57 protein-coding genes and 2 pseudogenes (2 of these 59 running past the window's edge) are annotated in these 56,010 nt (G+C 72.0%); 46 read left to right on the top strand and 13 right to left on the bottom strand.

What is annotated here, in order from left to right; all coding sequences use genetic code 11:
- Together ISO16_RS09175 and ISO16_RS09170 are read left to right on the top strand one after the other, a co-directional pair.
- Positions 1-945, top strand: partial view of an MFS transporter gene (locus ISO16_RS09175; RefSeq protein ID WP_072635767.1) — the 3' portion only. The gene continues 246 nt to the left of window position 1, outside the view; 945 of the gene's 1,191 nt are visible here — the last part of the coding sequence; the start codon falls outside the window, past its left edge; its stop codon occupies positions 943-945.
- 5 nt (positions 946-950) lie between these two features.
- Positions 951-1,772: an alpha/beta fold hydrolase gene (locus ISO16_RS09170; RefSeq protein ID WP_072635821.1), complete on the top strand. Its 822-nt coding sequence runs from the start codon at positions 951-953 to the stop codon at positions 1,770-1,772.
- Here the strand turns inward: ISO16_RS09170 and ISO16_RS09165 are convergent.
- Positions 1,747-2,925, bottom strand: a complete 1,179-nt coding sequence (locus ISO16_RS09165; protein ID WP_072635766.1) for an acyl-CoA dehydrogenase family protein — start codon at positions 2,923-2,925, stop codon at positions 1,747-1,749. The two genes, ISO16_RS09170 and ISO16_RS09165, sit on opposite strands and share 26 nt — an antisense overlap.
- 63 nt (positions 2,926-2,988) lie before the next feature.
- On the opposite strand from ISO16_RS09165, the gene ISO16_RS09160 reads away from it, so the two are divergent.
- The 4 genes from ISO16_RS09160 to ISO16_RS09145 all read left to right on the top strand — a co-directional run bounded on the left by ISO16_RS09160 (position 2,989) and on the right by ISO16_RS09145 (position 6,354).
- A complete protein-coding gene (locus ISO16_RS09160) occupies positions 2,989-3,690 on the top strand; it encodes a winged helix-turn-helix transcriptional regulator (RefSeq protein ID WP_029545165.1) in 702 nt (233 codons plus the stop codon).
- 93 nt (positions 3,691-3,783) lie between these two features.
- Complete coding sequence (gene mshA, locus ISO16_RS09155) at positions 3,784-5,121, top strand: D-inositol-3-phosphate glycosyltransferase (protein ID WP_006936015.1); 1,338 nt, start codon at positions 3,784-3,786, stop codon at positions 5,119-5,121.
- On the top strand, positions 5,118-5,636 hold the full coding sequence (locus tag ISO16_RS09150) for a YbjN domain-containing protein (protein WP_006936013.1): 519 nt from the start codon (positions 5,118-5,120) through the stop codon (positions 5,634-5,636). Before mshA ends, ISO16_RS09150 begins: the two co-directional genes overlap by 4 nt.
- Before the next feature lie 379 nt (positions 5,637-6,015).
- Positions 6,016-6,354: a transglycosylase family protein gene (locus tag ISO16_RS09145; RefSeq protein WP_072635765.1), complete on the top strand. Its 339-nt coding sequence runs from the start codon at positions 6,016-6,018 to the stop codon at positions 6,352-6,354.
- Between the two features lie 74 nt (positions 6,355-6,428).
- Here the strand turns inward: ISO16_RS09145 and ISO16_RS09140 are convergent, their stop codons facing one another.
- Positions 6,429-7,625: a serine hydrolase domain-containing protein gene (locus ISO16_RS09140; RefSeq protein WP_083662546.1), complete on the bottom strand. Its 1,197-nt coding sequence runs from the start codon at positions 7,623-7,625 to the stop codon at positions 6,429-6,431.
- 118 nt (positions 7,626-7,743) lie between these two features.
- Positions 7,744-8,751, bottom strand: a complete 1,008-nt coding sequence (locus ISO16_RS09135) for a helix-turn-helix transcriptional regulator (RefSeq protein WP_072635764.1) — start codon at positions 8,749-8,751, stop codon at positions 7,744-7,746.
- A gap of 197 nt (positions 8,752-8,948) precedes the next feature.
- Here ISO16_RS09135 and ISO16_RS09130 point away from each other — a divergent pair, with 197 nt between their 5' ends.
- Positions 8,949-10,535, top strand: coding sequence for an AMP-binding protein (locus tag ISO16_RS09130; RefSeq protein ID WP_072635763.1), 1,587 nt, complete (start codon positions 8,949-8,951; stop codon positions 10,533-10,535).
- A 4-nt stretch (positions 10,536-10,539) separates the two neighbouring features.
- Here the strand turns inward: ISO16_RS09130 and ISO16_RS09125 are convergent.
- Positions 10,540-12,157 (bottom strand): annotated as a pseudogene (locus ISO16_RS09125) (FAD-dependent oxidoreductase).
- Positions 12,158-12,295: 138 nt separating this feature from the next.
- Positions 12,296-14,062: a hydroxysqualene dehydroxylase gene (locus tag ISO16_RS09120; RefSeq protein ID WP_072635762.1), complete on the bottom strand. Its 1,767-nt coding sequence runs from the start codon at positions 14,060-14,062 to the stop codon at positions 12,296-12,298.
- A 132-nt stretch (positions 14,063-14,194) separates the two neighbouring features.
- Between ISO16_RS09120 and ISO16_RS09115 the strand changes: the two genes are divergently transcribed.
- The 3 genes from ISO16_RS09115 to ISO16_RS09105 all read left to right on the top strand — a co-directional run bounded on the left by ISO16_RS09115 (position 14,195) and on the right by ISO16_RS09105 (position 17,044).
- Entirely contained in the window at positions 14,195-14,941 is a 747-nt protein-coding gene (locus ISO16_RS09115; RefSeq protein ID WP_072635761.1) for a phosphoglyceromutase, read from the top strand.
- A 217-nt stretch (positions 14,942-15,158) separates the two neighbouring features.
- Complete coding sequence (locus tag ISO16_RS09110) at positions 15,159-16,277, top strand: ATP-binding protein (RefSeq protein WP_230304579.1); 1,119 nt, start codon at positions 15,159-15,161, stop codon at positions 16,275-16,277.
- Positions 16,278-16,354: 77 nt separating this feature from the next.
- On the top strand, positions 16,355-17,044 hold the full coding sequence (locus tag ISO16_RS09105) for a response regulator transcription factor (RefSeq protein WP_029545153.1): 690 nt from the start codon (positions 16,355-16,357) through the stop codon (positions 17,042-17,044).
- Here the strand turns inward: ISO16_RS09105 and ISO16_RS09100 are convergent.
- Complete coding sequence (locus ISO16_RS09100) at positions 17,026-17,856, bottom strand: hypothetical protein (RefSeq protein ID WP_072635759.1); 831 nt, start codon at positions 17,854-17,856, stop codon at positions 17,026-17,028. The two genes, ISO16_RS09105 and ISO16_RS09100, sit on opposite strands and share 19 nt — an antisense overlap.
- Positions 17,857-17,901: 45 nt before the next feature.
- Between ISO16_RS09100 and ISO16_RS09095 the strand changes: the two genes are divergently transcribed.
- From ISO16_RS09095 to ISO16_RS09085, 3 genes are read left to right on the top strand one after another with little or no spacing between them, the layout of a single operon-like run.
- On the top strand, positions 17,902-18,855 hold the full coding sequence (locus ISO16_RS09095; protein WP_029545150.1) for a Ppx/GppA phosphatase family protein: 954 nt from the start codon (positions 17,902-17,904) through the stop codon (positions 18,853-18,855).
- Positions 18,852-19,976, top strand: a complete 1,125-nt coding sequence (locus tag ISO16_RS09090) for a hypothetical protein (protein ID WP_072635758.1) — start codon at positions 18,852-18,854, stop codon at positions 19,974-19,976. Before ISO16_RS09095 ends, ISO16_RS09090 begins: the two co-directional genes overlap by 4 nt.
- 13 nt (positions 19,977-19,989) lie before the next feature.
- Complete coding sequence (locus ISO16_RS09085) at positions 19,990-20,952, top strand: sugar phosphate isomerase/epimerase family protein (RefSeq protein ID WP_006935986.1); 963 nt, start codon at positions 19,990-19,992, stop codon at positions 20,950-20,952.
- Here ISO16_RS09085 and ISO16_RS09080 read toward each other — a convergent pair.
- A complete protein-coding gene (locus ISO16_RS09080) occupies positions 20,908-21,327 on the bottom strand; it encodes a hypothetical protein (protein WP_006935984.1) in 420 nt (139 codons plus the stop codon). The two genes, ISO16_RS09085 and ISO16_RS09080, sit on opposite strands and share 45 nt — an antisense overlap.
- Before the next feature lie 82 nt (positions 21,328-21,409).
- Here ISO16_RS09080 and ISO16_RS09075 point away from each other — a divergent pair, with 82 nt between their 5' ends.
- From ISO16_RS09075 to ISO16_RS09045, 7 genes are all read left to right on the top strand, one after another.
- Positions 21,410-22,081: a MerR family transcriptional regulator gene (locus ISO16_RS09075; protein WP_006935982.1), complete on the top strand. Its 672-nt coding sequence runs from the start codon at positions 21,410-21,412 to the stop codon at positions 22,079-22,081.
- Entirely contained in the window at positions 22,078-22,932 is an 855-nt protein-coding gene (locus ISO16_RS09070; protein WP_072635757.1) for a thioesterase family protein, read from the top strand. Before ISO16_RS09075 ends, ISO16_RS09070 begins: the two co-directional genes overlap by 4 nt.
- A gap of 49 nt (positions 22,933-22,981) precedes the next feature.
- Positions 22,982-23,800: a pyrroline-5-carboxylate reductase gene (proC, locus tag ISO16_RS09065; protein WP_029545142.1), complete on the top strand. Its 819-nt coding sequence runs from the start codon at positions 22,982-22,984 to the stop codon at positions 23,798-23,800.
- Positions 23,801-23,921: 121 nt separating this feature from the next.
- Positions 23,922-24,158 carry a helix-turn-helix domain-containing protein gene (locus ISO16_RS09060; RefSeq protein WP_003937551.1) on the top strand — a complete coding sequence of 79 codons (237 nt, stop codon included), beginning with the start codon at positions 23,922-23,924 and terminating at the stop codon, positions 24,156-24,158.
- Between the two features lie 202 nt (positions 24,159-24,360).
- The gene (locus ISO16_RS09055) at positions 24,361-24,462 is read left to right on the top strand and encodes a 30S ribosomal protein bS22 (protein ID WP_003402602.1); all 102 of its coding nucleotides are present in this window, start codon (positions 24,361-24,363) and stop codon (positions 24,460-24,462) included.
- Positions 24,463-24,686: 224 nt separating this feature from the next.
- A complete protein-coding gene (locus tag ISO16_RS09050) occupies positions 24,687-25,763 on the top strand; it encodes an NAD-dependent epimerase/dehydratase family protein (RefSeq protein WP_044475927.1) in 1,077 nt (358 codons plus the stop codon).
- Positions 25,760-26,782 (top strand): lysophospholipid acyltransferase family protein, encoded by a 1,023-nt coding sequence (locus ISO16_RS09045; RefSeq protein ID WP_006935972.1) that lies wholly within the window; start codon positions 25,760-25,762, stop codon positions 26,780-26,782. The genes ISO16_RS09050 and ISO16_RS09045 overlap by 4 nt, the downstream gene beginning before the upstream one ends.
- Before the next feature lie 15 nt (positions 26,783-26,797).
- Here ISO16_RS09045 and ISO16_RS09040 read toward each other — a convergent pair whose 3' ends face one another.
- Complete coding sequence (locus ISO16_RS09040; protein WP_006935970.1) at positions 26,798-27,814, bottom strand: HAD family hydrolase; 1,017 nt, start codon at positions 27,812-27,814, stop codon at positions 26,798-26,800.
- A gap of 184 nt (positions 27,815-27,998) precedes the next feature.
- On the opposite strand from ISO16_RS09040, the gene ISO16_RS09035 reads away from it, so the two are divergent.
- From ISO16_RS09035 to ISO16_RS08990, 10 genes are all read left to right on the top strand, one after another.
- Positions 27,999-28,289: a glutaredoxin family protein gene (locus tag ISO16_RS09035; protein WP_072635756.1), complete on the top strand. Its 291-nt coding sequence runs from the start codon at positions 27,999-28,001 to the stop codon at positions 28,287-28,289.
- 160 nt (positions 28,290-28,449) lie between these two features.
- Entirely contained in the window at positions 28,450-29,316 is an 867-nt protein-coding gene (locus ISO16_RS09030) for a redox-sensing transcriptional repressor Rex (RefSeq protein ID WP_230304505.1), read from the top strand.
- Positions 29,313-30,767 carry a glutamyl-tRNA reductase gene (locus ISO16_RS09025; RefSeq protein WP_006935962.1) on the top strand — a complete coding sequence of 485 codons (1,455 nt, stop codon included), beginning with the start codon at positions 29,313-29,315 and terminating at the stop codon, positions 30,765-30,767. The genes ISO16_RS09030 and ISO16_RS09025 overlap by 4 nt, the downstream gene beginning before the upstream one ends.
- Positions 30,764-31,777, top strand: a complete 1,014-nt coding sequence (hemC, locus tag ISO16_RS09020; protein ID WP_006935961.1) for a hydroxymethylbilane synthase — start codon at positions 30,764-30,766, stop codon at positions 31,775-31,777. The genes ISO16_RS09025 and hemC overlap by 4 nt, the downstream gene beginning before the upstream one ends.
- A 63-nt stretch (positions 31,778-31,840) precedes the next feature.
- Positions 31,841-33,406, top strand: coding sequence for a uroporphyrinogen-III synthase (locus ISO16_RS09015; RefSeq protein ID WP_072635755.1), 1,566 nt, complete (start codon positions 31,841-31,843; stop codon positions 33,404-33,406).
- 72 nt (positions 33,407-33,478) lie between these two features.
- On the top strand, positions 33,479-34,456 hold the full coding sequence (hemB, locus tag ISO16_RS09010) for a porphobilinogen synthase (protein ID WP_006935956.1): 978 nt from the start codon (positions 33,479-33,481) through the stop codon (positions 34,454-34,456).
- Positions 34,457-34,536: 80 nt separating this feature from the next.
- Complete coding sequence (locus ISO16_RS09005) at positions 34,537-35,016, top strand: hypothetical protein (protein WP_006935953.1); 480 nt, start codon at positions 34,537-34,539, stop codon at positions 35,014-35,016.
- 204 nt (positions 35,017-35,220) lie between these two features.
- Positions 35,221-35,706, top strand: a complete 486-nt coding sequence (locus tag ISO16_RS09000) for a hypothetical protein (RefSeq protein WP_072635754.1) — start codon at positions 35,221-35,223, stop codon at positions 35,704-35,706.
- Positions 35,707-35,731: 25 nt separating this feature from the next.
- Positions 35,732-36,016, top strand: a complete 285-nt coding sequence (locus ISO16_RS08995; protein WP_003937563.1) for a metal-sensitive transcriptional regulator — start codon at positions 35,732-35,734, stop codon at positions 36,014-36,016.
- A 22-nt stretch (positions 36,017-36,038) separates the two neighbouring features.
- On the top strand, positions 36,039-37,193 hold the full coding sequence (locus ISO16_RS08990) for a PQQ-dependent sugar dehydrogenase (RefSeq protein ID WP_072635753.1): 1,155 nt from the start codon (positions 36,039-36,041) through the stop codon (positions 37,191-37,193).
- Here ISO16_RS08990 and soxR read toward each other — a convergent pair.
- Positions 37,190-37,645, bottom strand: a complete 456-nt coding sequence (gene soxR, locus ISO16_RS08985) for a redox-sensitive transcriptional activator SoxR (RefSeq protein ID WP_050035619.1) — start codon at positions 37,643-37,645, stop codon at positions 37,190-37,192. The two genes, ISO16_RS08990 and soxR, sit on opposite strands and share 4 nt — an antisense overlap.
- Before the next feature lie 58 nt (positions 37,646-37,703).
- Between soxR and ISO16_RS08980 the strand changes: the two genes are divergently transcribed.
- The 3 genes from ISO16_RS08980 to ISO16_RS08970 all read left to right on the top strand — a co-directional run bounded on the left by ISO16_RS08980 (position 37,704) and on the right by ISO16_RS08970 (position 41,221).
- Positions 37,704-39,146 (top strand): MFS transporter, encoded by a 1,443-nt coding sequence (locus ISO16_RS08980; protein ID WP_072635752.1) that lies wholly within the window; start codon positions 37,704-37,706, stop codon positions 39,144-39,146.
- A 71-nt stretch (positions 39,147-39,217) separates the two neighbouring features.
- Positions 39,218-40,363 carry a PQQ-dependent sugar dehydrogenase gene (locus tag ISO16_RS08975; protein ID WP_072635751.1) on the top strand — a complete coding sequence of 382 codons (1,146 nt, stop codon included), beginning with the start codon at positions 39,218-39,220 and terminating at the stop codon, positions 40,361-40,363.
- 12 nt (positions 40,364-40,375) lie between these two features.
- Positions 40,376-41,221: a cyclase family protein gene (locus ISO16_RS08970; protein ID WP_072635750.1), complete on the top strand. Its 846-nt coding sequence runs from the start codon at positions 40,376-40,378 to the stop codon at positions 41,219-41,221.
- Between the two features lie 22 nt (positions 41,222-41,243).
- On the opposite strand, the gene ISO16_RS08965 is transcribed toward ISO16_RS08970, so the two are convergent.
- Both ISO16_RS08965 and ISO16_RS08960 read right to left on the bottom strand, forming a co-directional pair.
- The gene (locus tag ISO16_RS08965; protein WP_006935934.1) at positions 41,244-43,181 is read right to left on the bottom strand and encodes an acyl-CoA dehydrogenase family protein; all 1,938 of its coding nucleotides are present in this window, start codon (positions 43,179-43,181) and stop codon (positions 41,244-41,246) included.
- A 10-nt stretch (positions 43,182-43,191) separates the two neighbouring features.
- Positions 43,192-44,697, bottom strand: coding sequence for an ATP-binding protein (locus ISO16_RS08960; protein WP_072635749.1), 1,506 nt, complete (start codon positions 44,695-44,697; stop codon positions 43,192-43,194).
- Between the two features lie 81 nt (positions 44,698-44,778).
- Here ISO16_RS08960 and hemL point away from each other — a divergent pair, with 81 nt between their 5' ends.
- The 7 genes and pseudogenes from hemL to ISO16_RS08925 all read left to right on the top strand — a co-directional run bounded on the left by hemL (position 44,779) and on the right by ISO16_RS08925 (position 52,109).
- A complete protein-coding gene (gene hemL, locus ISO16_RS08955) occupies positions 44,779-46,101 on the top strand; it encodes a glutamate-1-semialdehyde 2,1-aminomutase (RefSeq protein WP_072635748.1) in 1,323 nt (440 codons plus the stop codon).
- Between the two features lie 50 nt (positions 46,102-46,151).
- Complete coding sequence (locus ISO16_RS08950; protein ID WP_006935931.1) at positions 46,152-46,802, top strand: histidine phosphatase family protein; 651 nt, start codon at positions 46,152-46,154, stop codon at positions 46,800-46,802.
- A pseudogene (locus tag ISO16_RS08945) lies at positions 46,799-47,418 on the top strand (TlpA disulfide reductase family protein). Before ISO16_RS08950 ends, ISO16_RS08945 begins: the two are co-directional and overlap by 4 nt.
- Before the next feature lie 35 nt (positions 47,419-47,453).
- The gene (locus tag ISO16_RS08940) at positions 47,454-48,314 is read left to right on the top strand and encodes a cytochrome c biogenesis CcdA family protein (RefSeq protein WP_006935923.1); all 861 of its coding nucleotides are present in this window, start codon (positions 47,454-47,456) and stop codon (positions 48,312-48,314) included.
- The gene (gene resB, locus ISO16_RS08935) at positions 48,311-49,993 is read left to right on the top strand and encodes a cytochrome c biogenesis protein ResB (RefSeq protein ID WP_050035613.1); all 1,683 of its coding nucleotides are present in this window, start codon (positions 48,311-48,313) and stop codon (positions 49,991-49,993) included. Before ISO16_RS08940 ends, resB begins: the two co-directional genes overlap by 4 nt.
- Positions 49,990-50,973: a c-type cytochrome biogenesis protein CcsB gene (gene ccsB / locus ISO16_RS08930; protein ID WP_072635747.1), complete on the top strand. Its 984-nt coding sequence runs from the start codon at positions 49,990-49,992 to the stop codon at positions 50,971-50,973. Before resB ends, ccsB begins: the two co-directional genes overlap by 4 nt.
- A gap of 53 nt (positions 50,974-51,026) precedes the next feature.
- Positions 51,027-52,109: a MinD/ParA family ATP-binding protein gene (locus ISO16_RS08925; RefSeq protein WP_072635746.1), complete on the top strand. Its 1,083-nt coding sequence runs from the start codon at positions 51,027-51,029 to the stop codon at positions 52,107-52,109.
- On the opposite strand, the gene ISO16_RS08920 is transcribed toward ISO16_RS08925, so the two are convergent.
- Both ISO16_RS08920 and ISO16_RS08915 read right to left on the bottom strand, forming a co-directional pair.
- A complete protein-coding gene (locus ISO16_RS08920) occupies positions 52,091-52,291 on the bottom strand; it encodes a hypothetical protein (protein WP_029545121.1) in 201 nt (66 codons plus the stop codon). The genes ISO16_RS08925 and ISO16_RS08920 overlap by 19 nt on opposite strands.
- A 130-nt stretch (positions 52,292-52,421) precedes the next feature.
- Positions 52,422-52,631: a BldC family transcriptional regulator gene (locus tag ISO16_RS08915; protein WP_006935908.1), complete on the bottom strand. Its 210-nt coding sequence runs from the start codon at positions 52,629-52,631 to the stop codon at positions 52,422-52,424.
- 162 nt (positions 52,632-52,793) lie between these two features.
- On the opposite strand from ISO16_RS08915, the gene ISO16_RS08910 reads away from it, so the two are divergent.
- From ISO16_RS08910 to ISO16_RS08885, 6 genes are all read left to right on the top strand, one after another.
- Positions 52,794-53,129 (top strand): DUF4229 domain-containing protein, encoded by a 336-nt coding sequence (locus tag ISO16_RS08910; RefSeq protein WP_006935907.1) that lies wholly within the window; start codon positions 52,794-52,796, stop codon positions 53,127-53,129.
- Positions 53,126-54,217 carry a PLP-dependent cysteine synthase family protein gene (locus ISO16_RS08905; protein WP_006935906.1) on the top strand — a complete coding sequence of 364 codons (1,092 nt, stop codon included), beginning with the start codon at positions 53,126-53,128 and terminating at the stop codon, positions 54,215-54,217. The genes ISO16_RS08910 and ISO16_RS08905 overlap by 4 nt, the downstream gene beginning before the upstream one ends.
- A 74-nt stretch (positions 54,218-54,291) precedes the next feature.
- Complete coding sequence (locus ISO16_RS08900) at positions 54,292-55,029, top strand: lysophospholipid acyltransferase family protein (protein WP_065922302.1); 738 nt, start codon at positions 54,292-54,294, stop codon at positions 55,027-55,029.
- Positions 55,030-55,100: 71 nt separating this feature from the next.
- Positions 55,101-55,316, top strand: a complete 216-nt coding sequence (locus ISO16_RS08895) for a hypothetical protein (protein WP_003937583.1) — start codon at positions 55,101-55,103, stop codon at positions 55,314-55,316.
- Between the two features lie 6 nt (positions 55,317-55,322).
- Positions 55,323-55,877: a Clp protease N-terminal domain-containing protein gene (locus ISO16_RS08890; protein ID WP_029545116.1), complete on the top strand. Its 555-nt coding sequence runs from the start codon at positions 55,323-55,325 to the stop codon at positions 55,875-55,877.
- A gap of 51 nt (positions 55,878-55,928) precedes the next feature.
- On the top strand, positions 55,929-56,010 hold the beginning of the coding sequence (locus tag ISO16_RS08885; RefSeq protein ID WP_006935897.1) for a phage holin family protein. 302 nt of this gene lie beyond the right edge of the window; only the first 82 of its 384 coding nucleotides appear in the window; the start codon lies at positions 55,929-55,931; its stop codon lies beyond the right edge, outside the window.

The raw sequence follows: 56,010 nt of genomic DNA, 5'->3' as shown, positions 1-56,010 counted from the left end.
CTGCCGGTCGCCGCGGCGATCAGCGCGGCCGCGACCGCCGCGATGCTGGCGGGGGTACGGTGGGAGGCGCCCGAGGCGCTGCTGTTCGCGTGCGCGGTCCCGGCGGGACTGATGCCCACGATCGGCGCCATGGTCCGCGCCCGGTGGACCGAGCTGCTCCGCGGCACCGACGGGTTGCGTACCGCGTTCGCGCTCGAGGCGGTGATCGACGAGCTGTGCTTCATCGTCGGGCCGGTGCTGTCGGTGGGGCTGAGCGTCGCCGCGTTCCCGGAGGCGGGCGCGTTGCTCGGGACTGTGCTGCTGGTGATCGGCACCGTCGCGCTCGCCGCCCAGCGCGGCACCGAACCCCCGGCACGCCCGGTCGTCGCGGGGGCACCCGGCGCGAGCGTGCTGCGGATCCCGGTGCTCGTCGTGCTGGTGGTGGCGATGACGGCGATGGGCACGATCTTCGGCGTCGTCGACGTGGTCGGGGTCGCCTTCACCGCCGAGCGGGGCGCGCCCGGCGCCGCGACCGTGGTGCTGGCGATGTTCGCGACCGGGTCCGCGCTCGGCGGCCTCGTCTTCGGGGCGGTGCGGCCGCGGGCGCCGCTGACGCGGCAGCTGCTCGGCGCGACGGCGGCCGTCGCGGTCCTGCTGTGGCCGCTGCTGCTCGCCGACACGGTGCCGGCCCTCGCGGTGCTCTACCTGTCGGCCGGGGTGGCCGTCGCCCCCACCATGATCGTCGCGACCTCCCTGACCGAGCGGATCGTGCCGCCGGGCCGGCTCACCGAGGGCATCACCTGGACGGTCACGGGACTCGGGGTCGGTGTCGCGGTCGGCTCCGCCGTCGTCGGTCAGGTCATCGACCGGTCCGGGCCGAGCGCGGGCATCGGGGTCGCGGTGGTGGCCGCGCTCGTCGGATGCGCGTGCGCGGTGGGAGTGGCCCGGCTCGCCCGGCTAGGGTGACCCGCATGACAATCCGCGAGGTCGAGAGCTCCGACGGCACCCCCATCGCCTACCGCGTCACCGGCGATCCCGCCCACCGCCCGCTGGTCCTGCTGCACGGCTGGGCCCAGTCGTCGCGGTGCTGGGGCGAGGCCGTGCTCGACGAGCTGGCCCGCACCCACCGGGTGATCGCCGTCGACCTGCGCGGACACGGGTACTCCGGGGCCCCGGAGACCGGATACGACGAGTCGAAGCTGTGGGCCGCGGACGTGCAGGCCGTGCTCGACGCCGAAGGCGCCCACGGCGCGGTGCTGCTCGGCTGGTCCTACGGCGGCCTGGTGATCTGCGACTACCTCGCGACCCACGGCACCGACCGCGTCGCCGGGATCGTGCTGGTCGGCGCGATCACCAGCATCGGCCGGGGAGAGAAGGGCGGCAAGGTCGGGGCGGCCATGCGCGCGGCCGTCCCCGACGCGATGTCCGAGGACGCGGCGACGGCGATCCGCGCCCTGGGCGCCTTCGGCACGGCCCTCACCGGGCCCGGGGAGGGCAAGGGCGTCGCGGCACAGGCGCTGTTCGGCACCAGCCTGTGCACCCCGCCCCGCGTGCGGGCGGCGATGTTCGCGCGGACGGTGCGCAACGACGAGCTGCTGCGGGGCCTCGACATGCCCGTACTCGTCCTGCACGGCACGGCCGACTCGGTCGTCGACGTCTCGGCCGCCGAGCACGCGGCGTCGCTGCTGCCGAACGCGACGACCTCGTTCTGGGAGGGCACCGACCACGGCCCGTTCGTCGAGGACCCGCAGCGGTTTGCCGCCGAGGTCACGCGCTTCGCGGGATCGCTGTAGCCGCTGCCGACCCGAGCGCCTGCGCCCCGGCGAGCAGCAGTGTCTCCTCCGGCGTGAGCGGGTGGAACTTGACCCCGCGCACGTCGCGGTAGCACTGCTCGAGCGGGCTCGACCGGTAGAAGCCGCGGCCCCCGGCGACGTCGAGGGCCAGGTCACACACCTCGATCGCGGCCCGCGCGATCTCGGCCTTGGCGGTCATCACCGCGGCGACCGTGGTCATCGACGGCACCGGGTCGTCGCCGACGACGTCGAGGGCACCGTCGAGGGCCCACGACGCGACCTGCAGGCGGGTGGCCGCGACGCCGAGCTGGCGTCGCACGCTCGGGTCGCCGGCCCGCGGCGTCCCGGCGACGAGCGCGGTCGCGTGCGCGTGCGCGGCCTCCGCAACCCCGAGGTACACGGCCGCGACGACGGGCATGGCGACGCTGAGCACCAGCTGGAACGGCGGGTCGATCACCCCGTACGGGCGGCGGGCGACCACGGCCGCGTCCGGGACGAACACGTCGGTCAGCTCGACGTCGTGGCTGCCGGTCCCGCGCATGCCGAGCGAGTCCCAGTTGTCGAGGACCCGCACCCCGTCGGCCTTCATCGGGACCATCATGTTGAGCACGATGCGGCCCTCGTCGGGGTCGTCGTACGGGAACATGGTGGCGAGCACGTCGCCGACCGGGGCCTGGCTGCAGAACACCTTGCGGCCGTCGACGCGGTAGCCACCGGGCACCTTCCGGGCGGTCCCGCGCGGCCGGGTCTGGTCGGCGCCGCCGGTGGAGACGAGCACGAGTCCCTCCCCGGCGACGCGGCGCAGCATCCGGTCCGCGCCGGGCGCGCCGTGCCGGTACCGCCACGCGGCGGCGAGCACGACGTGGTGGTGCATGGACGAGGCGAGGGCGGTGGCCGCGCAGTGGTGCGCCAGGGTGCGTTGCACGGTGGCGACGTCGCGCACGGTCGCGCCGTCCCCGCCGAGCTCGCGCGGGACGGCGAGCGCGAGGCGGCCCTCGGAGCGCAGGATCTCGTAGGCCTCGGCGACGAACGTGCCGTCGCGGTCGTGGGCGCGGGCGTACGGGGCGATCCGCCGGCCCAGTTCGTCGGTGCGGGCGGCGAGTTCCTCGGGGGGGCGGGAGCGGGGGGACTGGGTGATGTCTACGGTGGTCATGTCTCGACGGTAGGGGCGCAGATCGATGCCGCCCAGTGCACGTTCTGGACCTACTCTGGAGATGTGCGCGAGTACGGGCAGTACTGTCCGGTCTCGATCGGCAGCGAAGTGCTCGCCGACCGGTGGACCCCGCTGATCCTGCGCGAAATGGTCTACGGCAGTACCCGTTTCAACGAGATCGAGCGCGGCCTCCCCGGCATCTCCCGCACCCTGCTGGCCACCCGGCTGCGGCACCTCGAACGCAAGGGCGTGCTGGAGCGGGTCCCGCAGGCCCGCGGCTGCGAGTACCGCCTGACCCCGGCCGGCCGCGAACTCGCCCCGATCCTCGTCGCGATCGGGGAGTGGGCGGTGAAGTGGTTGTTCGCCGAACCGGTGCCCGCCGAGGTCGACCCGGTGACGCTGACGTGGTGGATGCACCGCCGGGTGGACCGCGACCGGGTGCCGCAGCGGCGGGTGGTGATCGAGTTCGACTACACCGGTCCCGCCCCGATTCGCCTGTGGATCGTCCTGGACCGGGGCGAGCCGTCGGTGTGCCGCAAGCCGCCGGGGTTCGACGTCGACCTGTACGTGACCGGGGAACCGGTGGCCCTGATGCGCGTCTTCGCCGGCACCCGGACCCTCGCCGAGGCGATCGACGACGGCAGCGTGCAGGTGCACGGGCCGTCCGCGCTGGTGCGCGAGTTCGGGACCTGGTTCCTGTGGAGCCCCTTCCACGCGGCGGTGCGCCGCGCCGTCGCGGGTTTCGAGGCCGGCGAGCATTCCTGAACGGCCGGGGTGCCGCGTCGAGCAGCCGCAGCGCGCCGGAGCGCAGGGGAGGGCGGAGCCGGGCGGGGATGTGCGGCAGGGCAGTATGGAGAAGTGACGTCGAAGTCGAACAGCCGTCCCCGCCGCGTGGCCGTCCTGTCGGTCCACACCTCGCCGCTCGCGCAGCCCGGCACCGGGGACGCCGGCGGGATGAACGTCTACGTTCTGCAGACCGCCGTGCAGCTCGCGCGCCGCGGGGTCGAGGTGGAGATCTTCACCCGGGCGACGTCGTCGGCCGACCCCGTGGTGCAGGAGGCGGCACCCGGCGTGCTCGTGCGCAACGTCGCGGCCGGTCCGTACGAGGGGCTCGACAAGCACGACCTGCCCACGCAGCTGTGCGCGTTCGCGGCCGGGGTGCTGCGGGAGGAGGCCCGTCACCCGCAGGGCTACTACGACCTCGTGCACTCGCACTACTGGCTGTCCGGCCAGGTGGGCTGGCTCGCCCGGGACCGGTGGGGAGTCCCGCTGGTGCACACCGCGCACACGCTCGCCGCCGTGAAGAACGCCTCGCTCGCCGACGGTGACGTGCCCGAGCCGGCGGCCCGGCAGATCGGCGAGCAGCAGGTGGTCGCCGAGTCCGACCGGCTCGTCGCCAACACGGTCGACGAGGCGGCGCAGCTCGAACGCAGCTACGGCGCCGACCCGTCGCGGGTGGACGTGGTGGCGCCGGGTGCGGACCTGTCCCGTTACCGGCCGGGGGACCGGGCGGCCGCCCGGGCGGGCCTCGGCCTCGACCCCCGCGAGACGATCGTGACCTTCGTCGGGCGCATCCAGCCGCTCAAGGCACCGGACGTGCTGCTGCGGGCCGCTGCGGCGGCGATGTCCGCCGACCCGGAGGTACCCCTGCGCGTGCTGGTGGTCGGCGGGCCCTCCGGCACGGGACTCGAGCGGCCGCACTCGCTGATCGAACTGGCCGCCGAGCTCGGAATCGCCGCCCGGGTGACGTTCCTGCCCCCGCAGCCACCCGAGCGGCTGGTGCAGGTCTACCGCGCCTCGGACGTGGTGGCGGTGCCGAGCTACTCCGAGTCGTTCGGCCTGGTGGCGATCGAGGCGCAGGCCTGCGGGACCCCCGTGCTGGCCGCGAACGTCGGTGGCCTCGGCGTCGCGGTGCGCGACGGCGAGACCGGGCTGCTCGTCGACGGCCATCGCACCGACGACTGGGCCGCCGCGCTGCGCGCGCTGGTCACGGACCCGGGACGGCGGGCTGCGCTCGCGGCGGCCGCGCCCCTGCACGCGGAGAACTTCTCCTGGGAGCACACCGCGGAGGGTCTGCTCGCCAGTTACCGTAAGGCCGGTGCGCTGCGGAACCGTTCGCTCGGGACCGGCGAGTTCCCGCTGCGCCGGCAACGCGGAGTGTGGAAGATCCGGCGGACGACGGGGGTACGGGCGTGAGCGAGCGACTGAGCGAGACGATCGAGGCGACGCTGCGCGATCGCGGCCTCGAGTTCTCCCGCAAGGAGGGTGGGCACTTCGTCGTCGACCTGCCGGGGGAGAACAAGCTCAAGACGACGACGCTGCTCAGTCCCGGCAACCACGGCCTGCGCATCGAGGCGTTCGTGTGCCGCAAGCCCGACGAGAACTTCGAGGGCGTCTACCGGTACCTGCTCCGCCGCAATCGGCGGCTGTATGGGGTCGCGTACACCCTCGACAAGATCGGGGACATCTACCTCGTCGGCCGGATGTCGGAGGCCTCGGTCACTCCGGACGAACTGGACACGGTGCTCGGCCAGGTGCTCGAGGCCGCCGACCACGATTTCAACGTCATTCTCGGACTCGGATTCCTCACCTCCATCAAGCGGGAGTGGGAGTGGCGGGTCTCGCGGGGCGAGTCGCTCCGCAATCTCGAACCCTTCCGGCACCTGATCGAGGACGGCCGGCCCTTCGTGGTGGAGGACGCGCAGCCGTAACGCCGCGATATCGGTGACCCGAGCCACAATATTACTGTGAGCATAGTCACATAACGGCCGTGTAACTACGCGGTTTCGAAACGGCGATTACTCGGACGTCACCTGGGGAAACGCCGCCGCCCGATCTTGGAATGTGAGACGGGCGTGCCGGAAAACAGCGCGTGACCGATCCGTGATGAGTCTCTAGCGTCGTAATCAGCCCGATACCACCGGGCAAGCAACACCGGCCCGTCGCCGCTGACTCTGCCCCGCGGGACCGGAACTCGATACCTGATCGAGGGGCAGGGACGAGGCACAGCTCCGAATCCGGGCAGCGGGATCGACATCGTCGGCCGCCGCAGTGCCTCGCCAGCAGACGCGAGAGGAATTCAACCGCATCATGGCAAACTTCACCTTCAAGCGCGCCCTCGGCACCGTCGCCGCCACCGCGGCCCTGGCCATCACCCCGTTCGCACTCGGCACCGGCACCGCCAACGCCGCCTCCGGCAACTGGGACGCCGTCGCGCAGTGCGAGAGCAGTGGGAACTGGGCCATCAACAACGGCAACGGCTACCACGGTGGCCTGCAGTTCTCGCCGAGCACCTGGAACGCCTACGGCGGCCAGCAGTACGCCCCCACCGCCGACCAGGCGACCCGGGAGCAGCAGATCGCCATCGCCGAGAACGTCCTCGCCGGCCAGGGCGTCGGTGCGTGGCCGGTGTGCGGTCAGTACCTCTGACCCCACCGCCCGGGCTCACGCCCGTAGCAGCCGAACGAACCCCGCGTGCACCGCACGCGGGGTTCGTCGGGTTCTCACCGGATCCGCGACGCGGCCGACCGGCGGTAGGCGGCGGCCTCGAAGTCGAGGTATCCCCCGAACGAGACGGCGTCGGCGAAGGGCAGGATCTGGGTAGCCCAGAAACCGGCGATGCCGTTCTGGCGGTCGATCCAGTAGTACAGGTTCGCCAGGCCGGCCCAGCCGAGCGCCCCGGCGGGCCGACCCGTCGGCGCCGGCTCCTCGTTGACCATGAACGTGTATGCCCAGTTCTTGGGTAGCCCGGGGAAGAACTCCGCATCGTTCGACAGCGCGGGGATCACGCCCGGCAGGGCGGTGATCTGCTGCCCGTCCAAACCGCCGCGCACCGCGTCGGCGACCGTTCCGGCGGCCAGCACCCGGCCGCCGGGCGCGTCCCCGTCGCGCAGCCACATCCGGAGGAACCTCAGGTAGTCCGGGACGGTCGTGTACAGACCGTGGCCCCCCATGTGGACCTCCGGATCCTGGGGGAGCACCATCTCGGGCATCGGTACGACTGTCCCGTCCTCGCCGCGCTGGTGGACGACGGCGAGCCGGTCGCGCATGTCGGCGGTGAGGGTGAACGCCGTGTCCGCCATCCCGAGGGGCTCGAAGATCCGTTCGCGCATCACCTCCCCGAGGCGCCGGCCCCGCACGGCCTCGACCACCAGCCCGCACCAGTCGATGTTCGAGCCGTACATCCACCGCTCGCCCGGATCGAACAGCAGCGGGGTCCGCAGCGCGGCCTTCGACGCCGTGATGACGCTGGGCTGACCGTGCTCCTCGGCGAGACGCCGGTAGTTCTCGTTAAAGAAGTCGTACCCGAGGCCGGCCGTGTGGAGCAGCAGCATGCGGGTGGTGATGTCCCGTTTCGGCGCGCGCAGCAGGGGCTCGCCGTCCGTTCCGAAGCCCTCGAGAACCTGGAGTTCGCCGATCTCCGGCACATACCGGGCGGCGGGGGCGTCGAGGTCGAGCAGGCCCTCCTCGACGCACTGGAGTGCCGCGGTGCCGGTGATCGCCTTCGTCGTGGAGAAGGCGGCGAACACGGTATCGGCGGTCATGGCCGTGCCGGACCCGGCCGTCCGTTCCCCGGCCACCCCCGAATACACCACGTCGTCCCGGTCGGTGAGCATGGCCACCACGCCCGGCAGGCCCCCCGGGCTGTGGGTGAGTTCCCGTAGGGCTGCATCCATGGTGCTCGCGAAGTCGTCTGTCACGGTTCCTCCTGTGCGCGGGTCCGCCGCCGGTGGGCTCACCGGCGTCGGATGCGGACGCTACGGACAGGGATGTGACGTGGGCCACCTCCGATCGGCACGCGCTGTCGGATTTCGGCATTCACCGTCCGCGGGCCCGGGCGAGGGTCCGCGACGGGTTCTCGCCGAATCGGCGACGGTAGGCGGCGGCGAAGACGCCCATGTTGACGTAGCCCCAGCGGGCCGCCACCGCGGAGACGGTGCACTCGGCCGACGCCGCGGCGAGTTCGTCGCGGATGTGCTGCAATCGCACGTCGCTCAGATACCGGTTCGGCGTCGTGTCCAGGTGGCGGCGGAACCCGCCCGACAGTGCGCGCACGCTGACGCCCACGGCGGCGGCGATCTCGGGGACCGTGGGCAGATCCGCGGCGTGCTCGCGGATGTACTGTTCCGCGCGGCGGACGTACGCCGGCGCGGCCGGCTGCCGGTCGGCGTCGAGCGCGACGCCCGCTGCGGCGGCCCATTCGGTGACGAGGTGACCGAGGAGCAGCTCCTGCAGGTGAGCGCCCGACGGGCCCTGCGCGATGCGCACCGGATCGGCGCGGATCGCGCGGACCGCATACGCGAGCAGCGCGTTCCAGCCCGACGATCCGGCCCCGACGACGCACTTGTGCTGCCACAGACGGTCGTCGGGAACGACGCCGAACCAGCGGTCGGCGAGGTCGGCGACGAGCCGGTGCGGCACCGTCAGGTTGAGCTGGAGATGCTCGTCGTCGAAGTCGACGCGATGCTCGATCCGGCTGCAGTCGGCCACGAAGGTGGCGCCGGAGTCGATCTCCACCTCGCCCGCTGCGACCCGGTGCCGGGCGTGACCGCGGATCGTCGTCAGCACCAGGATGTTGCCGGCCTCGGCCGAGAGCTGGTCGACGGTCACCGGGATCCCGTACCGGAACCGGGTGAGCACGATGTCGCCGATCGCGGCGGAGAACATGCTCGATCGCGGGCGCAGCAGGCTCCCGCTCGGCCGCACGCGATAGGGCATGTACACCTGGTCCGACCACGCCCGGATCTCGTCCCAGTCCGTCGAGACCGTCGCCGGCGAGGGGGCGCAGCCGGAGAACGGGTCCAGCGAATGCACGACGTCCGTCATCCGGCCGAGCCTAGAGCGCCGGGGCGGGCGCCGACACTGCCCGATCGGCTGGGTCCGGGCGCGCGCGACCGGGCACGCGACGGCCCCCGACGCGGTAATGTCCGGCGTGCGTGTGACTGCCTTCACAGCGGTCAGGTACCGTACTCCCGGCACGTCTGGCACGGCGTGCCACAGAGTCCTGCTCCCGAGGAGAACCCATGAGCTTTCGCAGCCCGTTTCCCGACGTCGAAATCCCGGCACTGAGTGTCTACGACTTCCTGTTCGGTTCGATCGCGGAGGCGGACCTCGGTCGCCCGGCGCTGATCGAGGGCGCGTCCGGGGCCGTCACCGACTACCGCGCCCTGATCGGGCAGATCGACGCGATCGCCGGGGCCCTCGCGGCGCGCGGCGTGGGGGTCGGCGACGTCGTCGGCCTGCTCTCGCCGAACGTGCCCGCCTTCGCGTCCGTCTTCCACGGCATCCTGCGGGCGGGCGCGACCGCCACCACGATCAATGCCCTCTACACCGCCGAGGACATCGCCAAGCAGCTCGAGGATTCCAAGGCGACGTTCCTGTTCACCGTCTCCCCGCTGCTGCCGCACGCGAAGGAGGCCGCGGCCAAGGTGGGCATCGCCGACGACCGCCTCGTCGTGCTCGACGGCGCCGAGGGGCACCCGTCGCTGCGCGACCTGCTCGCCGAGAACGCGCCCGCCCCCGAGGTGTCGTTCGATCCGGCCACCCATCTGGCGGTGCTGCCGTACTCGTCGGGCACCACGGGCCGCCCGAAGGGTGTGATGCTCACGCACACCAACCTGGTCGCCAACGTGTGCCAGATCAACCCGCGCATGGGCATCGGCGCCGACGACAAGGTCCTCGCCGTGCTGCCGTTCTTCCACATCTACGGCATGACCGTGCTGCTCAACGCGGCCCTGTACAACCGGGCGTCGCTGGTGACGATGCCGAAGTTCGACCTGCCGGAGTTCCTGCGGATCGTCGCCGAGCAGAAGTGCACGTACGTGTTCATCGCGCCGCCCGTCGCGGTGGCCCTCGCCAAGCACCCCCTCGTCGACCAGTTCGACCTGTCCAGCGTGCACACCGTGTTCTCGGGTGCCGCGCCCCTGGACAAGGAACTCGGCGGTGCGGTGTCCGCGCGGCTCGGCTGCAAGATCCGCCAGGGCTACGGCATGTCGGAGATGAGCCCGGTCAGCCACGCCATCCCGTTCGACGGCGACGACGTGCCGCTCGACTCGGTCGGCCCGACGATCGCCAACATGGAGTGCAAGCTGGTCGACCCGGGCACGCTCGAGGAGGTCGCGTACCCGACCGGCGAGGGTGTCTCCGAGCCGGGTGAGCTGTGGTGCAAGGGCCCCAACGTGATGGTCGGCTACCTCGGCAACCCGCAGGCCACCGCGGAGACCCTCGACGCCGACGGGTTCCTGCACACCGGCGACATCGCCACGGTGGACGCGGCCGGCAACGTCACGATCGTCGACCGGCTCAAGGAACTGATCAAGTACAAGGGCTACCAGGTGCCGCCGGCCGAGCTCGAGGCGCTGCTGCTGACCCACCCGCAGATCGCCGACGCCGCGGTCGTGGGCGTGCTCGACGACGAGGGCGAGGAGGTGCCGAAGGCGTTCGTCGTGCGCCAGCCGAACGCGGAGCTGACCGAGGACGAGGTCATCGAGTTCGTCGCCGAGCGCGTCTCGCCGCACAAGAAGGTGCGCCGGGTGCAGTTCATCGACATCGTTCCGAAGTCCGCCGCGGGCAAGATCCTGCGCAAGGATCTGCGCACGCCGACGGCGTAGCCGGTTACCGTCCGGGCCGCAGGATCCGGCCGAGATGCGCCGTGAGCGCCTCGATCGTCGGATCCTGCGGCCCGGAATCCGACGTAGCCGTCCGGCCGCACCACCACGGCCGCGGCGGCACCGCCGAACCCGTACGCCTGCGCGGCGCGGCCCGCGTCGTCGCGCAGCACCCTGCCGTCGGCCGGCGTCCCGGCGGGTCCCGCCACGAGCACGTACGCCCGCAGCGCGTCGCCGAAACGGTCCGCCGCCCGCTCGGACAGCTCCCGCTGGGACGCCAGCGCCTGCACCGTCGGCGCCCACAGCAGCACCGTGTGACCGGGGTGGCGCAGCAGCTCGTGCAGCCGGAGCGGCGACGCGACGGCGTCCTGTCGCAGTCCCGTCGCGTCCGGGGCGCGATCACCCGGGGCCGGACCGCCCCCGTCCGGCACGTCGCCGCCCACGAGCGGGCTGCCGGGGTAGCCGAGCAGCAACTGGGCCTCGCGCGCGATCGCGGTCGCCGCGTCCGTCTCGCCGGCCCCGATGCCCTGCCGGGCGTGCCGCACGGTGCGGCCCACTACCTGCTCCCCGATAGGCCGGCGCTCGGCGTCGTAGCTGTCGAGCAGGCCGTCGGCGGCGCGGCCCTGCACCGCCAGCGCGAGCTTCCAGCCGAGGTTGTAGGCGTCCTGGATGCCGGTGTTCATACCCTGCGCCCCGGTGGGCGGATGGATGTGCGCGGCGTCCCCGGCCAGGAACACCCGGCCCCCACCGTAGTTCCCGGCGAGGCGGTGGCTGATCCGGAACACCGACGACCAGCGCAGGGCACTCGCCCGTGTCGGTTCCGGCGCCAGCCGGTCGAGCACCGCCTGGATGTGACCGAGGGTGGGCCGGCGCCCGCCCTCGAGTCCGTGCGCGACGGTTCCGACGCCGGGCGCGGACGTCGCCAGGTCCGGCGCGACGAACGTCGACAGGCGGTAGCGGCCGTCGCCGGGCAGCGGGATGCACACCATCATGTCCGTCGTCGTGCCGTCGGTCCGCGTCGACGCGCGGATGCCGTAACCGGCCGGCATCGACCAGTCCAGTTCGACGTCGGCGAGCATGTACTCCTCGGGGAACGCGTCGCCGTCGAAGGACACCCCGAGGCTCTTGCGCACGGCGCTGTGCGCGCCGTCGCAGCCGAGCAGATAGCGGGCGGCCAGCCGCGTCGTGTCCTCGCCGTCGCGCAGGGCGGCGACCACGCCGTCCGCGGTCCGGTCGAAGCCGGTCAGTTCGACGCCGCGGCGCACGACGGTGCCGTGCTCGGCCAGGGCCTGCGTCAGCACCCGTTCGGTGGCGTACTGGGGCATGCAGACGAATCGGTACGGCACGTCTTCGGGCAGTGCGAGTTCGAGGCGCATCACCTCCTGCCCGTCGACGTACACGAGCTGCCCGTGCATCGGCGCGGACACGTCGAGCGACGGCCGGAGCACGCCCATCGCGTCCCACACCTCGAGCGTGCGCGGCTGGATACCGACCGCCTTGGCGTGCTGCGGCGGCTCCGGGAGCCGATCGACGATCACGACGTCGACGCCGCGCCGGCGCAGTTCCAGCGCGGCGGTCAGTCCGACCGGGCCGGCGCCGACCACCAGGACCGAGGTCTCGCTCATCGGGCATACCCTTTCGTCGCGTTCGAGGGAAGTATGTCCGAATCCGCCTCCGGCGCGTGCCCGTTCGCCGCATCCTGCTTCCGTGCCGACGGGACCACGCTCCGGACCCTCTCGCCGCCGGGCAGCGCGCGCCCGACGTCACACGTCGAGGATGTGCGGCAGCCCGGCGCGGTAGCGGTCGGCGTCGATCCGCCGCATCGGCTCGAGCTCGGGCGGCTCGTGCAGGCGGTACCGCGCCGGCGGTGCGGCGGGCGAGTCGGCGGCCTCGAGCAGCGCGGCGACGGCCGCCCGCGCCGATTCGCCGGCCGATTCCATGGTCGCGAGATCGATGTCGGTGCGGACGTAGTCGCCGGCGAGGAAGAGGTTCGGGATCGCGGTGCGCGCGTCCGGACGGTCGGCCCACGAGCCGACGGTGTTGACGAGCAGGGGAGTGTCGTTCGTGTTGCGGGCCTGCGCGGCGTCCCACCGGACGCCGGGATCGAGGAACCACGAGACGACGTCGTTCTCGTCGAGGACGCCAGTGCCGGTGTCGTCGAGGCACGCCGACATCTGCGCCCACGTCTCCCGGGCGATCTCCTCGGCGGTGCACTCCTTCGCGGTCTTCCCGTGGAGGATGCCGGGGGTGTCCCAGTCGGAGATGTCCACCGACAGGCAGTCGTGGGCACTGCCGTCGCCGTAGCGGGCGGCGAAGTCCCCGCGCCAGAACTGGCCCTGGCTGATGGAGGTCAGGGCCCACGGCGAGCCGAGGTAGGCGACGTGCCCGTCGGCGATCGGGGTGGGCCGGCGCAGGAAGTACTGGATGCCCACCATCCAGTCCGTCTGCAGGTTCCGCATGGCCCCGAGCCGCGGATCGGCGGCGACGATCCGCGGTGACCACAGCGGCACGGCCCGCTCCACGGGCATCGCCGCGACGTACCAGTCGGCCTCGGCGACGGCGCGGGTGCCGCCGCCGTCCACCAGCCGTGCTCCGGTGATCGAGCCCGAGGAGATGTCGAGAGCCTCGGCCGCCCAGCCCATTTCGAATCGAACGCCGAGGGCGCGCAGGTGCGCGGCCCACGGGTCGATCCAGGCCTCGTTCGTGGGGGCGGCGAGGAGCCGGTCCAGGTGACCGTACTCGGGGACGGTGCCCATCGCGTTCCACACGAACGCCTGGCCCATGATGCCGATGGTGCGGGTGGACGCGACGGTGGGCCGGGCGGCCACCAGTTGCCGGGTCAGCGCCGAGACGAGGATGTTGCGGTAGGCCGGCGACTTGCCGTCGGCCTCGAGCGTCTGCGACCACGTCTGGTGCTCCCACTGGCCGTGGCGGCGTTCGAGGCTGCTGGTCAGGAACATCACCAGCTTGCGGGTGAAGACGGCCAGCTCGTGCGGGGGGATCGCGCCGCCGAGGGAGAAGGCGGCGGCCAGGGACTCCTGCAGCGAGGCGGGGTCGAGGACGTCGGGGCGCAGCGGCGCGATCGACGCGGGGGCGGTCAGGTCGGGCCCGCCGGGGATCGCCATCCGGAAGGCGGATCCGGCGACGAGGTTGTCGAACACGCCGTTCGGGTTGCCCGGGAAGGGGATCCGCCGCATCGTGTCGGGGATGTGCCGGTAGAAGCCCGGGAAGAAGCGGAAGCCGTGCTCGCCGGGCAGGTCGGCGCGTCCACCGGACCCGGTGCCCGGCGACGGGATGCTGCGGGCCTTGCCGCCGAGGGCAGTCGGTTCGAAGACGGTGACCTCGAAGCCGCGTTCGATCAGTTCGTGGGCGGCCGTCAGGCCTGCTATCCCGCCGCCGAGCACGGCGACGCGCCGGCCCCCCGAGCGCGGTGCGGGCGAGCGCGGTGCGGCGTGTGCGGTCGTGGGCGCGACCGCGACCGTGCCCAGGGCGGTGAGGAAGGTGCGGCGGGAAAGCCGGGTGTCGAACACGAGAATCCCCCGATCCGGACGTCGTTCTGAAAACAACCGTTGTCACATATATCCGATGTGTGCGGCCCGCGGGGCGGATTCGCCGAACGGTGCGGACGTGGCACCGCCGCCCGGGCGTGCCAGGATTGGCCCATGACCAACGGAACACTTGTGTTGCTCCGCCACGGCGAGAGCGAATGGAACGCGATGAACCTCTTCACGGGGTGGGTGGACGTGCACCTGACCGACAAGGGGATCGCCGAGGGCAAGCGTGCCGGCGAGCTGCTCGCGGAGCACGGTCTCCTGCCGGACGTGCTGTACACGTCGCTGCTGCGCCGCGCGATCAGCACCGCCAACTACGCGCTCGACGCCGCGGATCGGCACTGGATCCCGGTCGTGCGTGACTGGCGCCTGAACGAGCGGCACTACGGTGCGCTGCAGGGCAAGAACAAGGCGGAGATCAAGGCGGAGTTCGGCGAGGAGCAGTTCATGCTGTGGCGCCGCAGCTACGACACCCCGCCGCCCCCGATCGAGCCCGGCAGCAAGTACAGCCAGGACAGCGACGTCCGATACGCGGACGTCGACGAGGTGCCGCTCACCGAGTGCCTGAAGGACGTCGTCGAGCGCCTGATCCCGTACTGGGAGGAGACCATCTCCCAGGACCTGCGGGCCGGCCGGACCGTTCTGATCACGGCCCACGGCAACTCGTTGCGCGCCCTCGTCAAGCACCTCGACGGGATCTCCGACGAGGAGATCGCCGGGCTGAACATCCCCACCGGCATCCCGCTGCGCTACGACCTCGACGAGGACCTGCGCCCGCTGAACCCGGGCGGCACGTACCTCGATCCCGAGGCGGCCGCGGCCGGTGCCGCCGCCGTCGCCGGCCAGGGCGGGCGGTAGTCCCCCCGGGGGCCGCGGGCAGCCGTCCCGCGGCCCCGGGAAACGGCCGGTGAACACGCGGCAAATGCCGCGAACATGCGGCGTGACGTGCGGCGGAATGCCCCGACCCGCTGTCACCGTCCCGCCGTGCCTACGTACGATTCGAGACGTGACTGTTGTGCAGGCCGTGCTGCTCGCCGGGGCCGCCGTCCTCGGTGCCGTGTTCGCGATCGTGCTGATGCGGCTCCTCCGGGGCCGGGCCACCGACCGCACGGACGCCGACCTGACCATGGCGCAGGTGCTCGACCGCGTCGTCTACGGCGCGGACACGGGTATCGCCGTCGTCGACCGGTTCCACGACGTCATCCTGTTCAACCCGCGCGCCGAGGAACTCGGCCTCGTCCGCAACCGGCTCGTCGAGGACTCGGCCTGGGCGGCCGCCACCCGGGTCCTCGAGACCGGTGAGCCCGTCGAGCTCGACCTCACCGCGAAGAGCCCGCGCGGTCGCGAGCGCGTCGCGGTGCGCTGCGTTGCGCGGCGCCTGCTCGACGACGACGCACGATTCGTCGCGCTCTACGCCTACGACGACTCCGAGCAGGTCCGGATGGAGGCCACGCGCCGGGACTTCGTCGCCAACGTCAGCCACGAACTCAAGACGCCGGTGGGCGCGATGGCCTTGCTCGCCGAGGCCCTGCTCGAATCCGCCGACGACCCGGAATCCGTACGGCACTTCGGAACCCGGCTGCAGAGCGAGGCCAACCGGCTCGGCAACATGGTGACCGAACTGATCGCGCTCTCGCGTCTGCAGGGGGCCGAGAAGCTCCCGAACCTCGAGGTGGTCGAGGTCGACGACGTCGTCGAGGAGGCGCTGCGCCGCACCCGCCTGACCGCCGAGAACGCGCAGATCACCGTCACCACCGACTCTCCCAGCGGATACGAGGTCCTCGGCGATCAGACGCTGCTCGTCACCGCCCTGGCCAATCTCATCGAGAACGCGGTCGCCTACTCGTCCCCGGGCTCGCCGGTCTCGGTCAGCCGGTCCCTGCGCGCGGGCAAGGTGGCGATCGCGGTGACCGACCGCGGCATCGGGATCGAGAAGGAGGACCAGGAGCGCGTCTTCGAACGGTTCTTCCGGGTCGACAAGGCCCGTTCCCGCGCCACCGGCGGCACCGGTCTCGGCCTGGCGATCGTCAAGCACGTCGCCGCCAACCACAACGGGGAGATCCGGTTGTGGAGCCAGCCGGGAACCGGATCGACGTTCACGCTTCTCATCCCCGCCCACTCGGCCGACCCCCGCGAGTCACAGGTCGCCTCCCTTCGCCGCGAGGGCGGGGCGGCGCTGACGGCGGAGCGGTGACGACCACGCCGACATCCACGACGAGAAACGGAAGCGAGCCGGATGCACCAGGTAACGGAAGGTACGGAGGACCAGCAGTGACGCGTGTGCTGATCGTGGAGGACGAGGAATCGCTGGCGGATCCGCTCGCGTTCCTGCTGCGCAAGGAGGGCTTCGACACCACCGTCGTCGGCGACGGACCGTCGGCGCTCGCGGAGTTCGACCGGGCCGGCGCGGACATCGTCCTGCTCGACCTGATGCTGCCCGGCATGAGCGGCACCGACGTGTGCAAGCAACTGCGCAGCCGGTCCGGCGTGCCGGTGATCATGGTGACCGCTCGCGACAGCGAGATCGACAAGGTCGTCGGCCTCGAGCTGGGAGCGGACGACTACGTCACCAAGCCGTACTCGGCGCGTGAACTCATCGCCCGCATCCGCGCGGTGCTGCGCCGCGGCGGGGAGAGCGACGCCGAGTCCGCACAGGACGACGGGATCCTCGAGGCCGGGCCGGTGCGGATGGACGTGGACCGGCACGTCGTGCACGTGGGCGGGAAACCGGTCACCCTGCCGCTCAAGGAGTTCGACCTGCTCGAGTACCTCCTGCGCAACTCCGGCCGGGTGCTCACGCGCGGCCAGCTCATCGACCGGGTCTGGGGTGCCGACTACGTCGGCGACACCAAGACCCTCGACGTGCACGTCAAGCGGCTGCGTTCGAAGATCGAGGCCGATCCCGCCAAGCCGCAGCACCTGGTCACCGTCCGCGGCCTCGGCTACAAGCTCGAGGGGTAGGCGGCGGGCTCCGGCGTCCGCTCGGCGGCGGCCGTCGTCGCGGGGTGCACGGCGATCAGGCCCAGCCCCTCGCGGCGGCGGCACAGCCGCGCGAGCTCCTCGTAGGCGGCATCGCCGATCAGCTCGCGCAGTTCCGGCGCGTACGACTGCCACACCGGCGAGGCGCCCACGTGGGCGTCCGGCGATCCGGAGCAGTACCAGTCCAGGTCGTGGCCGCCCTCGCCCCAGCCGCGCCGGTCGTATTCGGTGACGACGGTGCGCAGCACCTCGGTGCCGTCGGGGCGCTCGACCCAGTCCTGGGTCCGGCGGATCGGCAGCTGCCAGCACACGTCCGGCTTCACCTCGAGGGGTTCGATGCCACGCCGCAGCGCCATCTTGTGCAGCGAGCAGCCGATGCCACCGGCGAAACCGGGCCGGTTGAGGAAGATGCAGGCACCCTTGTAGCGGCGGGTGCGCAGGGCCGGCTCGTCCTCGAGGTCGTCCTCCTCGAGGTAGCCCTTCTTGCCGAGTCCCTTCTCCATGAACTGCCAGTCCTCGGGAGTGAGATGTCTCACGGCGGCGTCCAGCTTGGCGCGATCGTCGTCGTCCGACAGGAACGCCCCGTGGGAGCAGCACCCGTCGTCCGGGCGGTCGGCGATGATGCCCTGGCACGCGGGCGTGCCGAACACGCAGGTCCAGCGGGAGAGCAGCCACGTCAGGTCGGCGGCGACGACGTGCTCGCTGTTGTCCGGGTCGGTGAACTCGACCCATTCGCGCGGGAAGTCGAGAGGAACTTCGGGGGCCGGGACCTGCTTGTGTGCGGCGCCGGGCATACCTGCTGTCACAGGACCCGACGGTAGACCCAGTACCGTATGTATGTGCGCCTAGGGGTACTCGACGTCGGAAGCAACACCGTCCATCTGCTCGTGGTGGACGCTCATCGCGGTGGCCATCCCACCCCCATGAGTTCGACGAAGGCCACCCTGCGCCTGTCCGAGAACACGGACGACCGCGGCGACATCACCCCGCAGGGCGCCGACCGGCTGGTCGAGACGGTCGCCGACTTCGCGGGCATCGCCCGCACCTCCGGGTGCGAGGAGCTGATGGCCTTCGCGACCTCCGCGGTGCGCGACGCCAACAACTCCGAAGCGGTTCTCCGTCGCGTCCGCGCCGAGACCGGCGTCGCACTCGAGGTGCTCTCCGGCGTGGACGAGGCCCGGCTGACGTTCCTGGCGGTCCGGCGCTGGTACGGCTGGAGCGCGGGACGCATCCTGTGCCTCGACATCGGCGGCGGCTCCCTCGAGCTGACCTTCGGCGGCGACGAGGACCCGGACTGCGCGTTCTCGTTGCAGCTCGGCGCCGGTCGCCTCACCCGGGACTGGCTGAGCGAGGACCCGCCCGGCAAGCGGCGCGTCGCGGTGCTGCGGGACTGGCTCGACGCCGAGCTCGTCCGCCCCGCCCAGGAGCTTCGTGCGGCCGGCGTTCCCGACCTGTGCGTCGGAAGCTCGAAGACCTTCCGCACCCTGGCGCGGCTGACCGGTGCCGCCCCGTCGTCGGCGGGCCCGCGCGTGCGGCGCACCCTGACCGCCGCCGGGCTGCGTCAGCTCATCGCGTTCATCTCCCGCATGACGACCGCGGACCGTGCCGAGCTTGAGGGCGTGAGCTCCGACCGGTCGCAGCAGATCGTCGCCGGTGCGCTGGTCGCGGAGGCCGCCATGCGCGCGCTGGGAGTGGAGACGCTCGACATCTGTCCCTGGGCCCTGCGAGAGGGGCTCATCCTCCGCAAACTCGACACCGAGATGGGGGGCGAATTGATGGTGGTTTCGCAATGACGGACGGTCACAGCACCGACACCGGGCAGATCTCCGTCGCGGAGCTGCTGGCCCGGAACGGCCAGAAGGTGAATTCCCGCGCCGGCGGACGGCGCCGCCGCGGCGTCAGCGGGGGAATCTCGGTCGCGGAACTGACCGGAGAGATTCCCGTCAGCATTCCGGAGCCCGAGCCGACCGAGCCTCCGGAGACGAAGGCCCCGGAGGCCGAGGCTCCGGAGGCCGAGCCGGCCGCGTCCGCCCCGCCTGCGGCGCCGAAGGCGGAGTCCGTCGTGCCGGCGAAGGCGGCACCCGTGGTGCCGGTGAAGCCGGCGCCCGTCGTGCCGGTGAAGCCGGCGCCCGTCGTGCCGGTGAAGGCGCAGCCCGTCGTACCGGCGAAGGCGGGGCCCGTGGTGCCGGCGACGCCGAAGGTCGAGCCCCTCGCACTCGAGGCGCCGAAGGTCGAGCCGGAGACCCAGGTCCCGCCGTCGCCGCCCCGGACGCGCGAGGAGCCGGCAGCCGCCGAGCGGGTGCAGCCGGTGAAGGTCGAGTCGCCGACCGAGATCATCCGCCCGGCCGTCCTGCCGCGGCGGGCGCGGGCCCACGCCGAGGTGACCGCGAGCGCGCCGGCGCGGCCCGCCGACGCCCCCGAGCCGAGGCTGCTGTCCGGGCCCGCGAGCGACCTGCGGGGCAACGGTGACGACACCGCCGACGGCGACACCGAGACGATCGGCGAGCCCGTCGCCGCGGACGAGCCGGACGAGGAGAAGCCGGAGGAGCGGTCCGCGCGGTCACGCCGTCGCCGCGGCACTGCCGCCCCGGCGGAGACCCCGGCCGCGGCGGAGCCGGACGAGGCCCCGTCCGACACCGGTGAGCCGCGCGGCGCGATCGGTCAGTGGGTGCGGCTGATCGGCGAGGGCGTCGTCGCGATCATCGCGGGCGCGCTGCTGTTCAAGGGCTTCGAACAGTTGTGGGACGCGTTGCCGTGGGTGGCGTTCGCGCTCGCACTGCTGGTCATTGTCGGCCTGGTGGCGATGGTGCGCATCCTCCGCCGCACCGACGACATCACGAGCCAGCTCATCGCTCTCGCCGTGGGCGCCTTCGTGACGTTCGGTCCGCTGTTGTTCCTGCTGCCCACCGGCTGATCCGCACGTCGTCATGAGCGTCCTTTCGCGAGAGATCCTGGTCGGGTTGTCGACCGCCTCGGTGTATCCGGAGAACACCGAGGCGGCCTTCCGCTATGCGGCCGAACTCGGCTACGACGGCGTGGAGCTGATGATCTGGGCCGAGTCGGTGAGCCAGGACGTGCGGGCGGTGCAGGCGCTGGTGCGCAAGTACGGCGTACCGGTGCTGGCGGTGCACGTGCCGTGCCTGCTGATCTCGCAACGCGTGTGGGGCTCGGACCCGGCCGCGAAGCTCGAGCGGTCGGTGCGGGCGGCGGAATCGTTCGGTGCCACGTCGGTGGTGGTGCATCCGCCGTTCCGGTGGCAGCGACGCTACGCGGACGGCTTCGCGGATCAGGTGGCGGACCTCGAGGACCGCAGTCACGTGGTCGTCGCGGTGGAGAACATGTACCCGATGCGCGCCGACGTGTTCTTCGGCGGCCGCGACCGGACCGCCCAGCGCATGCGCAAGCGGGGCGGGCCGGGCCGGGCGGTGTCGGCCTACAGCCCGTCGATCGATCCCACCGACACCGGCTTCGCGCACTACACGCTGGACCTCTCGCACACCGCCACGGCGGGGATGGACGCGGTGGCGCTCGCCGAGCGCATGGGCGGTGGTCTGGCCCATCTGCACCTCGCGGACGGCCACGGTGCTTCGACGGACGAACATCTGCTCCCGGGCGAGGGGGGCCAGCCGTGTGAGCAGGTGTGCCGGCTCCTCGCCGAGAGCGACTTCTCCGGGCACGTCGTCCTGGAGGTCAGCACCCAGGGGGCGCGTACCCGGTCCGCGCGGGCACGGGCGCTGGCCCAGGCGCTGGCCTTCGCGCGCGAGCATCTGCACCGCGCCCCGCGGCTGGCGATCACCACCGGGCCCGAGCATCCGCGTTCGACGGCGATCGAGCAGGTTCGCGCGTCAGGCCAGGGCGCCGATCCCGGCGCCGAGAACCACGACGCCTGAGATCGTCACCCCGGCGACGAGGGCGGCGGCGCCGAGCCACACCGAGGCGATCATCGCCCCCGGCCGCCGGGGGTCGGGGCCGAGCACGGACAGGAAGAATCCGGCCGGGATCAGGATCGCCGAGCCGAGCACGGCGAGCGCGCCGGCCGCAGCCCATCCGGGTGAGGCGCCGACCGCGTCGGTGAGCACCGCCACGAGCAATCCCAGGGTGACGAGGACGCCGGCGTGGGCGTGACCGGCCCGGAAGAAGGCCTTCTGCAGCTCGTTGGCCGGCACCCGCCCGCCGGTGACGCGCAGCAGGAACGTGCCGCCGAAGGCGATCCCGGCGACGGTGAGCAGGGTGGCGCCGAGGGCGATGACGAGTACGGGATGCACGAGGTCCTCCTCGCAGACAATTGGATAGTTGCAATATCCAATACTGGATAGTTGTACTATCCGATGTCAAGAGGAGGTGGCAATGCGGATCTCGGAACTGGTGGCCCGCACCGGCGTCCCGTTGGCGACCGTGAAGTACTACCTGCGCGAAGGCCTGCTGATGCCGGGCGAGGCGACCAGCGCCACCCAGGCCCGGTACGACGAGCGGCACGTCCGCCGCCTCGCCCTGATCCGTGCGCTCGCCGCCCAGGGGCTGCCGCTGCCGCGCATCCGCGAGATCGTCCGTCTCCTCGACGGCACCGACGAGTCGCTGTTCGTCGCCCTCGGCCGGGCCATCGCCGCGCTGCCGCCCTACCCGCCCGACGACGACGCGCCCGAACCCCGCGACTGTCCGCGTGCCCGGCGCGTCCTCGAGCGGCTCGGCCAGCTCTACGACCCGCGGTTCGCGGCCGTCGCGCAGCTCGAGCGAGCCCTGGCCGCCCTCGAATCCGCCGGCCTGGCGATGAGCGACGAGCGCATCGACGTCTACGGACGGCACGTGCTCGGCATCGCCGAGCTCGACCTCGACCTGCTGCCCACCCGGTCCCGGGATGCGACGGTCGAGGCGGCGGTCCTCGGCACGGCCCTGTACGAACCCGTCCTCACCGCGATGCGCCGCCTCGCGCACCAGCACCTTGCCGCCCGCCGCTTCACCGAGTTCTTCCCACCCGGTTCCCCCGACAGCCCCGTCGCCGATTCCCAGGAGCAGCAGTGACCGACGCCGTGCCCGATCCCGAGAACCACCCGTTCCGCGACCTGACGACACTCGACGCCGCCGGCGGCGATCGCTGGCTCGCCCACATCGCCCCGGTCTGGACGATCGGCCCCAAGGTGCACGGCGGTTGCATGCTCGCCGTGTGCGCCGCGGCGGCCCGGTCGGCGCTGCAGGCCGCCGGGTCCGATCCGGCCGTGCAGCCCCTCGCGGTGAGTGCCGGGTTCGTCGCCGCCCCCGACCCCGGCGACGTGCAGCTGACCACCACCGTCCGCAAGCTGGGCAAGCAGGTCGGTCTGGTCGACGTGGAGCTGGCCCAGGGCGACCGCATCGCGGTCCGTGCCTCGGTGACGCTCGGGCAGCCCGACGCGGGCGAGCCGCGATACACCGCGCCGCACCCGGTCACCGGGCTGCCGGTGCAGCCGCCCGCCGGCGCGCCCCTCATCGGGCCCGGCCATCCCATGGCGCAGGTGGTGAACCTGTGCGGCGGGGCCGACCTCGTCGTGGACGAGACCAGCGCCCGCTTCCTCGCGGGAGAGCAGGGCGAACCGGTGGTGCGGATGTGGGCGCGGCCGTGGCCGGGGGACGAGGCCGACGTCGATACCGCCGTGCTGTTCGCGCTGATGGCCGGGGACATCTCGGCCCCGGTCACGATGAACCGCGGCCTGTTCGGCTGGGCTCCGACCGTGCAGCTCACCGCCTACCTGCGGCGACTGCCGGCGCCCGGCTGGCTGCGGATCATGGCCGACAGCACGGTCCTGGGCAACGCCTGGTTCGAGGAGGACCACACGGTCGTCGACGCCACCGGCGCCGTCGTCGTGCAGAGCCGCCAGCTCGCGATGATCCCGCGCTGATCGTCGGGGCGATGCGGGGCACGACAACGGTCGTGGCAGGCTGTTGCCCATGACGAGAATTGCGGTGATCGGTGGCGGCAGGATCGGCGAGGCGCTGGTCTCGGGGCTGCTGCAGAGTGGATTCGCGACCAAGGATCTGGTGGTCGTCGAGAAGTTCCCGGCCCGGACCGAGGAGCTGGCCACCGAGTACTCGATCCGCGTCACCGACTCGATCGCCGACGCGGCCGAAGGCGCCGACGTGCTGGTGATCGCGGTCAAGCCGGGCGACGTGGACGTGGTGCTCGCGGACCTGGGCAAGGCCGACCTGGACAGCGACCGCGAGAAGCTGCTGATGTCGCTGGTGGCCGGCGTGCCCACGTCGCGGTACGAGAACAAGCTGCCCGCCGGATCGCCGGTGGTGCGCGTCATGCCCAACACCCCGATGCTGGTCGGGGAGGGTGCGAGCGTGATCGCCGCCGGCCGGCACGTCAAGCCCGACCATCTGGCGCTGGCGCGCGAGATCCTGGAGTCCGTGGGTACCGTGACGGTGGTTCCCGAGTCCCAGATCGACGCGGTCACCGCCGTGTCCGGTTCCGGCCCGGCGTACTTCTTCCTCGTCGCCGAGGCGATGATCGATGCGGGCGTCGCTCTGGGCCTGACGCGGGCGACCACCACCGAGCTGGTGGTGCAGACGATGACCGGTTCGGCGGCCATGCTCGCCCGGTCGGGGGAGAACGCCGCCGACCTGCGTGCAGCGGTGACATCGCCGGGCGGAACCACCGCGGCGGCGATCCGGGAACTCGAGCGCGGCGGCGTCCGGACGGCGTTCTACGAGGCGCTCGCGGCGGCCCGGGACCGCTCCGCGGCCCTCGGTTCGTCCGGGGATTGAGGAAATTCGTCGCGCGCATCGTCGCACGGGAACCATTGGTCACGCTAAGCTCGATCGAGCACGTGCGTGTCTGTTCCGCCGGAGGGGAAGCCGGCGGCGCGGGACGTGCCGGAGGTGTGTAATGGTATCTGGAAGCAAACCGTCGAAGGGTCAACCCGAGGACGGTCAGTCGGTTCTCTCCGGCACCCAGTTCCTCACCGTCGCCGAGGTGGCGGCGCTGATGCGGGTGTCGAAGATGACCGTGTACAGGCTGGTGCACAGCGGGGAACTGCCCGCCGTGCGAGTGGGGCGTTCGTTCCGGGTGCACGCCAAGGCTGTGCACGACTACCTGGAAACGTCCTACTTCGACGTCGGCTGAGCGGTCGACGACCGCAATCGAACCCGGAGCGGACCTCGGTTTCACCGATCGAAACCCGCCCCGGTAGGATTGCTTGTCGTCGTACCGGCCACCCGGTGTCGTGAGGCGCTGAGCTCGTCACCACGAGGCCCAGCGTCGACAACAGGCGTACGTCACCGGCGTGCGCGCAGGAACGCTAGAGAGAACGTGAGGGAAAACCCAGATGGGTTCTGTGATCAAGAAGCGCCGCAAGCGCATGTCGAAGAAGAAGCACCGCAAGCTGCTCCGCCGCACCCGAGTGCAGCGTCGTAAACTCGGCAAGTAGATCGATCTCCCGATGCCCGTCACCCCGCGGTGGCGGGCATCGAGCGTTTCCGCCGGCTCGTCGGCGGCCGGCGAGCGGAATGTCCGGTTCGGCCGGAATGCGGAGTGTGCGCCCGAGGGGCCGAAGGTCCCGCACAGGGGCCATTCCGGTGATCGGTTACTCCGGTGTAATGCTTTGTTGCGAAAGTCACCGTATCGTGAGAGACCGGAGTGACGGCAGGGGGTATGTGGGTGAGTTCGGAGATCGACGGTATCGACCCGCCGAGGGTGGCCCTGGTGACCGGAGCGAGCCGATTCCTCGGTGGCTACCTGGTCACCCGGCTGGCGCAGCATCCGGCGGTCGAGCGCGTCATCGCGGTCGACACCCAGTCGCCCACCAAGGACATGCTGCGGCGCATGGGCCGCGCCGAGTTCGTGCTCGCCGACATCCGCAACCCCCTCATCGGCAAGGTCATCCGGAACATGGACGTCGACACCGTCGTCCACGCGTCGACCCTCACCAAGGCTCCCAAGTCCGGTAGCCGCGCCGCGATGAAGGACATGAACGTCCTCGGCGCGATGCAGTTGTTCGCCGTGTGCCAGAAGACCCCGTCCGTGCGGCGCGTCGTGCTGCGCTCGTCGTCGGTGGTGTACGGCTCGAGCGCGAAGGACCCCGCGAAGTTCACCGAGGAGATGAGCGCGCGCCGGCGGCCGACCGGCGCCTTCGCCCGCGACATGATCGAGGTCGAGGGCTACCTGCGCGGAATGGCGCGCCGGCGGCCCGACATCGCCGCGACGATCCTGCGTCTCGCCCCGACGGTGGGCAACCATATGCCCGGCTCGGTCTCGCGGTACCTCACCTCGCCGATCGTGCCCACCATCCTCGGTCGCGACGCCCGGTTGCAGTTGCTGCACGAGGAGGACGCCCTCTCGGCGCTCGAACGGGCCACCGTCGCGGGGCCGCCCGGGACCTACAACGTCGCCGGCGACGGCATCGTGATGATGTCGCAGGCCGTGCGGCGGGCCGGCGGACTGACCGTGCCGATGCCCTACGGGTTGTTCCGCACCGTCGGGCAGGCACTGATGGGGCCGGTGATGAAATCGTTCAACAAGGAAGAACTCGACTACTTCCACTTCGGGCGCGGCCTGGACACCACGCGGATGCGCACCGAACTCGGCTTCGAGCCGAGGTGGACCACCAAGCAGGCACTCGACGACTTCGCCCGCAACGTCGGACTGCGGCGGGTCGTCCGGACGGAATGGGTCGATCGAACCGAGTCGGTCCTGCTCTCGGCGCTCGGAGAGCGGATGGAGGCGCGATGACAGAAGTTGCCAAGGTGATCCCGCTCCACGGTGGGACGGGGTCGGCGCGGCGGGCGGCCGCACGCCCGGGGGCCGGTTCCGGTCATCCGTCGACGTACGGCCTCGGCTCGCCGACCCCACCCGAGCGCCCCGAGCTGCCCGTGCAGGAGACGGCGGCCGACGGGTTCCTCGACGATCTGCGGCACAAGCTGGTCGGGCAGATCACCGGTACCGCCGAGTTCCTCCGGCGCCGCATCACGGGCGACTACGAGGTGGACGACTTCGGGTTCGATCCGCATTTCACCGACAACGTCCTGCTGCCCGCGCTGCGGCCGCTGTTCGAGAAGTGGTTCCGCGTCGAGGTGCGGGGCATCGAGAACATCCCGGCCGACGGCCGCGCGCTGATCGTCGCCAACCATGCCGGCACGTTGCCGGTGGACGCGCTGATGACCTCCGTCGCGGTGCACGACCTCGCCCACCGTCCGCTGCGGATGCTCGCGGCCGACCTCGCCTTCGGGATGCCGGTCGTCGGCAGCGTCACCCGCAAGGCCGGGCACACCCTCGCGTGCCATCCCGACGCCGAGCGGCTCCTCCGCGAGGATCAGGTCGTCGCGGTGTTCCCCGAGGGGTACAAGGGGCTCGGCAAGCCGTTCAGCGAACGCTACAAGCTACAGCGGTTCGGGCGCGGGGGCTTCGTCTCGGCCGCGCTCCAGACCAAGGCACCGATCGTGCCCTGTTCGATCGTGGGCTCGGAGGAGATCTACCCGAAGATCGCCGACCTCACGTCCATCGCCCGGCTTCTCGGCCTTCCGTACTTCCCGATCACCCCGCTCTTCCCGGCTCTCGGTCCGCTGGGCATCGTTCCGCTGCCCTCGAAGTGGTACATCGAGTTCGGCACACCGATCGCCACCGACGTCTACGACGACGCCGCGGTGGAGGATCCGATGGTGCTGTTCGAGGTCACCGACCACGTGCGGGAGACCATCCAGCAGACGCTGTACCGGTTGCTCACCAAGCGGCGCAACGTCTTTCTCGGCTAGGGCACCGGCCCCGCGTCACGCGGCGGGGTCGCGGCGCCGGCCGAGGGCGGCGGCGAGCGCTCCGCCGGCCGCGCCGAGCGCCAGCGCCGTCGGCACCCCGATGCGCGCCGCCTTGCGGGCCGTGCGGAAATCCCGGATCTCCCAGCCCCGGGTCTTCGCCAGCTCCCGCAGGTCGGCGTCCGGGTTGACGGCGACCGGCGTGCCGACGAGCGAGAGCATGGGCACGTCGTTGTGGCTGTCGGAGTACGCCGTGCAGCGCTTGAGGTTCAGGCCCTCGCGGATCGCCAGGGCCCGCACCGCGTGGGCCTTGCCCAGGCCGTGCAGGATGTCCCCGACGAGGCGGCCGGTGAACACGCCGTCCTCCGACTCGGCGACGGTGCCGAGGGCGCCGGTCAGGCCGAGCCGCTCGGCGATGACGTTCGCCAGTTCGACCGGGGTGGCCGTCACCAGCCACACCTGCTGCCCCGCGTCGAGGTGCATCTGCGCCAGCGCCCGGGTGCCGGGCCAGATCTTGTCCGCGATGATCTCGTCGTAGATCTCCTCGCCGAGGCGGGCCAGCTCCGCCGTGGACCGGCCGGCGACGAACGACAGCGCCTTCTCGCGGCCGCTGGCGACGTCGTCCGAGTTCTCCTTGCCGGTGACCCGGAACTTGACCTGCTGCCAGGCGAATTCGGCCAGGTCGGACTTGGTGAAGTAGTCGCGGGCGGCGAGTCCGCGCGCGAAGTGGATGATCGACGCGCCCTGCACCATCGTGTTGTCGACGTCGAAGAACGCGGCCGCGGTCAGGTCCTGCGGAACGGCGGTGGTCGAGGTGTCGGCGGGCTCGGCCTCGGTGCGGGCCTCCTGCAGCGCGAGAGCGGCGTCGGCGCTCGCCTGGCCGGCGAGGTTCGCGCGGACCTCGGCCTCGCTGGGGCCGAACTTGCTCAGCAGCCGGCGCCGGCCGGGCCGGATCAGACCCGCCAGGGTCTCGCTGACGCGGCCGGCCAGGTTCTCGCCGAATCCCCAGCCGTGTGGCACTGGACGTTCCGGCACCTGCACCTCCCTGTTGCGCGACGGCCGCGCCGTCGAGTGCTGCCGGCCGGTTCGTCGGCGGCCGGCCGTCGTGTGTGGCAGACCGCCCCAGCCTAGCCCGCGACACGGCCCCCTCCGCGCGTTGCCGCATGTGGCCGGTGGGTGTGACGTTCGTCTCGGCGGGGTATGACGCACAGTTGACCCCATGAGCGAACATCTGCCCGGACCCGCCACCACATCCGGCACCCGCCACGAGATCACCCTCCTCGTCCGAGCCGGCTGCGGTGCCTGCGCGCCGGCACTGACTCTGCTCGAGCAACTGTGCGACGAGTTCGGAGCCGGGCTGACGTGCATCGACGTCGATCGGGCTGCCTCAACGGATCCCGACCTGCGCGCCGAATTCGGCGATCGTCTGCCGGTGGTGCTGCTCGACGGCCGTGAGCACAGCTACTGGGAGGTCGACGAGCCGCGGTTGCGGGCCGATCTCGCCGGTTGAGCGCCCCTGGGCGGAACCGTCGTGCAGGTGAGAAGCACATTCGGGGCCGTTCGAGCAACTTTGTGCAGGGCTTCACAAGCGGTTACCGTGGTGTGAACGAATCCCCCGGATCACCGTGAGGACCGACGTGTACCCGTCGGCCGGACGAGGAGCCACGAACGTGACAGAGCTGCACCCCCCGCAGGGCGACGCTGCCCGCGGCGGCGTCGCCGAAGTCGGCGGGGGTGCGTCTCCCGGTGTCCCTGTGCGGGACATCCCCCAGGCTACTGTGACGCGTCTCGCGACGTATCTGCGGGTCCTCGGAATGCTCGCCGACGAGGGCACGCTCATCGTCTCGAGCGAGGAACTCGCCACCGCGTCCGGGGTCGGTTCCGCGAAGCTTCGCAAGGATCTGTCCTTTCTCGGGCCCAACGGGGTGCGCGGCGTCGGCTACGACGTGCTGCGCCTGCAGGCCCGCATCGAGAACGCACTCGGCCTCGACCGGGGGCACCGCGTGGTGCTCGTCGGCGTCGGCAATCTCGGCCGTGCCCTGGCCGGGTACGCCGGCTTCGACCGCCGAGGGTTCACGATGGCCGGACTGTTCGACGCCGACCCGGCGCGGGTGGGGACGCGGGTGGGGAACCTGACCATCCGCCACGTCGACGGGCTCGAAGCGGCGGCCCGCGAACTCGGTGCCACGATCGGCGTCATCGCCACCCCGGACGACGCCGCCCAGGGTGTGTGCGACCTGCTGGTGCGCTCCGGTGTCCGGTCCGTGCTGAGCTTCGCCTCGGCGCCCCTCGCGGTGCCCGACCATGTCGAGGTCCGGCGGGTCGACCTGTCCGTGGAAATGCAGGTCCTCTCGTTCCATAGCGCCCGCAACGACGCACTCGCCCAGGTGGCGGGCGGCAGTCACGCGGGCCTGACCGACACCCGGCGCGCCGCGTCGGGGCTCACCGCGCCGAGCGCGAACGGGCACACCGCATCAGGAACGCCGAGCCCAGTGGCCTCGGCAGCGACAAGAAACGGATCGGTGATTGCGCCGTGAGTGTTCTCCTCGTCGGGGTCTCGCACAGGACCGCGCCCGTCTCGGTCCTCGAGAAGGTCGCCGTCACCGACACCGATCGACCCAAGCTGACCGACAAGATGATGGCCTCCGACCACATCTCGGAGGCGATGATCGTCTCCACCTGCAACCGGGTGGAGATCTACGCGGTGGTCGACGCGTTCCACGGTGCGCTGGCCGACGTCAGCGAGCTCATGGCTGAGCACTCGGGCCTGACCCTCGTCGACCTGCACAAGCACGCGTACGTGCGCTACAGCGAGGCGGCAGCCGAGCATCTGTTCGCCGTGGCCAGCGGGCTGGACTCCATGGTGGTCGGCGAGCAGCAGATCCTCGGCCAGATCCGTACCGCCTACGCGAGCGCCGACGCCCAGCAGGCCGCCGGCCGGGCCCTGCACGAGCTGGCCCAGCAGGCGCTGCGCGTGGGCAAGCGGGTGCACACCGAGACCGGCATCGACGCGGCGGGTGCCTCCGTCGTGTCGGTGGCGCTGGACAAGGCCGCGACATCGCTCGACGGTCTCGCCGGCCGCACCGCCGCCGTGATCGGCGCGGGCGCGATGGGCGGGCTCGCCGTCGCGCACCTCACCCGCGCCGGAATCGGGCGCATCGTGGTGGTCAACCGGACCCGCGAGCGCGCCGAGCGGCTCGCCGAGACCGCACGCGGCAACGGCGTCGAGGCCGACGTCATGCCGTTCGAGCGGCTCGCCGCCGCGTTGTCGCAGGCCGATGTGGCCGTCACCTGCACGGGGGCCGTCGGTACGGTCGTCACCCTCGCCGACGCGCACCGGGCCCTCGCCCAGCCCGAGCGCAGCACCCGCCCGCTGGTGATCTGCGATCTCGGCCTGCCGCGCGACGTGGAGCCTGCCGTCTCGGGTCTGCCCGGCGTCACCGTCTTCGACATGGAGTCGCTGCAACGCGATCCCGCGGCCGGGGCCGCCGCCTCCGACACCGAGGCCGCCCGCTCGATCGTCGCCGGCGAACTCGCCGACTACCTCGCGTCCCAGCGCCTCGCCGAGGTCACCCCCACCGTCACCGCCCTGCGCCAGCGTGCCGCCGAGGTCGTCGAGGGCGAGCTGCTGCGGCTCGAGTCCCGGTTGCCGGGGCTCGACGACGGCCAGCGCGGGGAGGTCGCCCGCACGGTGCGCCGCGTCGTGGACAAGCTGCTGCACGCGCCGACGGTGCGCGTCAAGCAACTGGCGTCCACCCCCGGCGGCGACCAGTACGCCGAGGCGCTGCGCGAGCTGTTCGAACTGCGTCCGGGTGCCGCCGAGGCCGTCGCCACCCCGGTGGCGAAGGAGCTCGGCGCGCTGCCCGACGTGACCGGCGCGACCGATCTCTCGGCCGCGCTGGATCCGGCCGTCACCACGGAGCTGCAGGCTCCCCGGAAGCAGTTTCCCGGGCCGCTGGGGGCTCCCCGAGAGGAAAGGCAGGCATGAGCGCCGAGGTCGCATCGGACACCCGGATCGAAGCCGGGACCGGCAGCCGCACGCTGCGGATCGGAACGCGCGGCAGCCTGCTGGCGACCACGCAGGCGGGCACCGTCCGGGACGCGCTGATCGCCGCCGGCCATCCCGCCGAGCTGGTCGTCATCACCACCAAGGGCGACGTGACCGCCGGTCCGGTCGAGCGGATCGGCGTCGGCGTCTTCACCGCCGAGCTGCGCGAGGCGCTGCTCGCCGGCGACGTCGACCTGGCGGTGCACTCGTACAAGGATCTGCCGACCGCGCAGGATCCGCGTCTGGTGATCGCGGCCGTGCCGCCGCGTGAGGATCCGCGTGACGCGCTCGTCGCCCGCGACGGCCTGGTGCTCGGCGAACTGCCGCCCGGCTCCCGCGTGGGCACCTCCGCGCCGCGGCGGCGTGCCCAGCTCGCCGCCATGGGCCTGGGCCTCGACATCCAGCCGCTGCGCGGGAACATCGACACCCGGCTCGGGAAGGTCGCGTCCGGCGAACTGGACGCCATCGTCATCGCCCGGGCGGGGCTCTCGCGCATCGGCCGCCTCGACCGGATCACCGAGTCGCTCGAGCCGGTGCAGATGCTGCCGGCGCCCTCCCAGGGGGCCCTCGCGGTCGAATGCCGCGCCGGGGACACCGCACTGATCGAGATCCTCGCCGGCCTCGACGACCGCGCCAGCCGCGTCGCGGTCGTCGCCGAACGGGCCCTGCTCGCCGAGCTCGAGGCCGGCTGCACCGCCCCGGTCGGGGCCGTTGCCGAGGTCGTCGAATCCCTCGACGACGACGGCCGCGTGATCGAGGAACTGTCCGTGCGCGGCTGCGCCGCCGCCCTGGACGGCTCGGACGTGCTGCGAGCGAGCGCCGTCGGCGATCCCGACCGCGCGGAGGAGCTGGGCCGGGCGGTGGCCCGCGAGTTGCTCGATCTCGGTGCGCGCGAGCTGATGACCAGCCGTGCGGACGACGCGCCGGAACAGGGCACCGCAGATGTTTGACGCCCTCCGTCCACACCCCAGGTTTCCCCTTACCGCAGATTTGACCGCACTGGAGAATGACCGATGAGCCGAGTCCGTAAGCACAATCCCGGACGGATCCTGTTCGTGGGAGCTGGGCCGGGCGACCCGGCTCTGCTGACCGTGCGAGCCCGCGACGTGCTCGCGGGCGCGACGATCGCCTTCACCGACCCCGACGTCGACAAGGGGGTGGTCGCGCTCGTCGGTACCACCGCCGGCCGGGACCCGGAGACCGGGGAGCCCGTCGCCGAGGTGCGTCCCGCGCTGGGCGAGCCCACCGAGGTCGCCAAGACCCTCGTCGCGGAGGCGAAGAACGGCCACGACGTCGTGCGCCTCGTCGCCGGTGATCCGCTGACCACCGACTCGGTGATCGCCGAGGTCAACGCCGTCGCCCGCACCCAGGTGGTGTTCGAGGTCCTGCCGGGCCTGACCCCCGGCTCGGCCGTGCCGAGCTACGCGGGCATGGCCCTGGGCTCGTGCCACACCGAGGTCGACGTGCGCGGCGAGGTGGACTGGGCGGCGCTCGCCGCCGCGCCCGGCCCGCTGGTGCTGCACGCCACGTCCGGTCACCTCGCGGAGACCGCCAGCGCCCTCGCCGAGCACGGGCTGGCGCCGCAGACCCCCGCGGCGATCACCGTCCGGGGCACGACCCGTCAACAGCGCACCGTCGAGGCCACCCTCGCCACGCTCAACGATGCCGGCTCCGAGTTGGTGGGGCCGCTCATCGTCACCGTCGGCAAGATCGTCTCGCAGCGCGGCAAGCTCTCGTGGTGGGAGTCCCGCGCGCTGTACGGCTGGACGGTGCTGGTGCCGCGCACCAAGGAGCAGGCCGGGGAGATGAGCGAGCGGCTCGTCGCGCACGGCGCCATCCCGATCGAGGTGCCGACCATCGCCGTCGAGCCGCCCCGCAGCCCGGCCCAGATGGAGAGGGCCGTCAAGGGTCTCGTGGACGGCCGCTACCAGTGGGTGGTGTTCACCTCCACCAACGCGGTGCGCGCGGTGTGGGAGAAGTTCGAGGCGTTCGGCCTCGACGCCCGCGCCTTCTCGGGCGTGAAGATCGCGTGTGTCGGGCAGGCGACGGCGGACAAGGTGCGCTCGTTCGGGATCACCCCCGAGCTGGTGCCCTCCGGTGAGCAGTCCAGCGAGGGCCTGCTGGCCGAGTTCGCCCCGTACGACGACGTTTTCGACCCGGTCAACCGGGTGCTGCTGCCGCGCGCCGACATCGCCACCGAGACCCTCGCCGAGGGCCTGCGCGAGCGGGGCTGGGAGATCGACGACGTGACGGCCTACCGCACGGTGCGGGCAGCGCCGCCGCCGGCCGAGACCCGCGAGATGATCAAGACCGGTGGGTTCGACGCGGTGTGCTTCACCTCGTCCTCGACGGTCCGCAACCTCGTGGGTATCGCCGGTAAGCCGCACGCGCGCACCATCGTCGCGTGCATCGGGCCGAAGACCGCGGAGACCGCGATCGAGTTCGGCCTGCGGGTGGACGTGCAGCCGGAGACCGCCCAGATCGGTCCCCTGGTGGAGGCGCTCGCCGAGCACGCCGCCCGGCTGCGGGCCGAGGGCGCGCTGCCGCCGCCCCGCAAGAAGTCCCGCGCCCGCCGCTGACCCACCGTGCGCGGTTCCGGTGGCTGCCGCTACCGAAACCGCGCACGGCTTGCATGGAAGGTGAGTCCGCCGATGTATCCCGATGTCCGTCCCCGCAGGCTGCGCACCACCCCGGCCATGCGCCGGCTGGTCGCCGAAACCTCCCTCGAGCCGCGGCATCTGGTGCTGCCGATGTTCGTCGCCGACGGGCTCGACGCGCCGCGCGAGATTCCCTCGATGCCCGGCGTGTACCAGCACACCCCCGACTCGCTGCCGGCCGCGGCGACCGCCGCGGTCGAGGCCGGCGTCGGCGGGCTGATGCTCTTCGGCGTGCCGCGGGCCGAGGACAAGGACGCCCGCGGATCCGGCGGCACCGACCCGGAGGGCGTGCTCAACCGCGCGCTGCGCGACCTGCGCGCCGAACTCGGCGACGCGACGGTCCTGATGGCCGACACGTGCCTCGACGAGTTCACCGACCACGGTCACTGTGGCGTCCTGGGCGCTTCGGGTGAGGTGGACAACGACGCGACGCTCGAGCGGTACGCGGAGATGGCCGTCGCGCAGGCCGAGGCGGGCGCGCACCTGCTCGGTCCGAGCGGGATGATGGACGGCCAGGTCGCGTCGATCCGGGCGGCGCTCGACGCCGCGGGGCATCAGGACGTGGGGCAGATCGCGTATTCCGCGAAGTACGCGTCGGCGTTCTACGGGCCGTTCCGCGACGCGGTGGGTTCCTCGCTCGAGGGCGATCGGCGCACCTACCAGCAGGATCCGGCGAACCGCCGGGAGGCGCTGCGCGAAGTCGATCTCGATCTCGCCGAGGGCGCCGACCTGGTGATGGTCAAGCCCGCGATGTCGTACCTCGACGTGCTGCGCGAGGTCGCGGACCGCTCGGACGTGCCCGTCGCGGCGTATCAGATCTCCGGCGAGTACGCGATGATCACCGCCGCCGCGCAGAACGGCTGGATCGACCGGGACGCGGCAATACTGGAGTCGCTGACGAGTATCCGCCGCGCCGGCGCCGACATCGTGCTCACCTACTGGGCGGCCGAGGTCGCGGGCCGGCTCACGTGAGCACGCCCGAACCGTCGCAGTGGCCCGGGCCGCCGGCCACGCCGCCCGGGACGGCGCCGGGGGAGCGGCGCCCCACCCCCGTGGACGTGGAGACCGCGTTCCAGCTGTGGTGTGCGGTCGCGGTCCTGGGCCTGGTGTACCTCGGTGCGAGCGTGGCGCTGATGTGGGAGCGCAGGGACGAGTTCGTCGACCAGATGACGGCCGAACTGGCCCGGCAGACGCCCCCGGTGGAGATGCCCCGGGAATCGGTGGAATCGTTGCTGCCGTTGGGTTTCGGGATCACCGCCGTCCTGGGCCTGGCCTTCACCGGCCTGTTCCTGCTGGTCGTCTTCGCGATGCGCCGCGGCCGGAACTGGGCGCGCATGCTGCTCACGATGATCGGCGTCTTCCTGACCTTCACGGCGCTCCCCACGGTGTTCGGCGTCGGTGCGCTGGGCGGTGGGGCCGGACTCGTGATCGGCCTCGTGAGCATCCTGCAGGGTGTGTGCTCGGTCGGGGCGATTGTGCTCATGCACCGCCGCGAGCCGAACCTGTACTTCCTTCGGTTGCCCCCGAGCTGACCCCCCGGGCGCGCGGAGTACGGTGTCTGACGACCCACGGCCCGCGCGGTCGTTCCCGACGAGCGAAGAGGACTTTCATGCAGGTGGAGCCCAGGCCCTACGGTCGTCGTCGTGAGCTGGTTCTGATCGGCCTCATTGCCGTCCTGGGTGTGGTGACCCTGGTGCTGGTCGTCGTTCCGGGCATGCTCAGCGCCTGATCGCGACGTGAGCGAGCCGGCCGAGCCCCGATTCCACGAGCCCGGTGCGCGTTGGCGCACCGTGGCGCTCGGCCCGGTGCTCTGCGTCGTCGTGCTCGCGGTGGAGCTGCTGACCGGGCCGGTGGTCCACTGGGTCTCCCTGCCGGTGATCGCTCTCGTCCTCAGCGGTTTCGCGTACGTGACGGTCGTCGCGGCCCGGCGGCACGTGAGCGTGGAGCTGACCGCGGCGACGCTGCGCCTCGGCACCGAGGAGCTGCCGCTCGAGGAGATCGACGCGGTGCTGCCGCCGGCCGATCCCCGGGCCCGCGAACCCGAGCGCTGGGAGACGGCCCGGCCGCTGGGGGAGCTGTCGAACGTGCCGCGGGGTCGCACGGCCGTCGGCCTGCGGTTGCGCGGCGGCGCCCTGGTGCGGGCCTGGGCCAAGGATCACGAGCGGCTGCGGTCCGAACTCGGGACGGTGCTGGCCGAGCGCGCCGATCCACCCTTGCTTTAATACCCCCTAGGGGTACGATGCGGGTATGGCCGGATACACCCCGCACCAGGAGGACCTGCTCAAGCGCCTGCGCCGGATCGAGGGACAGGTTGCGGGCATTGCCCGGATGATCGAGGACGACCGCTACTGCATCGACGTCCTGACCCAGGTTTCCGCCGTCACCAAGGCCCTGCAGACGGTCTCGCTCAAGCTGCTGGACGCGCACCTGGCCGGCTGCGTCGTCGACGCCGCCCGGCAGGGCGGACCGGAGGCCGACGCGAAGATCCAGGAGGCCTCGGACGCGATCGCCCGCCTCGTTCTCAAACCCTGATCGCCCGAGGAGCCCGATCGGCATGCGGATCGCCCACGGACTGTGCGCTGCGGGACTGGCGTGCGTCCTGACGGCGTGCGCGCCGGAGGAGCCCGCGCGGACGGTGCTCTCGGGTACGCCGAGCGCGGTCCCCGAGTCGCCGGCCGCGCCGCGGGTCACCGTCACCACCCTCGTCGACGGTCTCGACCATCCGTGGGACGTGGTGCAGGCCCCCGACGGGACGCTGCTGACCGGGGAACGGTCGGGCCGGTTCGTCGTCCGGCGGCCCGACGGGCGCGTCGAGGAACTGCGCGCCGACCTGCCGGACCTGTACGCGGTGGGGGAGACCGGGCTCATGGGCGTGGCGCTCGGCCACGACTTCGAGTCCAGCCGCACCGTCTACGCGTGCCAGGGGCACCGCGGCCCCGACGACGTCCGCGTCTACGCCTGGACCGTCGATCCCGGCTGGACCACGATGACGCGGCAGCGCACCGTCGTCGAGGGCCTGCCCGTCGCCCGCGGCGGGCGCCACGGCGGCTGCCGGATCCTCGCGCACCCCGACGGCACCCTGTACATCGGCACGGGCGATGCCACCCGCCCGACGGCGCCGCAGGATCCGGCCGGCCTCGGCGGCAAGGTGCTGCACCTGAACCCCGACGGGTCGCCGGCGCCCGGCAACCCGGATCCGGGCAGCGTCGTGTTCACCCTCGGCCACCGCAACGTGCAGGGGCTGGCGCTGCAGCCCGGCACCGGCCGGCTCTACTCGGTGGAGCAGGGCAGCAGCCGCGACGACGAGGTCAACCTGCTCGTGCCGGGCGGCAACTACGGCTGGCGTCCCGACCGCGAACCCGGCACGTACGACGAATCGGTGCCGATGACCGATCCCGAGCGCGTGCCCGGCGCAATTCCGGCGGTGTGGAGTTCCGGCTCGCCCACCATCGCCACCCCGGGGCTGGCGTTCGCGGCCGGGCCGGCGTGGGGCCCGTGGTCCGGTGCGCTCGTCGTCAGCAGCCAGCAGGACGAGAAGCTCCTGCTGCTGCGCCTGTCCGGCGACGGCCGCAGCGTCACCGAGTCGGCGACGCTGCTCGAGGGGGAGTACGGCCGCCTGCGGTCGCTCACCTCGCTGCCCGACGGCTCGCTCCTCGTCACCACCGACAACGGCTCCGGCGACAAGATTCTGCAGGTCGCCCCCGTCTAGCGTGCCCCTGGGTCGACGCGCCGCGCGCCCGCGCCGTCCTCGCCCAGCCGATCGCCCGGATTGAACAGTGTGCACGCCTGCAGCGACAGGCAGCCGCAGCCGATGCACCCCGCCAGTTCGCGCTGCATCCGGTCGATCGCCTGCTTGCGTTCCTCGAGGCGCTCGTGCCATGCCCGCGAGATGCGCATCCAGTCCCGTCGGGTCGGGGGCCTGTCGGCCGGCAGCGCCGAGAACACCTCGGCCACCTCGGCGAGCGGAATGCCGAACCGGGTCGCCAACTGGATGATCGAGATGCGCCGGATCGTGTGCCGGGGGAAGCGGCGCGTGCCGCCTGCGGTGCGGTGTGCCGTCACAAGTCCCAGCGACTCGTAGTAGCGAATCGCAGACACGGCGGCGCCCGTGCGCCGGGAGACCTCACCGATCGCCAGCAGTTCTTCGCTCGTGCGGCTCATCACGACTCCGTTTCCCGCGCTTGATCTCAAGTGCACTCGAGACTCTACAGTCACCGGCATGCACGGATCCACGACTCGCGCCGGCTCCTGGCCGGAACTTCTCGGGCGCGAATACCTCGGTACAGCATCGGTTCTCGCCGGCGGAGTTGCCCTCTACGCCACCAACGTGTACCTCACCACGAGCCTGCTGCCGACCGCGGTCGAGGAGATCGGCGGCCACGCCTACTACGCGTGGACGGCGACGGTGTTCCTCATCGCGTCGGTGATCTCCTCGACGGCCGTGGCCCGCCTCCTCGCCGCCCGCGGACCCCGGGGCGCCTACCTCGTGGCGCTCGGGACCTTCGCGTCCGGCACCCTCGTGTGTGCGCTCGCCCCGTCCATGGAGACGCTGCTGGCGGGCCGGGCGGTCCAGGGACTCGGCGGCGGCCTGCTCGCCGGGCTCGGCTACGCCGTTCTGAACAGTGCACTGCCCGAACGCCTCTGGAGCCGCGGCGCGGCGCTCGTATCGGCGATGTGGGGCGTGGGGACCTTTGCGGGACCCGCCGTCGGCGGCGTGTTCGCCCAGTTCCACGCCTGGCGATGGGCGTTCGGCGCGCTAGTGGTCTGCACGCTCGCGGTCGCCGCCGCGGTGCCCTTCACCCTGCCGGCGCACGCCCGCGGATCGCGGGATGCCGGCAGGATTCCGCTCGGTTCGCTCGCCCTGCTCACCGCCGCGGCCCTGGCGGTCAGCGTGGCCGCCGTCGTGACCGGCAGTGCGCCCACGATCACCCTCATCGCGGTCGCGTCCGCTGCCGTGGTCGCGTTCGTCGCCGTCGACCGCCGCAGCCCGCACGGCATCCTGCCCGCGGCGACGTTCACCACCGCCCGGCTGCGCTGGGTGTACCTGACGATCGCAGTGCTGGCGGTCGCCTCGACCGCCGAGACGTTCGTCCCGTTGTTCGGGCAGCGCCTCGCCGGCCTCGCGCCGCTGGCCGCCGGCTTCCTCGGCGCCGCGCTCGCGGTGGGGTGGACGCTCGGCGAGATCCCGAGCGCCTCGGCGTCCGCGCCACGGACCGTGCACCGCATCGTGGTGAGCGCTCCGGTGCTCGTCGGCCTCGGTCTCGCGCTCATGGCGACCGTCGTGCGTGACGAGGCCGGACCGGCTGCGGTCGCGGCGTGGGTCACGGGACTGGTCGTCGCGGGCGCGGGCATCGGCATCGCGTGGCCGCACCTCGCGGTCGGCGCGATGAACGCCGTCGCCGACCCGCGCGAAAGCGGCAGGGCGTCCGCCGCGATCAACACCGTCCAGTTGATCGCGAACGCGTTCGGCGCAGCACTGGCCGGGGTCCTCGTCAACGCGGGACAACCGTCCGACGTGCGCTCGGCGCGGCTCCTGCTGTTCGGGTTCGCGGCCGTGGCGGTGCTCGGCGTGCTCGCCGCGCGCCGCGCGGTTCCGGCCCGCGCGCACCGGCTCCGGTCGGTCCCGGCGGACTCCTCCGCAGTGGAACCCGAACGAATCTGACGCCGCCGCGCGTGTCGTCGCCGTCCGGCGCATCGCCTTCCGTAACATCGCCGGGATCCGGCGAGGAGGAGATGCGCGTGCGAATCCCGGGGAGGTACGCGGCGGCGATCGCAGCGGGCGTGCTCGCGGCAGGGGCGCCGAGCGCCCACGCGGCGCCACCCGAGGCGGGCGCGCTGCCGGCGCTGACCGTGACGCCGCTGATGGAGGGGCTGAGCAAGCCCTGGGACGTCGTCGCCGCGCCGGACGGGACGATCCTCACCGGAGAGCGCAGGGGCCGCTTCGTGGTCCGTGGCCCGGACGGTGACGTCCGCGACGTGCGCGCCGACCTGTCCGACCTGTACGCCGAGGGCGAGACCGGTCTGATGGGACTGGCGCTGGCGCCCGATTTCGGGACGAGCCGGACCCTCTACAGCTGCCAGGGTCATCGCGGCCCGGACGGCACCGACATCCGCGTGCAGTCGTGGACGGTCGATGCCGGATGGACGGAATTGACCCGTGGTGCCACCGTGCTCGCCGGCATTCCGGCCGGGCAGGGCGGCCGTCACGGCGGCTGCCGGCTGCTCGCCCACCCCGACGGATCGCTGTACGTCGGCACGGGCGACACCGCCCACCCCCAGGTTCCTCAGGACCGGACCAGCCTGGGCGGCAAGGTGCTCCACATCGATCCCGACGGCACTCCCGCGGCGGGCAACCCCGATCCGAACAGCCCGGTGTTCACTCTCGGCCACCGCAACGTGCAGGGACTGGCGCAGCGTCCCGGCACCGGCGAACTCTATGCGGTCGAGCAGGGCACCGGCCGCGACGACGAGGTGAATCTGCTGCTGCCGGGTGGCAACTACGGCTACCGGCCCGACCGCTTCCCGTTCGTCTATGACGAGTCGGTGCCCATGACCGACCCGGCCCGCGTTCCGGGGGCGATCGGGGCCGTGTGGAGTTCCGGCGCCCCCACCCTCGCGACTCCCGGCGGCACGTTCGTCGCCGGTGCCGGCTGGAACGGGTGGGACGGCGCACTGGTGATCACGAGCCAACAGCAGGAGAAGCTGCTGTTCCTCGAACTCACCGCCGACGGCCGCGCGGTGGACGAGACCGCGACCGCGCTCGAGGGCCGATTCGGCCGGCTGCGGTCGGTGACCGCGCGGCCCGACGGGGCACTGCTCGTCACGACGGACAACGGAAGCGGCGACCGCGTCCTGCTGGTGGAACCTGCCGCCGACTGAGAGGGCGAGACGATGTGCTCACCGACGGTGCTCGACCGGGTGTATCGCGAGATCCAGGACAGCCGAAGCCGATTCGGCCGCCGGTCCTTCCTCGCCGCAGTGGGCGTGACCGCCGCGGGCCTCGCCGCGACGCCCGCCGCACGGGCCGGCGGGAACACCACCCCCGTGCGGGCCGACGCGGTGATCGACCTGACCCACACGCTGACCCCGCAGTTCCCGGTCTGGCCCGGCAACGAGCAGTTCACGATGCGTCCCGTCGCAACGCTCGACACCGGGCGGTTCGCCGTCAACGAGATGTCGCTGTGGGAGCACACCGGCACCCATCTCGATGCCCCGGCCCACATCGTGCGCGGCGGCGCCACCGTCGAGGCGCTGCCGGTGCGCGACTTCGTGGCCCCGCTCGCCGTCGTCGACATCGCCGGCAAGGCCGCGCAGGACGACGACTCCGTGGTCACCGTCGCCGACGTGGCGGCCTGGGAACAGCAGCACGGCCCGATCCCGCCGGGCGCGTTCGTCGCGATGCACTCGGGCTGGGAGGCCCGCCTCGCCGACCCCGCCCGCTTCGTCAACGCCGACGCGCTGCGCATCCCGCACGCGCCGGGATTCGACCGCGACGCCGTGCGGATGCTCGTGCACGAACGGAACGTCGTGGGGCTCGGCGTCGACACCCTCAGCCTCGACCGGGCGAGCAGCAGCGACTTCGGCGCCCACGTGGAGCTGCTCGGCGCGGGCCGCTACGGCATCGAGGCGATGGCGAACCTCGCGGCCGTGCCGCCGCGCGACGCGACCGTCGTCGTCGGCGCGCCCAAGCACGTCGGCGGCACCGGCGGACCGTGCCGGGTGCTGGCACTGGTCTGATCCGCGCACCCGGCCCGGCGGGTCAGCCGAGGCGACCGGCGTCCGTGCCCGGACCGTCGAGCATCGCCGACCCCAGCAGGTGCTCCGGCACGCCGAGACCCTCGACGAGCGTCGTCACGTGCGGGCGCAGGGTCCGGCAGCGTTCGTTGATGCCGCGTGACACGGCCTTCGCCCGCTCCACCGACAGCTGCCGGTGCTCCATGTACCAGGCCTTGTCCTCGTCGATGACACTCAGCGCGTACAGGTCGCACAGGTCCGACAGCAGCTCGCGGCCCGCCTCGTCGGGACACGAGTCGATGCCCGCGACGAACGCCTCGAGCACGACCCGGTCGATGTGGGCCTGCGCGGCGTGCAGCACGTGGTCCTGCACGAAGTTGAACGCGTCGAACATGTTCTCCTCGCGCTTCGACGCGGCCTGCAGCCGCCGCGCCGCCGTCGAGAGCAGGTACTGCTCCCGGGACTCGAACATCGCCATCTGCGTGCCCCGGTCGAAGAGGCTGCCGTCCTCCTCGTTGTCCTTCCGGGTGTCGACGAGGGTCTGGAGGATCTGCTGCGCGGCGGTGCGCTTCTTGACGATGTCCGACACCGTGACGGCGGCGAACTTCATCCACTCCACCGGGCTCATCCCGCGGACCTCGTCCGCGTAGGCGGTGAGCAGTTCCTTGGCGACGAGCTGGGTCAGCACGTGGTTGTCGCCCTCGAAGGTGGTGAACACGTCGGTGTCCGCCTTCAACGCCGTCAGCCGGTTCTCGGCCATGTATCCGGCGCCGCCGCAGGCCTCGCGGCACTCCTGGATGGCGCGCGTCGCGTGGGCGGTGTTGGCGACCTTCAGTCCGGCGGCGCGGCTCTCGAGCTCACGCTGCTCCTGGGGGTCGACGTCGTCGACGGGCGTGGTCTGGATCCGGTCCATGGTCGAGACCAGCTCGTTCTGCGCGAAGGTCAGCGCGTACGACCTCGCGATGAGCGGCAGCAGGCGGCGCTGATGCACCAGGTAGTCCATCAGCAGCACCTCGTTCTCGTCGCCCGGGGCGCTGAATTGGCGGCGCTGCAACGCGTACCGCGTCGCGATCGACAGCGCGACGCGGGCCGCGGCACCCGCCGAGCCGCCGACGGTGACCCGACCCCGTACGAGCGTGCCCACCATGGTGAAGAAGCGGCGGTTCGGGTTCTCGATCGCCGAGACGTAGGTCCCGTCGGGCTCGACGTCGGCGTACCGGTTGAGCAGGTTCTCCCGCGGGATCCGCACGTGGTCGAACATGATCCGCCCGTTGTCCACGCCCGGCAGGCCGCCCTTGTGGCCGCAGTCGGAGGTGGTGACGCCGGGCAGGTCGTCGCCGTTCTCGTCGCGGATCGGCACGACGAAGCAGTGCACGCCCTGGGACTTGCCCCCGGTGATCAGTTGCGCGAACACCGCGGCGACCGTCGCGTGCTGCGCCGCGCCGCCGATGTAGTCCTTGCGTGAGGACGGGGTGGGGGAGTGGATCACGAACTCCTCGGTGCCCGGGTCGTACGACGCCGTCGTCTCGAGCGACTGGACGTCGGAGCCGTGACCGGTCTCGGTCATCGCGAAGCAGCCGAGCAGATCGAGGTCGATGAGCGGGCCGAGGTAGCGCTCGTGGTGACGGGTCGTGCCGAGATTCTCGATCGCGCCGCCGAACAGGCCCCACTGCACCCCGGCCTTGACCATCAGCGACAGGTCCGACATGGCGAGCATCTCGATCGACGCCACCGCACCACCGGCGTCGCCGCCCCCGCCCACCGCCTTGGAGAAGCCCGCCCGGGCATAGCCGGATTCGGCGAGCATCCGCATCTGCTTCAGCGTGATCGCCCGGGCCGCGTCCAGGTCCGGCGTGTAGTGCGGGGCGAACTCGGGCCGGTCCAGATCCGCGCGGGCCCGCTCGCGCGCCTGCCGCCACGCGCCGTCCAGGGTGATGCGGATGTGCTCAGCTGTGGTCGTCATGGACTCGACACTAGGACGATTCGGGCCCCTCGTGTGGGTATGTGAGAACGCCGGTATCGGCTGCAGGATGCGCCCAGTCCGTCGGGACGTCCGCGCCGCCTTCCGGACTGACCCGTGTCCCGACGCGGGCCAGCAGGGGGGTCGGAGCGATCGGTCCCGCGAAGAGGGCCTGGCCCAGCCCGAACGTCGTGGCGCGGTGCAGCATCGCCGGCGGGACGTGCGAGAACAGGTGTGCGAGCTCCTCGATGTCGGTGCTGCCGTTCATGCGCATCAGCAACAGGTGCAGCCCGAACTTGCGGCCCTCGCCGGCGATGAGCACCCCCAGATCCGCGGTGCTCGACGACAACGGGTCCGCCGTGGCCGACGGCAGGATGTTGTGCGCCTCGTCCACCACCAGGAGCATCGGCAGGCGGCGCCGCCGCAGCATCCACAGCCGGCCAAGCAGGCCGAGCGACACCGCGGCCCGCTCGCCGGGGGAGTTCAGGCTGCCGAGATCGATCACGAAGCACCGGCCCGCCGTCATGTCGAGTTCGGCGGCCGAGCATTCGTCCCCCCGGCGCCACAGCTCCCACGCCGCGATCCCCAGGTTGTCGATGCGGGTTGCGAGACGCGCGGTCGCGGGGTCGGCCGCCGCCGCGGACCGCACGTCCGCGACCGAGTAGGGGACGGCGAGGGAGGCGGTGACGCGGCGCAACGCCGAGTACTCGTCGAGGTCGTGCACCGGGTCCAGGCGCAGCAGCAGCGCCTGCGCGACGAGGGGAAGGTCGCTGAGATCCAGGCACAGCAGGTGGTCGGAGTCGGCGCCGCGGGCCCGTACCACCCGCACTCCGGTCGCGGCCTCGCGATGCCGGCGCGCGGCGGGGGAGTCGTCCCCCGGATCCCGCAGCCGGCCGAGCTGCACGTGGTCGGAGTTGGGGTCGAGCACCACGATCGGCAGGGTCGTCGCGGCGAGCAGCCGTTCGAGGACCGCGCCGGTCGTGTACGTCTTGCCGGAGCCGGACTGGCCGCACATGAAGGTGTGCCGGGCGAAGCCCGCCGGGTGCAGCCGCGCCGGCACCGCCGGGGCGTGCAGCATGGTGCCCACGTCGAGGGTGCCGGCGAGCGCGGCGGCGATCGTCGCGGTCTCGGCCTCGGTGGCCGGACGCACATGCCGCTCGGGAAACGGCTCCGTCTCCGGCGGGGCGACGAACCGGCCGTCGCCGAACACCCCCAGGACGGTCGCGGAACCCGCCAGCGTCCGCACCATCGCCCGGCCCCGCACCGACCGCACCGGCAGACCCGGTTCGTCGACGGTGACGTCGACGTCGGCGCCTTCGCGTTCGACGATGCGCACGCTGCGGACCTGCACGGCGAGGCGGCGCCCGTCGTCGAGTTCGACGACCGCGAACCCGCCGACGTCGACACCGACGTCCACCGGTCCGGTGAGAAGTACCTCACGGCCGTCGGCGGAGAACGCGGCGGTGACCACCCGGAAGCGGTCCGCGAGGGCGATCCGGACGTCGTCGAACGAGACCATGGTCACATTCGTACCGGAACGACCGCCGTTGCAGGGTCCACGCCTTTTGGCAAATCCCGCGAAACTGGGACACTGGAGGTCGTGACTGCGACCCCCGATGCATCTCGCGCCCGCGACTCCGTATCCACCGCACTGTTCGACCGGGCGTCGAAGGTGATTCCCGGGGGTGTGAACTCTCCGGTCCGCGCATTCGGATCGGTCGGCGGTACCCCGCGCTTCGTCGCGTCCGCCTCGGGCTACACGCTGACCGACGTGGACGGCAATTCCTATGTCGACCTGGTGTGTTCGTGGGGGCCGATGATCCTCGGCCACGCGCACCCGGCGGTCGTCGACGCGGTATGCAGCGCCGCCACGACGGGCCTGTCGTTCGGCGCGCCGACGGCCGGTGAGGTGGAACTCGCCGAGGAGATCGTGGCGCGCATCGAGCCCGTCGAGCTGGTCCGGCTCGTCAACTCGGGCACCGAGGCGACGATGAGCGCGGTGCGGCTGGCACGCGGATTCACCGGCCGAACCAAGATCGTCAAGTTTGCGGGCTGTTATCACGGTCACGTCGACGCCCTGCTCGCCGACGCCGGCTCCGGCGTCGCCACCTTCGGGCTGCCGACGTCGCCGGGTGTGACCGGTGCGCAGGCCGAGGACACCATCGTCGTGCCGTACAACGACCTCGAGGCGGTGCGCGCGGCGTTCGCGGCCAACCCGGGGAAGATCGCCGCGGTGATCACCGAGGCCGCCGCCGGCAACATGGGCACCGTCCCGCCGCTGCCGGGCTTCAACGTCGGCCTGCGCGAGCTGACCCGCGAGCACGGCGCGCTGCTGATCATGGACGAGGTGATGACCGGGTTCCGGGCGGGACCGGCCGGCTGGTACGGCATCGACGGTGTCGCCGGCGACCTCATGACGTTCGGCAAGGTGATGAGCGGCGGCCTGCCCGCGGCCGCGTTCGGCGGCCGCGCCGACGTCATGGCCCACCTCGCGCCGGCGGGGCCCGTCTACCAGGCCGGCACCCTGTCGGGTAATCCGGTCGCCGTCGCCGCCGGGCTGGCCAGCCTGCGCGCCGCCGACAGCGCCGCCTACGCCGCGCTCGACCGGAACGCCACCACCCTCGGACGGATGATCGGCGAGGCACTCACGGCCGAGGGCGTCGCGCACCGGGTCCAGTTCGCCGGCACGATGCTCAGCGTCTTCTTCACCGAGGATCCGGTGACCGACTACGCGCAGGCCAAGGCCGCGCAGACGTGGCGGTTCCCGGCGTTCTTCCACGCCCTGCTCGACCACGGCGTCTACGCCCCGCCCAGCGCGTTCGAGACGTGGTTCGTCTCCTCCGTGCTCGACGACGACGCGTTCTCCCGCATCGCCGACGCACTGCCGCACGCAGCGAAGGCCGCGGCGGCCGCCACCGCCTGAGCGGGCCCTCCCACGCCACCACACCCGACGCACACCCGAGGAATTCCCACGTGACCGAACCTGCCCCGTCCGAGTCCCGCACCATCGTGCACGTGCTCCGGCACGGCGAGGTGCACAACCCCAGCGGCATCCTCTACGGCCGTCTGCCCGGCTTCCGGCTGTCCGTGACCGGGGAGGCACAGGCCCGGTCGGTGGCCTCGGCGCTCGCCGACCACGACGTCGCGCACATCGTCGCCTCTCCGCTCGAGCGGGCCCAGCAGACCGCCCAGCCGATCGCGGACAAGCATGGCCTGCCGGTGGCGACGGACGACAACCTCATCGAGGCGGGCAACCAGTTCGAGGGCCTGCGGGTCGCCGTCGGCGACGGGGCGCTGAGCCGGCCGCGGCACTGGTGGAAGCTGCGCGACCCCTTCACCCCGTCGTGGGGAGAGCCCTACCTGCAGATCGCGCATCGCATGCTCGCCGCCGTCAACGCCGCCCGCATCGCCGCGGTCGGCCGGGAGGCGGTGTGCGTCAGCCACCAGCTGCCGGTGTGGACGCTGCGCCGCTTCCTCGAGGGCGAGCGGCTGTGGCACAACCCGCAGCACCGTCAGTGCAGCCTCGCATCGCTGACCTCGCTGGTGTACCAGGGCGACACCCTCGTCGACATCGTCTACTCCGAACCGGCCGGGGCTTCGGACCCGACCGTCCACGGCGCATGAGGCGCCGGGCCACGCGACGGGCGGCGCTGGCAGCGGCGGCGCTGGCCTGTGGCCTCACTCTCCACGTCGTGCGCCACCGGTGACGACGCCGTCGCCACCGGCGGCACCTTCGACTTCGTCTCGCCCGGGGGGCCAGACCCGGATCTTCTACGACCCGCCCACGGACCGCGGCACCCTCGGTGCACTGTCGGGTGAGGACCTGATGAACGAGGGGCAGACCCTCTCGCTCGACGACTACGCCGGCCAGGTGGTGGTGCTCAACGTGTGGGGCCAGTGGTGCGCCCCGTGCCGCAGCGAGGCCGACGACCTCGAGCAGGTCTACGAGGCCACCAAGGATCAGGGCGTGCAGTTCCTCGGCATCAACGTCCGCGACAACCAGCGCGACAAGGCCCAGGATTTCGTCGTCGACAACCGGGTGGGCTACCCGTCGATCTACGACCCGTCGATGCGCTCGCTGCTCGCCCTGGGGGCGAACTACCCGACCTCGGTCGTACCGACCACGGTCGTCCTCGACCGTGACCACCGCGTCGCCGCCGTGTTCCTGACCGAACTGCTCGCGAGCGATCTGCAGCCGGTCGTCGAGCGCGTGGCCGCGGAAAGTCCGTCCGAGCAGTGACATGGGTGGTGCAGTGACATGGGTGGTGCAGTGGCATGGGTGGTGCAGTGGTGAGCAGTGATCCGCTGGTGAGCGAGGCCGTCCTCGCCGCGGGCATCGGGGACACCTTCCAGTCGGTCGCCTCGTCCGGCCCGCTGCTGCTGGCCCTCGGGGCGTGCCTGCTGGCCGGACTCGTGTCCTTCGCATCGCCCTGCGTGGTGCCGCTCGTGCCCGGTTACCTGTCCTATCTGGCCGGTGTCGTGGGTGCCGAGGCCCCCGCGGTGACCGCCGCCGAGGCGCGCGGGCGCACCACCACCGTCCGCGACGACGGGCGCCTGCGCGTCGCCGGGGCCGCCGCGCTGTTCGTCGCCGGATTCACGGTCGTGTTCGTCCTCGCCACCGCGTCGGTGTTCGGCGCGATCTCCGTGCTCTCCGTCAACCGCGAGGTGCTGATGCGGATCGGCGGGGTGGTCACCATCGTGATGGGCCTGGTGTTCGTCGGGCTGATCCCGGCGTTGCAGCGCGACACCCGCCCCGAACCCCGGCGCATCTCCGGGCTGGCAGGCGCGCCGCTGCTCGGCGGCGTCTTCGCCCTCGGGTGGACGCCGTGCCTCGGTCCCACGCTCGCCGGAGTGATCTCCCTGGCCGCGGGGACCGAGGGCACCACCGCCGCGCGGGGCGTCGCGTTGATCGTGGCGTACTGCCTCGGCCTCGGGCTGCCCTTCGTCGTTCTCGCGCTGGGCTCGGCGCGGGCCCTGCGCGGGGTGGGCTGGCTGCGTGCCCACGCCCGCACCGTCCAACTCGTCGGCGGCTTCATGCTCGTGGCCGTCGGAATCGCCCTCGTCACCGGCGCCTGGGACGTGTTCGTCTCCTGGATCCGGGACGCCTTTATTTCCGAGGTCACGATGCCAATATGACGGCCACCGACACCCCCACCGCCCCAACGTCGCCGACCCCGCCGCCGCGGCAGGGCCCGGCCGGTCGCACCGCGGCGTTCGTCCGCAACACCTGGCGCGGCCTGACGTCGATGCGCACCGCGCTGGTGCTGCTGTTCCTGCTCGCGCTGGCGGCGATCCCCGGCGCGCTGCTGCCGCAGCGCAGCCTCAACTCCGGCAAGGTCGACGAGTACATCGCCGCGCGCCCGACCCTCGGGCCGCTCCTGGACCGGCTCGAGTTGTTCGACGTGTTCGGCAGCTTCTGGTTCACCGCGATCTACGTGCTGCTGTTCGTCTCCCTGATCGGCTGCATCCTGCCGCGCTGCACGGAGTACTACCGGGCGCTGCGCACCCGGCCCGTGCCGGCGCCGCGCAACCTGTCGCGGCTGCCGCACCACCTCGAGACCACGGTCGACGCCTCGCCCGAGGAGGTGCTCGCCCGGGTGCGCGGTCAGTTGCGGGGCTGGCGCATCGCCGAGCGCGGCGTGGAGACGACCGCGGGGCGCGGCGCGCGCGACGGCGAGCTCACGCTCTCCGCGGAGAAGGGGTACCTGCGCGAGGCCGGCAACCTGCTGTTCCACCTCGCGCTGGTGGGTCTGCTCGCCGCGGTCGCGGTGGGCAAGCTGTTCGGCTACGAGGGCCAGCGCATCCTGGTCGCCAACGGTGAGGAGTTCTGCACGAGCTCGCCGGCGGCGTTCGACTCGTTCCGCGCGGGCAACACCCTCGACGGCACCGGCCTGACTCCGATGTGCATCCGCGTGAAGGACTTCTCCGCGGACTACCTCGACAACGGGCAGGCCGAGATGTTCACCTCCAACATCGACTACCAGGCAGGGGCCGACCTGGCGACGAACACCTGGCGCGACGCGCAGTTGCGGGTGAACCACCCGCTGCGGGTCGGTAGCGACCGCGTCTACCTGCAGGGCCACGGCTTCGCGCCGTCCTTCACGGTGACGTGGCCCGACGGCGAGACCCGCACCGAGACGCTGCAGTGGCGGCCCGACGACGCGACCACCTTCCTCAGCAGCGGCGCGATGCGGTTCGACCCGCCGGGCGGGATGTACCCGGATCCCGACGAGCGGCGGCGCAACCAGATCGCGATAGAGGGCCTGTTCGCGCCCACCGCGGTGTTCCACGGCAACCTGTTGTCCTCCGGTTACCCGGCGCTGACCGATCCCGCCGTCGCGATCGACATCTACAAGGGCGACACGGGTCTCGACACCGGCACCCCGCAGTCGCTGTTCTCCCTCAACGGTGAGCTGATCAACCAGGGCCGGCTGGTCAAGCAGGACCGGGTGAACCTGTTCGCGGGGGAGAGCGTGACGCTCCCCGACGGGACACAGATCCGCTTCGACGGCGCGACCGATTTCGTGAACCTGCAGGTCTCGCACGACCCGGCGCAGACCTGGGTGCTGGTTTCGGCGATCACGATGATGGTGGGGCTACTGGTGTCGTTGCTGATCAAGCGCCGCCGGATCTGGGTGCGGGCCTACCCGGCCGGTACAGTGGCCGACGGGGAACGACGTACCGTAGTAGAACTCGGTGGTCTCGCCCGGACCGACCAGGCCGGATGGGGTGACGAGTTCGAGCGTCTGACCGGCCGACTGCTCGGCGACGACACGACCGCACGTGCGAAGGCAGCACAGGAGAAGAAGGCATGACCCTCAACGAGACCCTCGCGCAGTACAGCGACTGGGCATTCGAATCGGCGTTCGCGGTGCTGGTGCTCGCGCTGGTGCTGCTGATCGCCGAGTACGCCTCGCACCGGGCCGATCTCGTCGCCGAGCGTGAGCGCACGCTCGTCGCCGTCGGCGCGGCCGGCGAACCGCCGTCGGCGCCGGTCGGTCCGGGCCGGGTGAAGGAGCCGCGGGGCCGGACGCTGTCCGAGCGTCTCGGCAACATGGGGCGCGCGCTCGTCGTCGTGGTGGCCGCCCTGCAGGTCACGTCGATCGTGCTGCGCGGGCTGTCCACCGAGCGCTTCCCGCTCGGCAACATGTACGAGTTCGTGTCGATGGCGTGCGCCGCGGCGGTGCTGTTCGGCCTGGTGGTGCTGCGCCGGCCGGCCTACCGGATCATGTGGGTCTACCTGCTCGTGCCGGTGCTGATCCTGATGTTCCTCGCGGCGACCGTGCTGTACGCCGACGCCGCGCCCGTCGTGCCCGCCCTGCAGTCGTTCTGGCTGCCCATCCATGTGACCATCATCAGCGTCGGCAGCGGTATCTTCCTGGTCTCCGGCGTCGCCAGCCTGCTGTTCCTGCTGCGCATCCGGTTCCCGAAGGGCGAGGAGGGTCGCGGCGTGTTCGGCCGGATCGCCGAGCGCCTGCCGGACGCGCAGACCCTGGACCGTCTCGCGTACCGCACCACCATCATCGGGTTCCCGCTGTTCGGCGCCGGCATCATCCTCGGCGCGATCTGGGCCGAGGCCGCCTGGGGCCGGTTCTGGGGCTGGGATCCCAAGGAGACCGTCTCGTTCATCACCTGGGTGATGTACGCGGCGTACCTGCACGCCCGCGCCACGTCGGGCTGGCGCAACACGCGCGCGGCCTGGATCAACGTCGCCGGCTTCGTCGCCATGCTGTTCAACCTCTTCATCATCAACATGGTCGTCTCCGGTCTGCACTCGTACGCCGGCCTGACCTGATCTGTTATCGTCCGCGTCGGCCGGGCCGTGGGGGACCGGGGACGGGGGACGACGTGGTGCCGGAGGACGGCGAGCGGACGGGGACGGCGCAGCCGTCGGCGCGGGATCTGGACACATCGCTTCTCGTGAGCCGGGTGCAGCCGGCGCCCGCGCGGGGGTGGCGCCGGGCCGTGTACCGCGGCACCGGCGGTCGCATCGATCCCGGCGACAGCCGGCGGGGCCGGCAGCGCCGCGAACTGGTCGAGCAGGTGCGCGGACCGCTGCACGGCTGCTACCGGATCGCGCTGCTGAGCCTGAAGGGTGGGGTCGGCAAGACCACCACTACGGTCACGCTCGGGTCGACGTTCGCGTCGTTGCGGGGCGACCGGGTGGTTGCGGTGGACGCCAACCCCGACCGGGGGACACTGAGCCAGAAGGTCGCCGACCGAGCGTCCGGCACGGTGCGCACGCTGCTGCGCGACGAGGCGCACATCCACCGTTACGGCGACGTCCGGGCCCACACCTCACAGAACCGGCATCGCCTCGAGGTGCTGGCCTCGGACAGCGACCCGGCCGTCTCGGAGGCGTTCAGCGCGCGGGACTACGAGCGGGCACTGGCACTCCTCGAACGCTTCCACAACATCGTGCTCACCGACTGCGGCACGGGACTGATGCACTCGGCGATGCGCGCGATTCTCGAGAACGCGGACACGCTGGTGGTCGTCAGCTCCGGATCGGTGGACGGCGCGCGGAGCGCCTCGGCGACGCTGGACTGGCTCGACGCCCACGGTTACCGGGACCTGGTGGCCCGCTCGGTGGCGGTGGTCAACGCCGTGCGGCCCCGGTCCGGCAAGGTGGACGTGGAGCGGCTGGTCGAGCACTTCGCGCGGCGCTGCCGCGCCGTCCACGTGCTTCCGTTCGATCCGCACCTCGAGGAGGGTGCGGAGGTGGACCTGGCCCGGCTGCAGCCACGCACCCGGCGAGCCCTGCTGGAACTCGCGGCGGGGGTCGCCGCGGACTTCCCCCGTCGCGGTCACCGGGGCGAGCGCAGCGACGGGACAGGTCACCGGGGCGAGCGCAGCGACGGGACAGGTCACCGGGGCGAGCGCAGCGGCGGGACAGGTCACTCGGCCGGAGATCAGTCTCCGGGGTCCTGATCGGGTCCGGGGGTGCCGTCGGCGGACCTGCGCCGGAACTCCCGGTCGACCTTCCACAGGAAGTCCGGGTCGTCGTCGGGTCCGATCACGCGGGTCGGCCGGGAGCGAAGGTCGGGACCGAACGCCTTCCACAGCAGCACCGCAATCGTGAGGGCACCGACTATGGCCAACAGGTAGAGCACCACGCACCTCCTCGCCGCGAGCAGTCCGCCGGCGTTTCCGCAGCCGGCCGGGCCTGCTCCTTCAGTCTATTCGTAGTGGCGGGAGTGCAGATGTGGCCTGGGTCGCCGACGATGCCTCCGTCTCCTCGGATCAGCGGGTGGCTTCGGTGGTGAGGGAGCGCAGCAGCGCGAGTACCTCGGACTCCCGGAAGCGGCGGTGACCGCCGGGGGTGCGCAGCGAGCCGAGCCGGCCGGCGTGGGCCCAGCGGGTGACCGTCTTCGGGTCCACGTGGAACAGGGCCGCGACCTGGCCGGGGGTCAGCAGCGATTCCTTCGCGCCGTTGAATGCGGGTGCGCTCATCGATGGTCCTTCCGGGTGTTTCGTCTCGTTCGGATCGACGTGGCCATGTTGACACCGAATACCCCGGTTGCTCGAACGGTCTACGGTTGGTAAAGCGGAAGTAATAGACAAAACGGACGGTCGACCAGCAGGGTGCCCGCGCGCGGCGGTTACCCTGGACGGGTGAGTGAAGCATCGCAGAACCGTCCTGACCAGCCCGGCAACACCGGCACCGGCAAGGGCACCCTGGCCCGGGACGTCGCCCTCTACTCGCTGGCCCGGCTGGCTCTCGTCCTCGTGCTCGCTGTGGTGATCCTCTACGTGCCCCGCCTGTTCGGAGTGGAGATCCCCCTGCTGGTCGCCGCGCTCTTCGCGGTGCTGATCGCGCTGCCGCTCTCGCTCGTCGTGTTCGCGCCGCTGCGCCGCCGGGTGAACGAGAGTATCGCGTCCGTCGACGCGCGCCGCCGCGCCGACCGGGCCGACCTGCAGGCCCGCCTGCGCGGCGAGGATCGTAGGTGAGCGACGGCGTCGTCGATCGCAGCGCGTCGCGGGACTGGGTGGACCGTGCCGTCCAGCTGATCGAGGCCGACGCCCAGCGCAGCGCCGACACGCACCTGCTGCGCTATCCGCTGCCTCCCGGGTGGGGGGTCCAGCTGTACCTGAAGGACGAGTCCACGCACATCACCGGCAGCCTGAAGCACCGGCTCGCGCGGTCGCTGTTCCTCTATGCCATTTGCAACGGCTGGGTGCGCGAGGACACCCCGATCGTCGAGGCGTCGTCCGGTTCGACCGCCGTCAGCGAGGCATACTTCGCGAAGCTGCTCGGCCTCGACTTCGTCGCGGTGATGCCGCGCAACACCAGCCCCGCCAAGGTTGCGCTCATCGAGGCGCAGGGCGGGCGGTGCCACTACATCGACCGGCCGCCGGAGATCTACGCCGAGGCACGCCGGCTCGCCGTCGAGCTGGGCGGTCACTTCATGGACCAGTTCACCCACGCCGAGCGGGCCACCGACTGGCGCGGCAACAACAACATCGCCGAATCGATCTTCACCCAGTTGCAGCTCGAGGAGCATCCGATCCCGGAGTGGATCGTCGTCGGCGCGGGCACCGGCGGCACCAGCGCGACCGTCGGTCGGTACATCCGGTACCGCCGCCACCGCACCCGGCTGGCCGTCGTCGACCCCGAGAACTCCGCGTTCTACGGCGGGTACGAGACGGGCTCGGTGGACTACACCACCGGCATGCCGTCGCGGATCGAGGGCATCGGCAGGCCCCGGGTGGAGCCGTCGTTCGTCGGCCAGGTGGTGGACCGGATGATCCGGGTGCCCGATGCCGCGTCGATCGCCGCCATGCGGCACGCGAGCGAGAGCCTGGGCCGCCGCGTCGGGGGCTCGACCGGGACCAACCTGTGGGGTGCGTTCGGCCTGATCGCCGAGATGATCGCCGACGGCCGGCGCGGCAGCGTCGTCACCCTCCTGTGCGACGGCGGGGAACGCTACGCGGGCACCTACTTCGACGACGGCTGGGTGGCCGGTGAGGGCATGGATCTGGCCGGCCCGACCGCGACGCTCGAGAAGTTCGCGGACACCGGCAGGTGGGAGGCCTGAGCCGTCGCACCTCGGCCGCACCCGACCCTACGGGGCCGTAGCCTACGGTGTCGTAGGTTGAGTATCGTGGGGGCATGGAACGCCCCGTCGTGGCCCTGGACAACTACGAAGCCGTCTACGACTTCTACCTCGAGCACCGGCAGAGCCGGCCCGTCGCCCGGGCGGCCTACGCCCTGCTCGCCGCCCGGTACCGCCCCCGGGTGCGCTGCGACGACGGGGTCCGCGATCGCCTCCGCGAACTCATCCGGGCTCGCACGCCCCTCCTGATCGTCGCCAACCACCTCACCCACAGCGATCAGTACGTCCTCGCGGCGACGGCGTGGCGTTCCCCGCTGCGCCCGGTGATCGGCAGCACGCGGGTGCTGGCGAAGGACGAGCTGTTCGCCGACGAGTCGCAGCGCCGCAAGATCGACATGATGGGCGGGATCCCGGTCTTCCGGGCCAAGAACCACGGCCTGCGGGCGGTCTCCGACGCCGGGCGCCGGATGATGGACGTCTCCGCCGCGCGGCTGCATCACGGCGACAGCGTCGCGATCTTCCCCGAGGGCACCTGCAACGAGGGGGACCCGACCCGAGTGCAGCCGCTCGGGACCGGCATCGGGCACATCGTCCGCCGCTCGCGCGATCTGGGGGCGCGGCCCGCGCTGGTGTGCGTCGGCATCGGCTACGGGCCCGGCAAGGACCCGTCACGCCCGGCGAGCGTGTTCCTCACCGAGCCGGTCACCGACCTCGACGGCAAGGTCCGCGACGTCACGCGCCTGGTGCAGGACGAGCTGCAGCGTGCGGTGGACGGCGCCGTCGCGCGGTACTGAACCGGTCGCGCCCCGGCCCGGCGCGTCAACTTTTCTTGACGTCCGCCCGCTTGTCAACGTAAATTGACGGTATGACCGAGGCCACCACACTCGCCGCCGCCGCCGGAAGCCCCGACCCCGCAGAGGGATTGCGGGCCGTGCGGGCCCTGCGACGGTTGCTCGAACGACTCGAGGCGATCCAGGTCGACAATGCCCGCCGACAGGGCTGGTCGTGGCAGGCGATCGCCGATGCGCTCGAGGTGAGCAGGCAGGCCGTCCACCAGAAGTACAACCGGAAGCGTGGGTGATCCGCCGTGTTCGAACGATTCACCGCCGGCGCACGAGCCGCCGTCGTCACCGCGCAGGCGGAGGCCGGGGAGCTGAACGCTCCCCGCATCGAGCCGGCCCACCTGCTGCTCGGCCTCCTCGTCACCGCGGACGTGACGCTGCGGCACCTGCTCGCTGACGTCGGCCTCACGGCCGAGACCGTGCGCAGCGAACTCGCCCGGGACACCGGGGTGCTCGGCGACGAGGACGCCGCCGCGCTCGGGGCCATCGGCATCGACCTCGATTCCGTCCGGGCCCGGCTCGAGGAGACCTTCGGGGAGGGCGTCCTCGACCGCGGACTCGGCCGGAACCGGCGGGGGCCGTTCGCCGGCCACCTTCCGTTCGATCCTGCCGCGAAGAAGTCCCTGCAGCTCGCCCTGCGGGAAGCCCTCGCGCGCCGCGACCGCGTCATCGGCTGCGAGCACCTCCTGCTCGGGATACTGCGCTCCGACGACGACCGCGCCTGCACGCTCGTCGAGTCCCACGTGTCCCGCAGGGCGCTCCGCGACCGCCTGCGCGACTACCCGGGTCGCGCCGCCTGACCGACCGGTTGCCGACCGCGCGCCGGGGCCGGAATGTGCGACAGTGGCGGCATGATCAACTTCCTGGTCCGGCTGGTCCTCAACGCCGTAGCCATCTGGCTGGCGGCCCAGTGGGTCTCCGGCATCGACTTCA

Source organism: Rhodococcus sp. M8 (assembly GCF_015654185.1).
Classification (GTDB): Bacteria; Actinomycetota; Actinomycetes; order Mycobacteriales; family Mycobacteriaceae; genus Rhodococcus; species Rhodococcus aetherivorans.
Note: the sequence above shows the minus strand (reverse complement) of the source record. Positions and strands in the feature narration are given on the sequence as shown.

Bases quoted from the DNA above. Each gene is read 5' to 3' on its own strand.
- ISO16_RS09055 (WP_003402602.1), top strand. From the start codon at position 24,361: ATGGGTTCTGTGATCAAGAAGCGCCGCAAGCGCATGTCGAAGAAGAAG.
- ISO16_RS08915 (WP_006935908.1), bottom strand. From the start codon at position 52,631: ATGAGCGCACCCGCATTCAACGGCGCGAAGGAATCGCTGCTGACCCCC.
- ISO16_RS09145 (WP_072635765.1), top strand. From the start codon at position 6,016: ATGGCAAACTTCACCTTCAAGCGCGCCCTCGGCACCGTCGCCGCCACC.
- ISO16_RS09100 (WP_072635759.1), bottom strand. From the start codon at position 17,856: ATGCCCGGCGCCGCACACAAGCAGGTCCCGGCCCCCGAAGTTCCTCTC.
- ISO16_RS09035 (WP_072635756.1), top strand. From the start codon at position 27,999: ATGAGCGAACATCTGCCCGGACCCGCCACCACATCCGGCACCCGCCAC.
- ISO16_RS09075 (WP_006935982.1), top strand. From the start codon at position 21,410: ATGCGGATCTCGGAACTGGTGGCCCGCACCGGCGTCCCGTTGGCGACC.
- ISO16_RS09135 (WP_072635764.1), bottom strand. From the start codon at position 8,751: ATGACGGACGTCGTGCATTCGCTGGACCCGTTCTCCGGCTGCGCCCCC.
- ISO16_RS08990 (WP_072635753.1), top strand. From the start codon at position 36,039: ATGCGGATCGCCCACGGACTGTGCGCTGCGGGACTGGCGTGCGTCCTG.
- ISO16_RS08995 (WP_003937563.1), top strand. From the start codon at position 35,732: ATGGCCGGATACACCCCGCACCAGGAGGACCTGCTCAAGCGCCTGCGC.
- ccsB (WP_072635747.1), top strand. From the start codon at position 49,990: ATGACCCTCAACGAGACCCTCGCGCAGTACAGCGACTGGGCATTCGAA.
- ISO16_RS08900 (WP_065922302.1), top strand. From the start codon at position 54,292: ATGGAACGCCCCGTCGTGGCCCTGGACAACTACGAAGCCGTCTACGAC.
- ISO16_RS09130 (WP_072635763.1), top strand. From the start codon at position 8,949: ATGAGCTTTCGCAGCCCGTTTCCCGACGTCGAAATCCCGGCACTGAGT.
- hemB (WP_006935956.1), top strand. From the start codon at position 33,479: ATGTATCCCGATGTCCGTCCCCGCAGGCTGCGCACCACCCCGGCCATG.
- ISO16_RS08970 (WP_072635750.1), top strand. From the start codon at position 40,376: ATGTGCTCACCGACGGTGCTCGACCGGGTGTATCGCGAGATCCAGGAC.
- soxR (WP_050035619.1), bottom strand. From the start codon at position 37,645: ATGAGCCGCACGAGCGAAGAACTGCTGGCGATCGGTGAGGTCTCCCGG.
- ISO16_RS08965 (WP_006935934.1), bottom strand. From the start codon at position 43,181: ATGACGACCACAGCTGAGCACATCCGCATCACCCTGGACGGCGCGTGG.
- resB (WP_050035613.1), top strand. From the start codon at position 48,311: ATGACGGCCACCGACACCCCCACCGCCCCAACGTCGCCGACCCCGCCG.
- ISO16_RS09050 (WP_044475927.1), top strand. From the start codon at position 24,687: ATGTGGGTGAGTTCGGAGATCGACGGTATCGACCCGCCGAGGGTGGCC.
- ISO16_RS09110 (WP_230304579.1), top strand. From the start codon at position 15,159: ATGCGGCTCCTCCGGGGCCGGGCCACCGACCGCACGGACGCCGACCTG.
- ISO16_RS09085 (WP_006935986.1), top strand. From the start codon at position 19,990: ATGAGCGTCCTTTCGCGAGAGATCCTGGTCGGGTTGTCGACCGCCTCG.
- proC (WP_029545142.1), top strand. From the start codon at position 22,982: ATGACGAGAATTGCGGTGATCGGTGGCGGCAGGATCGGCGAGGCGCTG.
- ISO16_RS08975 (WP_072635751.1), top strand. From the start codon at position 39,218: ATGCGCGTGCGAATCCCGGGGAGGTACGCGGCGGCGATCGCAGCGGGC.
- ISO16_RS09165 (WP_072635766.1), bottom strand. From the start codon at position 2,925: ATGACCACCGTAGACATCACCCAGTCCCCCCGCTCCCGCCCCCCCGAG.
- ISO16_RS09090 (WP_072635758.1), top strand. From the start codon at position 18,852: ATGACGGACGGTCACAGCACCGACACCGGGCAGATCTCCGTCGCGGAG.
- ISO16_RS09115 (WP_072635761.1), top strand. From the start codon at position 14,195: ATGACCAACGGAACACTTGTGTTGCTCCGCCACGGCGAGAGCGAATGG.
- ISO16_RS08940 (WP_006935923.1), top strand. From the start codon at position 47,454: ATGGGTGGTGCAGTGGTGAGCAGTGATCCGCTGGTGAGCGAGGCCGTC.
- ISO16_RS09015 (WP_072635755.1), top strand. From the start codon at position 31,841: ATGAGCCGAGTCCGTAAGCACAATCCCGGACGGATCCTGTTCGTGGGA.
- hemC (WP_006935961.1), top strand. From the start codon at position 30,764: ATGAGCGCCGAGGTCGCATCGGACACCCGGATCGAAGCCGGGACCGGC.
- ISO16_RS08895 (WP_003937583.1), top strand. From the start codon at position 55,101: ATGACCGAGGCCACCACACTCGCCGCCGCCGCCGGAAGCCCCGACCCC.
- ISO16_RS08980 (WP_072635752.1), top strand. From the start codon at position 37,704: ATGCACGGATCCACGACTCGCGCCGGCTCCTGGCCGGAACTTCTCGGG.
- ISO16_RS09045 (WP_006935972.1), top strand. From the start codon at position 25,760: ATGACAGAAGTTGCCAAGGTGATCCCGCTCCACGGTGGGACGGGGTCG.
- ISO16_RS08960 (WP_072635749.1), bottom strand. From the start codon at position 44,697: ATGGTCTCGTTCGACGACGTCCGGATCGCCCTCGCGGACCGCTTCCGG.
- ISO16_RS09060 (WP_003937551.1), top strand. From the start codon at position 23,922: ATGGTATCTGGAAGCAAACCGTCGAAGGGTCAACCCGAGGACGGTCAG.
- ISO16_RS09170 (WP_072635821.1), top strand. From the start codon at position 951: ATGACAATCCGCGAGGTCGAGAGCTCCGACGGCACCCCCATCGCCTAC.